The 57,671-nt window shown below is 48.0% G+C and carries 46 protein-coding genes and 8 pseudogenes; 19 read left to right on the forward strand and 35 right to left on the reverse strand.

The features are described from left to right. Window positions 1-411: 411 nt before the first annotated feature. Window positions 412-1,543 (forward strand): annotated as a pseudogene (locus PQG83_RS09540) (IS3 family transposase). 238 nt (window positions 1,544-1,781) lie between these two features. Here the strand turns inward: PQG83_RS09540 and PQG83_RS09545 are convergent. From PQG83_RS09545 to PQG83_RS09585, 10 genes and pseudogenes are all read right to left on the reverse strand, one after another. Further along, window positions 1,782-2,963: a glycosyltransferase family 4 protein gene (locus PQG83_RS09545; protein ID WP_312748825.1), complete on the reverse strand. Its 1,182-nt coding sequence runs from the start codon at window positions 2,961-2,963 to the stop codon at window positions 1,782-1,784. A gap of 20 nt (window positions 2,964-2,983) precedes the next feature. Continuing rightward, complete coding sequence (asnB, locus tag PQG83_RS09550; protein ID WP_312748827.1) at window positions 2,984-4,864, reverse strand: asparagine synthase (glutamine-hydrolyzing); 1,881 nt, start codon at window positions 4,862-4,864, stop codon at window positions 2,984-2,986. An 18-nt stretch (window positions 4,865-4,882) separates the two neighbouring features. Then, a complete protein-coding gene (locus PQG83_RS09555) occupies window positions 4,883-6,034 on the reverse strand; it encodes a TIGR03088 family PEP-CTERM/XrtA system glycosyltransferase (protein WP_312748829.1) in 1,152 nt (383 codons plus the stop codon). A gap of 297 nt (window positions 6,035-6,331) precedes the next feature. Continuing rightward, window positions 6,332-7,846: a lipopolysaccharide biosynthesis protein gene (locus tag PQG83_RS09560; RefSeq protein WP_312748831.1), complete on the reverse strand. Its 1,515-nt coding sequence runs from the start codon at window positions 7,844-7,846 to the stop codon at window positions 6,332-6,334. Beyond that, complete coding sequence (locus PQG83_RS09565) at window positions 7,843-9,738, reverse strand: glycosyltransferase family 39 protein (protein ID WP_312748832.1); 1,896 nt, start codon at window positions 9,736-9,738, stop codon at window positions 7,843-7,845. Before PQG83_RS09565 ends, PQG83_RS09560 begins: the two co-directional genes overlap by 4 nt. A gap of 299 nt (window positions 9,739-10,037) precedes the next feature. Continuing rightward, window positions 10,038-11,078 carry a FemAB family XrtA/PEP-CTERM system-associated protein gene (locus PQG83_RS09570; RefSeq protein ID WP_312748833.1) on the reverse strand — a complete coding sequence of 347 codons (1,041 nt, stop codon included), beginning with the start codon at window positions 11,076-11,078 and terminating at the stop codon, window positions 10,038-10,040. Between the two features lie 59 nt (window positions 11,079-11,137). Beyond that, window positions 11,138-12,130: a glycosyltransferase gene (locus PQG83_RS09575; protein WP_312748835.1), complete on the reverse strand. Its 993-nt coding sequence runs from the start codon at window positions 12,128-12,130 to the stop codon at window positions 11,138-11,140. 68 nt (window positions 12,131-12,198) lie between these two features. Beyond that, window positions 12,199-13,176: a glycosyltransferase family 2 protein gene (locus tag PQG83_RS09580; RefSeq protein WP_312748837.1), complete on the reverse strand. Its 978-nt coding sequence runs from the start codon at window positions 13,174-13,176 to the stop codon at window positions 12,199-12,201. Window positions 13,177-13,874: 698 nt separating this feature from the next. After that, window positions 13,875-14,129 (reverse strand): annotated as a pseudogene (locus tag PQG83_RS20935) (integrase core domain-containing protein); the annotation flags it as partial. Window positions 14,130-14,155: 26 nt separating this feature from the next. Further along, entirely contained in the window at window positions 14,156-14,515 is a 360-nt protein-coding gene (locus PQG83_RS09585) for an IS3 family transposase (protein ID WP_312748839.1), read from the reverse strand. Window positions 14,516-14,696: 181 nt separating this feature from the next. On the opposite strand from PQG83_RS09585, the gene PQG83_RS09590 reads away from it, so the two are divergent. Both PQG83_RS09590 and PQG83_RS09595 read left to right on the forward strand, forming a co-directional pair. Further along, on the forward strand, window positions 14,697-14,987 hold the full coding sequence (locus PQG83_RS09590; RefSeq protein ID WP_312748841.1) for a hypothetical protein: 291 nt from the start codon (window positions 14,697-14,699) through the stop codon (window positions 14,985-14,987). Between the two features lie 45 nt (window positions 14,988-15,032). Then, window positions 15,033-15,365: a hypothetical protein gene (locus PQG83_RS09595; protein ID WP_312748843.1), complete on the forward strand. Its 333-nt coding sequence runs from the start codon at window positions 15,033-15,035 to the stop codon at window positions 15,363-15,365. Between the two features lie 227 nt (window positions 15,366-15,592). On the opposite strand, the gene PQG83_RS09600 is transcribed toward PQG83_RS09595, so the two are convergent. Both PQG83_RS09600 and PQG83_RS09605 read right to left on the reverse strand, forming a co-directional pair. Beyond that, the gene (locus PQG83_RS09600) at window positions 15,593-16,771 is read right to left on the reverse strand and encodes an alginate O-acetyltransferase AlgX-related protein (protein WP_312749169.1); all 1,179 of its coding nucleotides are present in this window, start codon (window positions 16,769-16,771) and stop codon (window positions 15,593-15,595) included. Further along, on the reverse strand, window positions 16,687-18,336 hold the full coding sequence (locus PQG83_RS09605; protein ID WP_312748844.1) for an MBOAT family O-acyltransferase: 1,650 nt from the start codon (window positions 18,334-18,336) through the stop codon (window positions 16,687-16,689). The genes PQG83_RS09600 and PQG83_RS09605 overlap by 85 nt, the downstream gene beginning before the upstream one ends. A 267-nt stretch (window positions 18,337-18,603) precedes the next feature. Between PQG83_RS09605 and PQG83_RS20940 the strand changes: the two genes are divergently transcribed. Continuing rightward, on the forward strand, window positions 18,604-18,831 hold the full coding sequence (locus PQG83_RS20940) for an integrase core domain-containing protein (RefSeq protein WP_376753560.1): 228 nt from the start codon (window positions 18,604-18,606) through the stop codon (window positions 18,829-18,831). A gap of 107 nt (window positions 18,832-18,938) precedes the next feature. Continuing rightward, a complete protein-coding gene (locus PQG83_RS09615) occupies window positions 18,939-19,244 on the forward strand; it encodes a transposase (RefSeq protein WP_312748848.1) in 306 nt (101 codons plus the stop codon). Between the two features lie 97 nt (window positions 19,245-19,341). Here the strand turns inward: PQG83_RS09615 and PQG83_RS20945 are convergent. Beyond that, window positions 19,342-20,407, reverse strand: a pseudogene (locus PQG83_RS20945) (ISL3 family transposase). 415 nt (window positions 20,408-20,822) lie between these two features. On the opposite strand from PQG83_RS20945, the pseudogene PQG83_RS21140 reads away from it, so the two are divergent. Beyond that, a pseudogene (locus PQG83_RS21140) lies at window positions 20,823-21,788 on the forward strand (IS30 family transposase). Window positions 21,789-22,199: 411 nt separating this feature from the next. Here PQG83_RS21140 and PQG83_RS09640 read toward each other — a convergent pair. Both PQG83_RS09640 and PQG83_RS09645 read right to left on the reverse strand, forming a co-directional pair. After that, window positions 22,200-23,288 (reverse strand): glycoside hydrolase family protein, encoded by a 1,089-nt coding sequence (locus PQG83_RS09640; RefSeq protein ID WP_312748858.1) that lies wholly within the window; start codon window positions 23,286-23,288, stop codon window positions 22,200-22,202. A gap of 630 nt (window positions 23,289-23,918) precedes the next feature. After that, window positions 23,919-24,185, reverse strand: coding sequence for a hypothetical protein (locus PQG83_RS09645; RefSeq protein WP_312748860.1), 267 nt, complete (start codon window positions 24,183-24,185; stop codon window positions 23,919-23,921). A gap of 1,206 nt (window positions 24,186-25,391) precedes the next feature. On the opposite strand from PQG83_RS09645, the gene PQG83_RS09650 reads away from it, so the two are divergent. Then, the gene (locus PQG83_RS09650; protein ID WP_312748862.1) at window positions 25,392-26,843 is read left to right on the forward strand and encodes a flippase; all 1,452 of its coding nucleotides are present in this window, start codon (window positions 25,392-25,394) and stop codon (window positions 26,841-26,843) included. Between the two features lie 423 nt (window positions 26,844-27,266). Here the strand turns inward: PQG83_RS09650 and PQG83_RS09655 are convergent. The 6 genes and pseudogenes from PQG83_RS09655 to PQG83_RS09680 form a co-directional block, all read right to left on the reverse strand. Then, window positions 27,267-27,655: pseudogene (locus PQG83_RS09655) on the reverse strand (DDE-type integrase/transposase/recombinase); the annotation flags it as partial. A gap of 153 nt (window positions 27,656-27,808) precedes the next feature. Further along, entirely contained in the window at window positions 27,809-27,961 is a 153-nt protein-coding gene (locus tag PQG83_RS09660; RefSeq protein WP_312748864.1) for a hypothetical protein, read from the reverse strand. A 175-nt stretch (window positions 27,962-28,136) separates the two neighbouring features. Continuing rightward, a complete protein-coding gene (locus PQG83_RS09665) occupies window positions 28,137-28,286 on the reverse strand; it encodes a hypothetical protein (protein ID WP_312748866.1) in 150 nt (49 codons plus the stop codon). Between the two features lie 143 nt (window positions 28,287-28,429). After that, a complete protein-coding gene (locus tag PQG83_RS09670; protein ID WP_312748868.1) occupies window positions 28,430-28,639 on the reverse strand; it encodes a hypothetical protein in 210 nt (69 codons plus the stop codon). A 233-nt stretch (window positions 28,640-28,872) separates the two neighbouring features. Continuing rightward, on the reverse strand, window positions 28,873-29,478 hold the full coding sequence (locus tag PQG83_RS09675) for a class I SAM-dependent methyltransferase (RefSeq protein WP_312748870.1): 606 nt from the start codon (window positions 29,476-29,478) through the stop codon (window positions 28,873-28,875). Window positions 29,479-29,558: 80 nt separating this feature from the next. Further along, the gene (locus PQG83_RS09680; RefSeq protein ID WP_312748872.1) at window positions 29,559-30,167 is read right to left on the reverse strand and encodes a 2OG-Fe(II) oxygenase family protein; all 609 of its coding nucleotides are present in this window, start codon (window positions 30,165-30,167) and stop codon (window positions 29,559-29,561) included. Window positions 30,168-30,866: 699 nt separating this feature from the next. Here PQG83_RS09680 and PQG83_RS09685 point away from each other — a divergent pair. The 12 genes and pseudogenes from PQG83_RS09685 to PQG83_RS09735 all read left to right on the forward strand — a co-directional run. After that, window positions 30,867-31,127: a transposase gene (locus PQG83_RS09685; RefSeq protein ID WP_312748874.1), complete on the forward strand. Its 261-nt coding sequence runs from the start codon at window positions 30,867-30,869 to the stop codon at window positions 31,125-31,127. A gap of 35 nt (window positions 31,128-31,162) precedes the next feature. Beyond that, a complete protein-coding gene (locus tag PQG83_RS09690; RefSeq protein WP_312748876.1) occupies window positions 31,163-31,666 on the forward strand; it encodes an IS3 family transposase in 504 nt (167 codons plus the stop codon). After that, window positions 31,627-31,862 (forward strand): annotated as a pseudogene (locus PQG83_RS09695) (DDE-type integrase/transposase/recombinase); the annotation flags it as partial. The gene PQG83_RS09690 and the pseudogene PQG83_RS09695, both read left to right, overlap by 40 nt. Before the next feature lie 659 nt (window positions 31,863-32,521). Then, window positions 32,522-32,769: pseudogene (locus PQG83_RS21145) on the forward strand (IS256 family transposase); the annotation flags it as partial. A gap of 125 nt (window positions 32,770-32,894) precedes the next feature. Then, window positions 32,895-33,485: an IS3 family transposase gene (locus PQG83_RS09705; RefSeq protein ID WP_312748882.1), complete on the forward strand. Its 591-nt coding sequence runs from the start codon at window positions 32,895-32,897 to the stop codon at window positions 33,483-33,485. A 35-nt stretch (window positions 33,486-33,520) separates the two neighbouring features. Continuing rightward, the gene (locus tag PQG83_RS09710) at window positions 33,521-34,012 is read left to right on the forward strand and encodes an integrase core domain-containing protein (RefSeq protein WP_312748884.1); all 492 of its coding nucleotides are present in this window, start codon (window positions 33,521-33,523) and stop codon (window positions 34,010-34,012) included. An 18-nt stretch (window positions 34,013-34,030) separates the two neighbouring features. Next, window positions 34,031-34,162 carry a hypothetical protein gene (locus PQG83_RS09715; RefSeq protein WP_312748886.1) on the forward strand — a complete coding sequence of 44 codons (132 nt, stop codon included), beginning with the start codon at window positions 34,031-34,033 and terminating at the stop codon, window positions 34,160-34,162. A gap of 94 nt (window positions 34,163-34,256) precedes the next feature. Then, a complete protein-coding gene (locus PQG83_RS20960) occupies window positions 34,257-34,436 on the forward strand; it encodes an acyl carrier protein (protein ID WP_376753588.1) in 180 nt (59 codons plus the stop codon). 8 nt (window positions 34,437-34,444) lie between these two features. Then, window positions 34,445-35,980 carry an acyl-CoA ligase (AMP-forming), exosortase A system-associated gene (locus PQG83_RS09720; protein WP_312748887.1) on the forward strand — a complete coding sequence of 512 codons (1,536 nt, stop codon included), beginning with the start codon at window positions 34,445-34,447 and terminating at the stop codon, window positions 35,978-35,980. Continuing rightward, complete coding sequence (locus PQG83_RS09725; RefSeq protein WP_312748889.1) at window positions 35,970-37,196, forward strand: type III PLP-dependent enzyme domain-containing protein; 1,227 nt, start codon at window positions 35,970-35,972, stop codon at window positions 37,194-37,196. Before PQG83_RS09720 ends, PQG83_RS09725 begins: the two co-directional genes overlap by 11 nt. 152 nt (window positions 37,197-37,348) lie before the next feature. Next, a complete protein-coding gene (locus tag PQG83_RS09730; RefSeq protein ID WP_312748891.1) occupies window positions 37,349-38,296 on the forward strand; it encodes a hypothetical protein in 948 nt (315 codons plus the stop codon). A gap of 127 nt (window positions 38,297-38,423) precedes the next feature. Then, a pseudogene (locus PQG83_RS09735) lies at window positions 38,424-39,470 on the forward strand (IS256 family transposase); the annotation flags it as partial. A gap of 727 nt (window positions 39,471-40,197) precedes the next feature. On the opposite strand, the gene PQG83_RS09740 reads toward PQG83_RS09735, so the two are convergent. The 14 genes from PQG83_RS09740 to PQG83_RS09805 all read right to left on the reverse strand — a co-directional run bounded on the left by PQG83_RS09740 (window position 40,198) and on the right by PQG83_RS09805 (window position 57,660). Then, on the reverse strand, window positions 40,198-41,322 hold the full coding sequence (locus tag PQG83_RS09740; protein WP_312748895.1) for a polysaccharide deacetylase family protein: 1,125 nt from the start codon (window positions 41,320-41,322) through the stop codon (window positions 40,198-40,200). Window positions 41,323-41,331: 9 nt separating this feature from the next. After that, on the reverse strand, window positions 41,332-42,441 hold the full coding sequence (locus tag PQG83_RS09745) for a glycosyltransferase family 4 protein (RefSeq protein ID WP_312748897.1): 1,110 nt from the start codon (window positions 42,439-42,441) through the stop codon (window positions 41,332-41,334). Beyond that, window positions 42,438-42,698 carry an acyl carrier protein gene (locus PQG83_RS09750; protein ID WP_312748899.1) on the reverse strand — a complete coding sequence of 87 codons (261 nt, stop codon included), beginning with the start codon at window positions 42,696-42,698 and terminating at the stop codon, window positions 42,438-42,440. The genes PQG83_RS09745 and PQG83_RS09750 overlap by 4 nt, the downstream gene beginning before the upstream one ends. 20 nt (window positions 42,699-42,718) lie before the next feature. Continuing rightward, window positions 42,719-44,254 carry a class I adenylate-forming enzyme family protein gene (locus PQG83_RS09755; RefSeq protein WP_312748900.1) on the reverse strand — a complete coding sequence of 512 codons (1,536 nt, stop codon included), beginning with the start codon at window positions 44,252-44,254 and terminating at the stop codon, window positions 42,719-42,721. An 11-nt stretch (window positions 44,255-44,265) separates the two neighbouring features. Further along, the gene (locus PQG83_RS09760; RefSeq protein ID WP_312748902.1) at window positions 44,266-45,006 is read right to left on the reverse strand and encodes an acyltransferase; all 741 of its coding nucleotides are present in this window, start codon (window positions 45,004-45,006) and stop codon (window positions 44,266-44,268) included. A 234-nt stretch (window positions 45,007-45,240) separates the two neighbouring features. Then, window positions 45,241-46,227: an NAD-dependent epimerase/dehydratase family protein gene (locus tag PQG83_RS09765; RefSeq protein ID WP_312748904.1), complete on the reverse strand. Its 987-nt coding sequence runs from the start codon at window positions 46,225-46,227 to the stop codon at window positions 45,241-45,243. Beyond that, entirely contained in the window at window positions 46,227-47,027 is an 801-nt protein-coding gene (locus tag PQG83_RS09770) for a class I SAM-dependent methyltransferase (RefSeq protein WP_312748906.1), read from the reverse strand. The genes PQG83_RS09765 and PQG83_RS09770 overlap by 1 nt, the downstream gene beginning before the upstream one ends. After that, complete coding sequence (locus tag PQG83_RS09775; RefSeq protein WP_312748908.1) at window positions 47,015-48,703, reverse strand: glycerol-3-phosphate dehydrogenase/oxidase; 1,689 nt, start codon at window positions 48,701-48,703, stop codon at window positions 47,015-47,017. The genes PQG83_RS09770 and PQG83_RS09775 overlap by 13 nt, the downstream gene beginning before the upstream one ends. A gap of 28 nt (window positions 48,704-48,731) precedes the next feature. Further along, window positions 48,732-49,910 (reverse strand): glycosyltransferase family 4 protein, encoded by a 1,179-nt coding sequence (locus PQG83_RS09780; protein WP_312748910.1) that lies wholly within the window; start codon window positions 49,908-49,910, stop codon window positions 48,732-48,734. Between the two features lie 410 nt (window positions 49,911-50,320). Further along, window positions 50,321-51,646 carry a hypothetical protein gene (locus PQG83_RS09785; protein ID WP_312748912.1) on the reverse strand — a complete coding sequence of 442 codons (1,326 nt, stop codon included), beginning with the start codon at window positions 51,644-51,646 and terminating at the stop codon, window positions 50,321-50,323. 567 nt (window positions 51,647-52,213) lie between these two features. Beyond that, complete coding sequence (locus PQG83_RS09790) at window positions 52,214-53,038, reverse strand: XrtA system polysaccharide deacetylase (RefSeq protein ID WP_312748913.1); 825 nt, start codon at window positions 53,036-53,038, stop codon at window positions 52,214-52,216. 41 nt (window positions 53,039-53,079) lie between these two features. After that, a complete protein-coding gene (locus tag PQG83_RS09795) occupies window positions 53,080-54,102 on the reverse strand; it encodes a TIGR03013 family XrtA/PEP-CTERM system glycosyltransferase (protein WP_312748914.1) in 1,023 nt (340 codons plus the stop codon). Between the two features lie 458 nt (window positions 54,103-54,560). Next, window positions 54,561-56,963: a polysaccharide biosynthesis tyrosine autokinase gene (locus PQG83_RS09800; protein ID WP_312748916.1), complete on the reverse strand. Its 2,403-nt coding sequence runs from the start codon at window positions 56,961-56,963 to the stop codon at window positions 54,561-54,563. Between the two features lie 88 nt (window positions 56,964-57,051). Then, window positions 57,052-57,660 (reverse strand): polysaccharide biosynthesis/export family protein, encoded by a 609-nt coding sequence (locus PQG83_RS09805; RefSeq protein WP_312748918.1) that lies wholly within the window; start codon window positions 57,658-57,660, stop codon window positions 57,052-57,054. Between the last annotated feature and the right edge of the window lie 11 nt (window positions 57,661-57,671).

The raw sequence follows: 57,671 nt of genomic DNA on the forward strand, positions 1-57,671 counted from the left end.
CGAATAGAACCTAAAGTATCGACATTTTTGGTGTCGGCTTTTCAATTTCCCAAAAAGGAATTTTCTTCTACTGCATTTAGGCAAAGACCACCTATCTTCAAACAACGGTCTTCAAGCAGCTCTGCGCAACACACTACTGAGGTGAAACAATACGGCACCGCCTGCAAAGGGAAAAACTCTCTCACATCACCAAGCAAGAGAATCTCCGCCCAAGAGTGTGGAATACTCTTAATGACAGTAATCGGTATTTCGGTATTAGTTCTTAATGCAATACATTTCAATGAGGGGAAAATTGCCGGACATCACTAAAATGGTTCTTGGAAGTGGTGAACCCCATTCATTAGACAGGAATTTCCGGATGCTCAGTGAAATCTTCTGCGGTATATTTTTGTTCAACGAAAGGAGCAGAAGATGGCACGACGATCACGAAGGAATCACTCCCCCGCTTTTAAGGCCACAGTCGCCTTGGCGGCCGTTCGAGGCGACCGAACGCTGGCAGGGTTGGTGAAACAATTTGATGTGCATCCCAATCAGATCCAGGGCTGGAAGAAACAGCTGCTGACCAAAGCCGAGCACGTATTTGGGGCAAGTACGGCGGATACCGCCACTCATGACCAGATTCAGCAGAAACTCCATGCCAAGATCGGGCAGCTGACGATGGAGAAGGATTTTTTAGCCAACGCGCTCGGGCACGGCCGATGAGCGAGCGCAAAGCGATGATCAAGGTCAAACAAGAGCTCTCTGTGATTGGTCAGCGTGGGTTGTTCGCCGTCCCTCGCTCAAGTGCGTATGCTCGCTCACAGGTTGTCTCGGAGTCCGAGATCGAATTGATGAGACAGCTCCACGCGCTCTATCTCCAATGGCCGCTCTACGGGAGTCGGCGGCTGTGCGTTGAGCTTCGGCATCGAGGGTATGGAGTGAACCGGAAGCGGGTCCAGCGTCTGATGCGGAAAATAGGGCTCCGGGCTATCTATCCAAAGCCCCGCACTTGTCAGCCTGGCAAGGGGCATAAGGTGTATCCCTACCTGCTGAGAGGCCTGAATATTGAACGCTCGAATCAGGTCTGGGCGAGTGACATCTGTTATATCCCCATGGCCAAAGGGTTTCTGTATCTAACGGTCATTATGGACTGGCACTCACTCGAATGCTGGCTTGGCGGGGCTCAAAGACCCTGGAGACCGAGGCATGCGTGGAAGCGCTGGAAGAAGCACTCGGCTATTATGGAGCACCAGAAATTTTCAATTCCGACCAGGGGCCACCATACACCAGCGAGGGGTTCATGGCGGTGCTCAAAGCTCAGAGAGTGCAGATCAGTATGGATGGGAAAGGTCGGTGGGTCGACAATATCTTTGTGGAACGTCTCTGGCGGGGCGTGAAGTACGAGGATGTGTATCTCCGAGCCTATGACACTCCAACCACGCTGCGGGCTGGCCTGACAAGCTGTTTTCAATTCTATAACCGCGCACGCCGTCATCAGACATTGAACCGACAAATACCCAATGCCGTATATTTTGCTGATCTCCAAACAAAGCAGGTGGCGTAAAGAAAGGCAGAAATTTCACTTATCGATCTGTCCAGAAATCAGGGTCCACTTCTCAAAAACCATCTCTTCAAATAGACATAGGGATTCAAGAAAACCTTTATGATTGCCCAAAATTCATTAGTATTTGGGAGGTGCCCTCGGTAGTCATGAAATCTGCTTAGTATCCGAAAGCCATTCGTGAGAGGAACGTGACTTTATTCTTTCGGAAAATAGTACCGTGCGTTACCAGTGCGTTCGGTTACCCAACTGCACTCTTAAACACCTCATACTCCTGCCCCGCAACCTGTTCCCATGTACGACGATGGACATGCTGACTTATGAGATCAGCATCCCAGACCTTATTGAGTGCTTCAATAATGGCCTTTGCCATAGCTTCAGGAGAACGATCCGTGAGAATGCCCACGTCTGGTGAATTTACAAGATCGGGTATTCCTCCAACACGCGTAGCCACAACCGGAGTCCCGCATGCTAAGGATTCGAGAATGACATTAGGGCATCCCTCCCGGCTAGATGCCAAACAAAATAGATCTGCCGACCGGTACCACTTAGGTAAAAAATAATGTGGAACCGGCCCCATGACGCGTACGTTATGCGTCAGATTCAGGTCTATCACAAGGCTCTCCAGGGATAGGCATTCCTTTCCCTCCCCGATGAGTACGAGAATGGGAAGTGAATCTAGACCTTCACTATCTCTCAAAAATGCCAACGCTTTCACAAGAAGATCCATCCCTTTATTTGGTGTATAATTGCCTACCGAGAGCACCAGCTTTTGATTTCCCTCAAAACTAATCGATTTTCGTGCCTCAGCCTTGGAGGACGGATAGAATGTTTCAGAGTCAACACCATTAGGAATCACCCTAATTTTATTTTGAGAGATTCCGAGTTGACCAATCTTCTCAGCTAAGGGATTCGATACAGAGATCACAGAAGAGGCACGAGACAGAGTTAGCCGCAGGAGAGAACGAATGATTGGAAGATCCGCGCAAACATTCACATCACTTCCTCGGGCCGTAACTACAACAGGACACCCCAAATATTGTCCGATCAACATCCCGGCGAACCCATCCGGATAAACAAAATGTGCATCTACGATATCAGGAGGAAATTCACGACATATGCGTTTCACTAGGGGCAAGGAACATAGGGCCATCAGGAAACCATGTATGGCCATGCCTATTTTGGGAGCCATGATATAGCGGGGATGGTACACTTTTATTCCGTCTACAAATTCTCTTTTCTGAACACGGCGGTATGACATTCGCCATCCAAACCCAATTGGCGGATAGTACGGGACTGGGGAAACAATTTGAACGTGGACACCAGGTAAGGCGGCAATCCGAGTTAGTCGTTCCTTGACAAAAATACCGTGATTTGGACAAACATTGTTAGGATACAGGGAGGTAAAACCAAGAATATTCACCGTCTAATTAGAATCCATGTTCATGAATAGCTATATACCTGTTGCCAAAGTCGAAACATCAAAATGGTCCACAAAACGGTCGAACGATCGTGCAGTCCACTTTGATGCTCCCGCCAGAAACGTTCCACCGTTTTCTTATTGAGCAGCCCATCATCGTGAGAAGAAAAAATCACATCACCAGCCAAACTTTTTAGATCTTGCCGCAACCACAAAGCGAGCGGAATTCCAAATCCCATTTTCTCGCGGTGCAAAATGCTCGCTGGCAGCATATGACCCAATGCTTTCTTGAAAATATATTTTCCAGTAGACCCACGGAGCTTGAGATGAAAGGGAATGGTCGCGACAAGCTCCATGAACTCATGATCCAATAGTGGAGCCCGAACCTCAAGGGAATGCGCCATGCTGGCCCTATCTACCTTAACCAGAATATCATCCGGCAGGTAGGTTTTGATATCCAAGTAGAGTATGCGAGAAAAAGAGTCAAGCCCGACGGGTTTTTCATAATAACTTCGGAAGAGTTCAAAGGTTTCGTACTCTCCTAGTTGGTGCAACACATCCTGACTAAGAAGGACTGATTTAAGTTCCGGACTCACCGCAGATACGGAGCGAAAATACGCCTCAAGATGTGAACAAGCAAGGCTTTCAAACGTGGCCTTTCCCCGAAACATCCGTGGAGCCCAATCCATTTTTGGATACAGCACAGATAAGGGTCCAAATACAGCTTTTCGAAGCCCTGGAGGCAATAAACTCCGCAAGTCTTCTTCCCGCTTATCAAATGCATAACGGCGATATCCCGCAAAATTCTCGTCACCCCCATCCCCGGAAAGAGCAACGGTCACATATTCTCGGGCAACCTGGGAAACATAATACGTAGGAATGGCAGAAGAATCAGCAAAGGGTTCATCATAGAACCAGACCAATTTCTCAAGAATATGAGCAGCATCGGGTTTGACAATCACCTCATGATGATCTGCTTTGAACCGATTGGCAATCTCCCGCGCATACTCCAGCTCATTAAATTCTTCTTCGACAAACCCAATTGAAGAGGTCTGGACCGGCTTCCCAGTCAGCAGACTCATCAGCCCCACAACCGCTGAAGAATCGATCCCTCCTGAAAGAAAAGCCCCCAAGGGAACGTCGCTAATGAGTCGGAGTTGTGTTGCCTCTTTGAGAGCATCCATCAATCGTTCTTCCCATTCATCCTCTCTTCTGTGAGGGTTGGGATCGAAATGTAAATCCCAATACTCTTTTTCTTCAACACCCTTCTCTGTTATTCGAACAAAGTGGCCGGGTTGGACTTTACGAATAGCTTTATTGATCGACTTTGGTGCTGGGACATATAAAAGAGAGAAGTAATCGGACAAGGCTTGCAAATCGATTTCTTTTTTAACACCTGGCACGGTCAAAATAGCCTTCATCTCTGACGCAAAGGCCACTTGATCTTTGTCGACTAAATAATACAGAGGCTTTTTTCCGACCCGATCCCTGGCAAGCACTAACTTTTTCTTGCTCCCATCCCAGAGCGCAATCGCAAACATTCCACGAAAAAATTGAAAACATTCTTCTCCATACTCTTCATAAGCGTGAACAATGACTTCCGTATCCGACCACGTTTTAAATTGATGACCTTTTCGGACCAAATCGTGGTGAAGGGATTGAAAATTATATATTTCCCCATTAAACACAACCCAAACCGACTGGTCCTCATTGGCCATGGGTTGATGCCCACCCTCAAGGTCGATGATCGACAGCCTGCGATGTCCAAGTCCAATGGGGCCAGTCACGTAATACCCCGCGTCATCAGGTCCACGATGGACCAACGTATCCGCCATCCTCTCGATCATGGCGTGATGAACAGGTTCCCCTGACCACACGTTAAATATTCCGCAAATACCACACATAGATCGCAATCCCGAATGTTACAATGAGACCCTTTTCACTTTAGTCTTGGTTGCAAGCAATTTCGTATACAATTGATCGTAATCACTGACCATTCGGTCAAGATTAAATTCTCTTTCCACAACATCACGACCCGCCAGGCCATGCTTCAATAGCAGAGCTGGATCCCCCACATAGGTAGCCAATGCATTTCGAAGGGCATTCACATCCCCAGTTGGAATCAAAAACCCGGTGACACCATCAATCACCAGTTCAGGATTTCCACCCACTCGAGTGGCGATTACCGGAAGGCCTGAAGCCATAGCTTCCAAAATGGTATTCGAGAGTCCTTCGCGAAGCGATGGGAGGACAAACACATCCATGCGGCTTAACCATGTGGGTATATCAGATTGCTGCCCTGCAAAATGAACGTGGGTGTTCAACTGAAGCTTTTCAACCAAGGCTTCGAGGTTGTGTTGACACGGGCCGTATCCAACAAGCAAAAGATGAACGGACTGGCCACCGTGAACGAGATCGGCAAAGGCCCTGATCAACAATTCTTGATCCTTGACAGGATCAAAGCGTCCAACCGTCCCGATGGTTATTACGGCATCTTGTTGATGTCGCTCTGCCCCTCTTTTCCATAAAGAAAACCTCTTCACATCTACTCCATTGGGAATTGCCACGACTTTGCCTTCAGGGATCCCGACTGATTTCACCAACCACGAACCGAGATCCTGAGAAACCGCCACGAATTGATCAACGAACCATCCAATTAGACGTCGGGTCCATCTTCGAATGATTCGACGGCCATCAGGATCGGTCATATCACGCCCATGCTCTCCATGGACTACAATGGGCACACCGGCCATCTTTGCCGGCAAAATCGCATCAATCGTTCCCCAATTACGGGTATGAACGACATCGACTGGATTGGCTTGAAACAACTGAAACAATTTCCCAGGGAGGTGCCAATCCAAACCAGGAGTCTTGTTAAGTTCAAAGACCTTCACATCCCTCCGCTGCACGTGTCCGATAAAATTCCCTGAGCGCTGAATACAACAAAGACTATGCCTGAAACGCTCACAATCCAATCGATTGATGAGATTCACAACCCCATTTTCTAATCCACCTTTATCGAATGAAGTTACCACATGCATAATATGAATCGGAGGAGGCGAAGGTATTTTCACCTGTGAATCCCTATCGTGAGGTAAGAGTTTCGCATCACAATTCAGCATTTGTAGTTTTCAATGTTTCATTCCGGCCCTTAAAACACCACAAATCATTTTGCTGCTATCAAGATGATCGCTAGATTGCGAAGATTGTTCCACGTATTGATTTTGAAAGATGTTGATTCTGTATCATCATCGGAATGATATTCCTCAAGCTTAACCGATAAAAACCCATATGGAAAACAAGATCAGATGGCCAGACAATGGAAGACGGGGTTTTGTCTTATCAGCCATTTCTTAAAGACCAGGAATGTATCAGCCCATAATTCGACCCAGGATAGTGACCCGCAACCAGACATAGGTGCTTCTTACATAATGGGTAATTTCACGGTGCACCTCCACGACCACATCAGTTCGTGGTTTATTCCCCATTGCCAGAAAGTACACAAAATAGGAAAGCCCACCGACCACAATCATGGTGAAAAGAACTGTGAACATATTCGTTCCCACGAAATTCTGAAGGAGTATCCGACCTATCCCTAGGCACACGGACATGACGGCGCATCCTAGAAGAGACGGCATGAGCACGATGGCATAGTCCACAAACTGAACCTTGACTAATTGTCTGACTAGAATGAGTAATAGAATCAAAAAGATGCCGGCCCCAACAAGAACCGCAGTGGCCACGCCGATCAATCCCCAATAGCTCCCAATCATAACCCCCACAAACATGATGACGAAATAAATGGCCTGACGCTTCAATTCAAACCCAACAAAACCCATGGCCGTAATCAATGAAACAGCGATAGAGTCTAGCGACAACAGCAGGCCCGCAAAGCTCATGATCCGCAGGGGAGCCACCGTGCCTATCCATTTTTCCCCATACAGCACGGTCACAAGTTCTGGAGCCACCCAGAAAAGCCCGACAACAACAGGGGCGCAAAACCATGAGGTAACGCACGTCGCTTTAAGAAACCCTTTTTGCAATTGACCGATATTATGTTGTGCTTCTGAAAAGGCTGAAAAGAGAACAAGATTAATCGAATTTGAGATCTTATCCAAAGGTAGAGTCATTAATGTATAGGCTCGCTCGTACAACCCTAATTGACCTGCCCCCAATAACCTGCCCACCAACACATAATCCACATTTTTGGCAATATCATTTAACACATTGACTAAGGTCATCTTTCCTGTATAGGGGATAAGGTCACGTAACGCTCCCAGACTAAAGTGCCAGGAAGGAACCCACTTACTCACATTTACGAGATAAATCGCATTGGTTAAATGCCCGGCAAGTCTTCCACCCACCAAACTCCAGACCCCAAAACCAACATATGCACATGTAACGGACACCCCACCAGATACAAGCTGCTGAAACAGCGTGGCTAACCCGGAAGCTTTAAAATTAATTGCCTTACGTAATATTGCCGTGGGAATTGAAATGAAAGGGAGAATAAACATATACAGGGCAAGAACCTTCAGAACATCCCCAATGAGCTCATTACGAAAAAACTCCGCAATGAAGGGAGAGAGCACTATTAGCCCAAAGTAGACCAAACTTCCCAAAACCAATTGCACAAGCCATACCGTCGCATAATGTTCTTTCCGAATCGAGGGGAATTGAATCAGCGCAGCGACAAACCCTGAACTGACAATAGAACTGCTAATTTCCAAAAAGATAATGAGGGCTGCCAAAACTCCAAAATCTGCTGGCGAAAGCAACCGTGCAAGGGCCACTCCCAGGCCAAACGTCAGGACTTGTCCACACAATGTGGTTACACCTGACCATGCCACTCCACGCTTGGTTCGACCTTCAAGACTTTCTTTCATGAATGAGGTAAAAAACGATATACGCGAGTTTGTTCGTCACGTCCCACATAGACCTCACAGCGACAGGTCACAACTTGCTGGGACAAGAGGGCTTCTACTGATTTCGGGTCTTCACTCGAGGTAATAAGCCATATGGTTTTGTCTTTGTGCTGTTTAAGAATGGCGTCGACTCCTTGCGGGCTCGTCACGGGTCTGGACCGCGTGTATTTGTCGAACCACTCTCCATTTTGTTGATAACTATACTGTTGCATGCCCTCAGGCAAACGAAGCCAATAGTCAACTTGTCCCACATAAAAAGTCTGCTCAAACACATCCATCGCAATCACCACATCATCTTCCTGAAGATGCTTCCTCACATATCGCCCCGGCCCCTGGTGATCAGGATGATGGGGATACCCATGCAATATAGAGGGAATTTCTTGGTTATAATCGAGGCGTCCCATCTTCATGGCTGCCCACACGTGATGCTGTTCATTGATGACGGGAACGACCAGGAGGAACAATGTAAAGCTCAAAACTGCCGTCACAGTAGTAGTTTTTGTTGAATACCCTCCACTCAAAAACCGGTCATGGATCAGTTCTCCGAGAAACTGTGCGATACGAGCGACTCCCCATGCCATGATCATTAAATAAAACGGGTAGAGCGGCAGCGTGTAGCGAAGCCCAATCCACTCTCGAGTCAATCCCAACACCAATAACGGCAACCAAAACCATACGAAAATCGGAGCTTCGCGACGAAGACAACCTAAACCTTGATGTCGAGTCAGGATCCAGAACACCGAAGTCAATATCATGACTCCGCTCATAACGGGAAAGGCTTCAATGTACATTAGGATGTGCAGAGCTGGATAATAGAAAGAGTCTTTAAGAACTTTTCGTATTAAATCAATCTGGGAGACAACATTCAAACCAGTTCCTTGCCAGATTGCTATTCCATAAAACACCCAAAACCCAAGAACCATAGAGAGCAAAACCAGTAAAGATTGCACAAAACGAAGCCTTGCGACTTCTCGCAACTTTTCACCCAAGGTCAATCCCAGCAGAAGCACACAAACAGCCACCAAACCGAACAGGTTAAAAAGCGCAAAACCTGATAGGAGAAAGCTAATAATGTATAACCAGGAAGGAATCGCTTCCCGCCTGGCTAAGAAGCGGTAACTGGTCAAGACCCACAAGATCACACACAGCACCAAACCACAGAACAGCAAAAAATGCTGTTCCCTCATGTCGGACAGCATCCAAAACTGTGGCAGAAAATGGAAGTGTAAGGCATTCTGAATCTTAACCAAAAGGCTTACCTGTGCCACACCTTGATCTTGGATGACTCCAGGAACAACAAACGCTTCGAACTTCTGGTACCCATACCAGAAAATAGAAAGCCCTAAACTCACAGTGAGTACAAGAAACTGTTCCTTAAAAGCCAGCCGATACATACCAAAGAAAATTGGAAGGCACCAAAAACCCATTAAAAGAATTCCCAGTTCATGGGAAGTGATAGTCAATAACGCTCCGACAACAGCTAGAACCCGATACATTGGATTTTTATCGATGAACCCCTTTTCAAACCAGAGGAGAGAAACCAGAAAAAATGTCAGAAAGGCTGAATACATCCGGCCCTCTCGAGAGATGTCAATATGCCAAGCCGAACAAACCAAAAACCAGGTTGCCATCAGTCCAGGTAACCTACCAATGTGGCGCCTTGCCAGGGAATAAAAGATAGGGAGCGCGATGAGGCCCAGAACCGCGCTCGGAACCCGTATAGCCAATTCACTCAGGCCAAATATCAGCGCTGAGGCTGCAGCCATATAGGAATAGGGCGCCGCCCGCCAATAAGCCATTCCCGACGGCATATGGGGAAACCCATCAGCCAAAATGGCTTGAACGGCAAGCATGGTGTGTTCCTCATCACCATAAAGACTGAGATCACCCAGCCCAGGAAACCGAAAAAAAGCTCCCACAGCCATAATCACCAGGAGGTGAACCCCATGATATCTCGAAAGACATCTACGATAAGAAGAGGAATCTTTTGGAAAAGGCATCAACATTTCTTCAGGGGGAGCGTCTCCCGAACCCGTATCGACCATGGTAAGACGGAAAGATTTCGAAAAGGAAAGAAGAATTCTTTCTCCCTCACGATTATTCCCATCATATTCAGTCAGGCAAAGTTGGCAGGATGAAACCTGCCGGGAAATTACGGAACATAGCGAATGAGGTGAGGTCCTACAATGTTGGCAATTGGAAGAGGAAGCTTCTTCCACAACGCAATGAAGGGTTTAAATTTTGAGTTTGTCGGACTCACATTGGGGATCTCTTTTTGCTTATGCAACGAATACTGATACGGTAAAGGAAGGGGCTCAAATCCCCAATGGCGCTTAAAGTCAAAGGATCCGGTTCCCCGCTTACTTCTCCCAAAATCAAAAATCGTAAAACCGTGCTCACAGCCATACTTCATAAGTTCCCAGTACATAAAGTCATTCACGGCAAAGTGAAAATATGATTTCAATGCTCCACTATAGTGGGGCATCACCCGGTTTTTATAGAAAAATGTAAGAACCGCAGCGACTGGGGTTTCCTGATGCCAAACCGTATGAATTCGCACCTTTTCTTCGAAAATTTCCATGAGACATTGAAAATATTTGTAGGGGAACACCGGAGTCCCTAGGTTATGAACACTATGTGCATAGATTTCATAGAACAGAGGGATACTTTCCTTGCCATTAACGGATGAAACTAAATCATGCTTCATTCCCTGGCGAATCATCCGTCGTTGTTTCCTGGGGATAGCGGCCATATTCTTATCCGCATCTGATTCAAGTTCCCGTTCAAATGTCACGTACAGATCTTTCTCAGGAAGATCCACACCACACGGGCTTGCCTGCCGGAGTTCAATATAATCGGCACCAAGCTCCTCCGCTAATTCCTGGGCTCGATGCAAGAGGGAATTGACCGCCACGGAGTTATCTGCACAAATTCCACCGGTAACCCCAAAAGGCACCGAAATCAGAGCATTTCCACAAATGATGTTTTTCACTTGAAATAACGGCAAACACCCGCATATCCCGCAATCATCATATGCAGCCAGGTAACAAGAGCGATAGCCAAATGTTTTTTCAATGACTTTTTTCCAGCCAATAAGATGAAAAAAGGTACCCTGAGGGGATCTGTCAACAAAATCATCCCACAATTTTTCTTCATGGTCTTGAAAAAATGACACCCGTACGTTTTCTTTCATAGAAAATTTTCTTTCAGGAATTCGCCATGTCACCAGAAGTGGGATTGACTCAAATCAGCTTATTTTAAAATCTTCTGGACAGCATAATCTTTGAGTTTCCGTGCATGAGTAAAAATAATCATTTCGCCCAGTAAACCAATTGAGGCGGTTTGGACGCCAAGCACCATCAACAAGACTCCTAAGATGAGCAGTGGCCGGTCGGTAAGACCTGTAAGGCCAAAGAGTTTTTGGATCGCCAGAATCATGGATATGATGAAACCGCCTGAAAATAGCCCCGCACCAATCAAGCCAAAGAATCGTAAAGGCTTTTTGGTAAATTTGAAAAGGAAGACCACCGTCAGAATATCAAGGATTCTGCGGAGATAAACACCTGGCCGATAAATTCGTGAATGACAATCCGCAGGATGCTGGAGAACATTTTTCTCTACAACACGAAACCCTCGGTGATAGGCGAGCAACGGGAGGAACCGATGCAGATCACCATACAGTTGAACTTCATGAATCACATGCTTTCGGATACCCCGAAGGCTACAGCTCATATCATGAAAATTCACGTCGGTTAAATACCAGACAACAAAGTGAAAGACATAATTCTGCAACCGATTGATCCAAATATCACGACGAGGGTGTCGACGTGTGACAACAAGGTCGTAACCTTCCTTCAAAGAGTTCACCACCAATTGCAGACTCTCAGGCAAGGTTTGAAAATACGCGGGCAACGTGATGAACATGTCTGATTTTGCATGCTGAAATCCCACCATAAGAGCGGTGGCTTCTCCAAAGTGACGTGGTAGAGAAATAACGTGAATGGGTTTACCCTTAGCAATGAGGCCTTCAAGGGAGTGCCGCGCACTTTCAAAGCCCCCATCCAGGACAAAAATAAATTCAAATGACTTCACTAAGCCGGTCAAAATTTCAGCATGCGCAAGATAAATATCACAGAGTGAATCATTTCGCTCTGTCACAGGAATAACAACAGACACCGCGAATTGACGTTGCTCTGGACACTCTCCACTCAGGTGGGCCACGGAAGAAGGAGAAATTGAAGGCATAGTGGCAAGAGGATCGAAAAATGAAGAATAGAATAACTGATCTGGGATTGTTCTCTCGTTAATGACGCCTAAGACAGGAAATCCCTTTCTTGATCTTTATAATCAAATCGGACAGTGAGTCGATGATCTTGAGAAAAAATACCTCTCAGCATCTGCTCAGGACGGTAATCCCCTGCATAGAGAAACATTTCTGCCAAAATTCCCATGGCAACCAGGTGTCCACCGAGTGCATAAAACAAAAAGGCGATCGCTGGCCACACTACTCCCGATCCCTCGGGAAGGAACATCACAAACAAGCCTACGCTACCCAAAAAAATCGCAGGGAGAGCGAGAGCACCAAACCATATTGCTGGTTGTGCTGAAAACCCAGTCACCATTTTCACTAAGAACAGATCCAAAAACACCCGCCAAGCTCTTGAAATCCCATATTTACTTGTTCCAAATCTTCTAGAATGATGAGTCACAACCAATTCAGCAATACGAGCACCTGCCAAGGTTGCCATAGCAGGAATAAACCGATGAAGTTCAGAGTACAAAGCTACGCGTTTAATAATTGGAGCCCGGTAAGCCTTCAAGGAACAACCATTATCGTGGATAGGCACTCCGGTTATTTTCCCAATAAGCCAGTTCGCGATGATGGAAGGTAGCCGACGGGACAAAAACTTATCTTTCCTTTCCTTCCTCCATCCACATACCACTTCATAGCCCTCTCCAATTTTAGTCAAAAGCCTAGGAATATCAGAGGGATCATTCTGCAAATCTCCATCCATGCTGACAATAACCTGTCCCCGAGCGAGACGAAAACCTGCGTTCATGGCCGCCGTTTGTCCATAGTTTTTCCGAAAACGAATGACTTTGACCCGTTGATCGTTTTGGTGCAACGCTGCTAATAACTCAAAGGTTCGGTCCTGGCTTCCATCATCCACAAACACAATTTCATAGGATTGCCCACTCTGATCGCATGCCGTTCGAATAGCATCATAGAGAAGAAGAATGCTTTCCTCCTCATTGTAAATGGGAACAACGATGGAAAGTAGAGGTCGCATATTCAGAGACCTAATTCCAAGTACCGCCCAATAAAAGACCCTGAGGGCAGGTTTTTCACCAAATGACTCTTGACTCTGAGTCGTCTCATTATGTGCTTCTCTGGAATTCCCCACATAAATGAATGCCTTTTTTTTAGTTCTCTAAACAACAACTACCTTCGTAACAGAATCAAGCTGACGATAAAAACATGCGCCCCCTCTACGGTCAAAGGCATTTCCCAAGAACAGGAAATCCTGACCTACACCGGCCAGGATACAAGCAAAACATAAATCATCCATTTGCGTGAGAACCCGAAAAAAGACTGTGCATATAAGTTTCGGATACGGAAAGACTAAACTCAAGGGCGGGCACAATCAGATTGGAGGACGGACTCAGCAAAAACCCGGCAACCTGCCGATTCAGGTGGACACACGACTGGGGAAAAAGTATTCCAGTAAGGAACAAAATTGCTGAGTTTCGCTCGGCAAGCGAATGAACCTATCTCCAGATAAAGCAGGTCATGACGTAAGAAAATTCTTACTATACTCAATCCATAAAATAAGTAAAGATCCCTGCACTAAAGGCGGGGCTATACAAAAAACCTTAAAACACTGACGTTGGTCCCATTCCGAGACAGTTCTTAACTAGAACAGAGGGCGGCTTCGGTCGTTTGATTGAAACTGACGTTGTCTTAGAAACTCATTCGGTGTCAGGTGCCGAGTGCGCTATGTGGGCGACGGTGATTTTTATCCTGCCGCCACGTTTCGAGGATCAGTCGGGCCTCGTTGAGAGACAGGAACTAATTGACGGTCAAGCATTCGTCCCGCAAACGGCCGTTAAAGGATTCAATAAAAACGTTTTCCACAGATTTGCGCGGATGAATGAAGTCGAGCTGCACCCCGCGGTGGTACGCCCAATCTTCCAGTGCCCGTGATTGGAATTCGGTGCCGTGATCGACGGTAATCGACCGTGGGCCGGAGTTCCCTTTCAGGGCACGATCTAAGGCCTGCCCACCAGTTCTCCCGACATTCGAACCCCCGCCTCTAGCACCGGGCTCTGCCGACTCCCGTTATCGACGACGGTGAGAATGCGAAACGGGCGGCCATCCGCCAGGGTATCATGAACAAAATCCATGCTCCAGCGCTCAGCTGGTCCCATGGGAGGGTGAGCGGGCCCCCGATGCAGCGTTATATGCTTTCGCCTTCGGACCCGCATACGGAGTTGGAGCCCTCCCAGGCGATAGAGACGACCCACGCGCTTCCGATTCACGAGCCAGCCTTCGCGACAGAAGAGGATCCAGATCCGTAGAAAACCAAACCGCGGACAAGCCTGCGCCAAATTACGAATCCGGATGGGCAAGGCCGATTGATTCTATGCCCGGGTCCGCCGGCCCACAGATCATGCCATCGCGAAACAGTTCTACCGCAGCATTAAACAGGGGAAGATTTATGCGGTGGGCAATTATCCGGATAAACGCTCAGCTCGCGAGGAGATCGGACTAAATATCAAGGATTACAACCATCGCTGACTGCATCAGAGCTTGAGGAGCTTCACGCCGGGCTATGTGCATCAGATTAATAACCAAACCGCCTTGTGGCAGGAACGGCAAGCCCTCAACCAGGCGGCCCAGAAACGACGGCGGGCCTACTGCCTCCAGACGTCACGGCGCTCCCAGAGAAAGAAACGGAGGGAACGCTCGGTTATGGCCCAAGGCGCGATCGTCAGTTATTGGCCCAATATGGAAGCCGTTTTTGGGGGGCAGGTGACCAATAGGCCCCTTCCCAGCCAGTGGGAGGAGAATCCCCTAAAAACGACTCACGAAATCATCTAGCCTCTCTCATTAAGAAAAACCTAGACATTGAACCTAGCGGGATGGATGAAGAAGCAGAACGACCTTGCCCATCTGGTGCGTAACTGGGTTGGCTATCATGCCATGCGCATAGGACTAATATCCGAGTTGGAGCGCTCATCAAGCAAGTATTTCACCCAGGGTGACGGAAAACGAGCTACGGATTTCATAATTGAAATTACCAAAGTTGCTGGTGGTTTAGGAGCTAAAAATATATTCGTATTCGTACCCGAAAAAATTCAAGTCCCGTCCAGGACCAAAAACCCATTGCGTGCCGCGACTAGTCCAAGAGGCCGCAAGGGTGGCGAAAGTGCCCTCGATTGTTCCGACGCTGAAGTTGATAAAAAACTGAAACGTTAGGTGAGCTCTATTTTGTCCAGGACGCGCACTGGACCCCGAAAGGACATGAGTGGATAGCGCAAACCTTATCGGAGCAAATTGACGTTCTAAATCTGATCCACCTAGAAAAAGAAAAATATGGTTTGCCATGCAGAAATCGGTTGTCTGTTCTTTCGCTCCGCTCCGTGTGCCCGGAAATTGCTGCACAACCTGCTTGCGGATACTCCAGCACGTCGAGTCAATCACAATTATTGATGAACCAGATCGCGACGCTCCAGCGCACCGAGCACGGCGTATGCCGCCATTTGGTATCCTAAATAGCCGCAGTGCGAATCGTTCGGCAGGTAGAAATCAATCACGCCATCCTCGACCGCCGCCTTAAACTCATCTTTTAATTTTGTCATGTGCAATCCAGGTTCATTTTCGAACAAACCAATTACAGACATATTGCGGTACATCGGGTCCTCGATGTAATCGGCGTAGACCGTGGTCTTGTCCGGAAACCCCAGAGTAAGGAATGTCGTCCGGCCGGCCGCCTCGATGCGACTCTGCAGGGCCATCAGGCTGCAATTGGCGGTGGCGATTTGGTGCGGTGTTACCCCGAGATTATTAAAATCACGTGTCAGCACAAGCAGACGATCGCTGACAGCGTTGGAAAACAGGTTGTCCCGCGACAGTTTAAATTCGTGGACTTCGGTCGGATTAAAATCGGGAATGCGCCGATACAGGGCCTTCCGCAAGTAGTTAACGGCGTTGGTAATGCCGATACCTTCTACCGGGACCTGCGGGTAATCATCCATGGTTATCCATTCAATCTCGACAGCCATCGGATTCGCCGGAGGCAGGCGCAGGGGTTCCGGATGACGATGAACCGAATTCCCATCCTGATTGGGACATCGATCATGGTTATCGATAAAGTTGCGTTCCACGGATTCGTAAATGAAAAGTCGCGGAGGGGCGCTCCGATACATCCTACTGGACAGCACACGGTCGATATCGATTTCGTTCATGTTTAAGGTGATGATCGACCAACCAGTCGCGGCGGCAAGGTAGTTCTGCCACCCCTTGGATAAATCATCGGAAAACGAATCTCCGAACACGACAACATCAAACGGACGATCATATTCTTCGATACTTCTGGCCCTGGTGAACAGGGGTTGTGGAAAATGTTCCTGTAAGGTAGTCCAGCCGATTTGGCTCTCCAGATACCCACCCATGCGGGTCAGTTCCCCCACCAATGGCTTCATATGGATAAGCAGACCAAAAATGACGCACAGCAGCAGCAAAAACAGGGAAAAGAAAACGCGATTGTACACTTGGAAAGGATCGGTGGACATCGACATCAAAACTGAAAGTAGAGGAATTCGCTGGTTCGATCCATAGCCTGTATTGACCACCAGAACATCGCAAAGACGACGATTGCCCACAGCGCCCTGGGTTGCCACGCGATCCAACTCGAAGGCTGCGAGCGGATGGTGACATGAGTAATATCCAACGCGGAACTATACCCTCCGAGCAACTGGTAGGTGTTAGGCGCAAACCAAACGATTAATAGCAACAGTGCCAAAAGCAGGTATTGCTCGGGTCCACCGAAATGTGGCACGGCTGGCTCGAATGCCCAGCCTACACCCTGCAAGTAGTCACCCAGCGACGCAACATTGTTGAGGTAGCCGCGATACGAGGTGGGCAAGGCGACTCCGTTGAGGCCGAGCATGCCCTTGAGAATGTTGGTGGCGGCCGAAAAACTTTCCGACCGAAAAAATACCCAGGCGATGACGACGGCGAGAAAGGTCATGATGCGACCCAACCAAAAACTGATCCAGCCGTGGCGGATTTCTTGGCGACCCAGCACTTGGCGTAACCCTCGCCATGCGTAGTTGACGCACAGGTAAACGCCGTGCAGAGCGCCCCAGGCTACGAATGTCCAACCGGCGCCATGCCAGAGCCCACCGAGTAGCATCGTCACCATCAAACTCGTGTAACGGCGCGTCCTTCCGTAGTAGCTGCCACCCAAGGGTATATAGAGGTAATCACGCAGAAAACGCGAAAGCGATATATGCCAGCGTCGCCAAAATTCGATGATGCTGCTGGCCTTATACGGCGAGTAGAAATTCAGCGGAAGGCGAATTCCGAACAGGTAGGCCAGCCCTACGGCCATGTCCGAATAGCCGGAGAAGTCGAAGTAAAGCTGGAAGGTATAGGCAAGCGCCCCCCCCCAGGCCTCAAAGAAGGTAATGGGATGAAAATCCCGGGCAGCATTGAACATGGGAGTAGCATGCAGCGCAATCTCGTCCGCGATTACCACTTTCTTGAACAGGCCGATGATAAAAATTGTGGAGCCAACGGCCAGATGGGCATGATTAAAAACAAAGGTTTGTGCCCTGAAGAACTGCGGCAGCATTTCGCTGTGATGGACGATGGGGCCGGCGATCAATTGCGGGAAAAAGGTCACAAACAGGCAATAAGACAGAAAATCGGGTTCCTGAATCTCCCGGCGGTAGGCATCGACGAGAAATGTAATCTGCTGGAAGGTGAAAAAGGAAATCGCCAGAGGGAGAATGATTGTCTTTAAATGATAGCCGGTTCCAAGCATCCAGTTGATGTTATCCACAAAAAAGTTGGCATATTTGAAATAGGCCAGCGCACCGAGATTGGCACTGATGCCGACTATTAGCACCAGCCTTCGTCTGGATTGATTGTCCATGCCGCTGAGCGTCCGGCCAAGCAGGAAGTTGAAGCCGATTGATATGAGAAGGAGCAGCAGGTAGACCGGATTCCACCAGCCATAGAAGAACAGCGAGGCAAGCACCAACCAACTCAAGGCTGCGCGGTACCAGCCGAAATGGCCGAACAAGTAGTAAAGACCGGCGACGGCCGGGATGAATAGCAGGATAAATTCGTAGGAATTAAAGAGCATTGTGGTGGATTTCAGGTGGTTTTTTATTGGTGTCCTGGTCAGAACCGGCCAAATACAGAACTCCTCTGTTCGCACGATTCCGTAAATCTGTAGCTTTGTATTCTCAGTTACCTACCGCCGTTTTGGAGCCACTTGGATTGTTGGGTTTTCCGAGTGATCATGAAAACCCCATGTTGCCGGGCGGCCGCGTCAATGGGTTGTGCTTCCACGTCACGCAAAATCCGCACAATCTGCTCTTCTGAGTATCGCTTCCTCCTGTCGGTTCTCCTCTGATTGAGGAAAACCTAACATACCGGATGGTCTAATTTTTAGAGAGCACTCCTCAGTCTCAAAAAAGAGTGCGTGTGGCAACACCAATTTGAGGAGTTTGAGGACGCCCGGCGGAGGATCAACCCATGGATGCGTGGGTACAACAAGGACCGGCAGCATCTAGCCCTACAATACAAAAGTCCTCGACAATATCGGAAGGAACAATACTCACAGGTGTGTACCAACGCCTCCGAGAAGCCTTGTATCATCTGGCCGAGTTGGAAGGGGTGGGAAACGCAAAGGGTGGAGCGAGTTGGATGAAGCCTACTTTGGGGGCCGCCGGAAGGGCAAACGGGGGCGAGCCGCTGCGGGCAAAAGCGTCGTGGTCGGACTCCTGGAACGGGAACACTGTGTGCACAACATAAGTTGTGGAGTCGGTCAGTGCCGAGGAACTCATGCGGCATATCCAGGCCAAAACGCGCAAGGGGTCGGGCTATTACACCGATGCCTTTCGGGGATATCAGTCCTTGAAACGGTATGGGAAACATCATACGATCAACCATTCAAAACGCTTTGTGAGCCGGAGCCGAGTGAAAAACCATATCACCGGGATTGAAGGCTTTTGGAGTTATGCCAAACATATTTTGTATCACTATCGGGGTGTCTGGAAGTATCATTTTCCCATGTATCTGAAAGAAATCGAATATCGCTTTAACCACCGAACAGAGAACTGATTCAAGCGGTTCTTGAAGATCTATTTTAGTTACGTTTCGACCTAATTACCTTTAAATAATGGATCTTCGCGTAGTTGTGTGGGTGATTTCGATCATTTTAAAGGATTGGCAACAAGCAAGTCAGGATTTTCAATCGCAGATACTCTTTATCGCGCAGCCCATACGAGCGCCGCTGAATGACGCGTATCTTGTTGTTTAAACCTTCGACGAATCCCAATACGACTTTAATTTCCGGTTTACAATAAGCCGTGATTCTACCCAATGACGATCCATCATCTCGCCGAATTTTTCATACGGCTTCAATCGCTGCCACTTGAGGCTGGCGCGCCAGCTCTCGAAGAAGCGTCGCGCCCATCCCTCACTCTGGTAGCTCCAGAGTTGACCGAAAGACTCCATGAGCAGGTAAGCGGTATTGAGCCATTTGTTCGCCGCCAGCAGGGTCTTCAGTGCTCGCCTGTCATCCATGTTCAGGTTCTCGCGGTGCGACAGCAAGGTGTATTTCTGACCCTTAATGAAACGTCGGTTGTCGCCAGTCAATCGTGCGTACTCGGTGCGACGGACTCCAGTGCATTAGTCAAATGGCGTATGACGTGAAACTTCTCAAACAGGATCGCCGCTTGCGGTGCTTTGTCGGTTGTTGCGTTGCGAAACGGCTTCCACATATCCATCACCGCAAGGCGGATACCCGCACTCTTCTTCGGTCCCAGCCAATCATAAAACTGCGCCATGCTCGCTTCGGATCGATCCTGCCCGCCAAACCAGATCGGGCGACGGCGGATCAAATCGCTCACCACGATGCGGTAGGTATGCCCTTTGCGAATCGAGATTTCGTCGATGCCAATCGCCTTGGAGCCAGGGGTGCCAGCACGCGCCAACTGAGCCGTCATGTACTGCTTGTCCAACACTTTGACCGCGTGCCAGTCCAGGTGCAGCTCCTTGGCCACCTCCTTCACGGTGGCACTGCGACAGCGCCGACCAACGTAAAATGCAAACCGCCTGGTGTACAGCGGGTTGTCGGCAAGGAAGTCGAGGTGTTCCCGCTTCACTTTGCCGCAACTTCGGCAATGCACCCGTCGAATCCCGACCTCCAGATAAACGCGCGTATCCGCGCAGGAGAGGTCGCAAATTCTCCGCGTGCTACGGTCGTACCACACAGAGTGCACCAAGCCGCAGGCACCACAGACAGTTTCTTTGAGCGTCGAAACAAGGCAATGACCCGTGCCTTCGGATCGCCGAACACACCTTGAGCTTTGCTCAACGGTCGAAAACCGAGAAATGCATATGCGTCCAGAAGACGATTGGATTTAGATGAAGTAGCCCTCGCAACATCATGCCAAAATTCCAGCCGTCTTAAAATGCCTATTTGCAAATATGGACAACGGGTTCAGGCGTTCAACGTGCCGTCTTTTACCCACACTATTACGCCATGAGCCTAATTAATAAAGGGAGAATCTTTTCAACCGATTTACCAAAATAAAAAGGTGAATTCAACTTGTAAGTGCAACTCACCAGTTCGGTTTAGGAGGTCAGTTGCGGTAGCATCCTGGCTTCTTTTACCGGCTAGTAAGAAGAGCACTGATGAGACACCACACACAACTGACCCTGGAGCAACGCTATCAGATTCAGGTCTTATTGAACATGGGCCATCCCTATCAGGAGATCGCCACTGTGGTTGGAGTCCACAAATTCACCATTAGCCGTGAAGTGCAACGGAATCAGGGGAGACGGGGATATCGCACACAACAAGCCCATCGTTTCACCCTGACTCGGTGCTGCAGGAAAATCCACAGCCACATTCCAGCCGCCACGTGGCACCGCATCAACCGCCTGTTCAAGGAAGAGTGGAGCCCGGAACAGATCAGCGGATGGTTGCGGACTAGCCATGGGCCCACAGTCAGTCATGAATGGATCCAAAAACATGCCTATCGCGATAAACGCTGCCAGGGAACCCTGTTCAGGCATTTACGGTGTCAGCGGCAGCACCGCAAACGCTATGGTACCTACAGTCGTCGGGGCCCCCTCCCCAACCGCATCTCTATCGAACACCGTCCCGCGATTGTTGAGCGTCGCACGCGGCTGGGGGATTGGGAGTTGATACGCTGGTGGGCAAGGCCATAAACAAGCCTTGGTCTCGTTAACGGAGCGCAAATCACAATTGAGCCTCATCGCCAAAATCACCCGCCGGTGTGCCGACGCGGTCGCCACCTCAGTGATGGCCTTATTGAAACCGCTGACGCTCCCCTTGCACACCCTGACTGCAGATAACGGCAGAGAATTCGCCCATCACACCACGATCACCAATCCCTCAAGGTGCGCTTCTTCTTTGCCCATCCCTACGCGGCTTGGGAACGCGGGCTCAATGAAAACACGAATGGGCTCATTCGCCAATATTTCCTCAAACACCGGCCCTTTGCCACCCTCACTCAGCAAGAGATTCAGCAGGTCATGAATAAACTGAATAATCGCCCGAGGAAAAGCCTTGGGCCTAAAACTCCGAATCAAGTATGTTTTGGCATCAACCCAGTCGTTGCACTAGCGAGTTGAATCCAAGAAATATAAAGACCCAAGGCGAGTGAAGATAAAGAGTTTAAGGAAGAATTATTCTTTTTTTTGATAGACGGGAATAATCAACAGAAGCATTGGTCAGCCTTCAAAGCCATACGCGGCGAACGCAGATACGACCTGTAAATGCTACCTAAACTAGAAAATGAGATTTAAGAAAAGAAATGGCGTCCCGGGATAAAATATTTTTAACTAGACATCCACCTTCAACCCGAACGCAGAGACGCGGCTAAGATTGAGGGAAATATCCCCTGAAAAAAGTGATCGAGGGAATCAATTTCCTGATGGCATCAAAAAAACTCACCCGAAATCCTGGTCACTAATGATCATCAATGCAGACATCAGGTTTCAAAATTGCTCATAGATTTTATGGAGACACCGTGGCACATCATCTCATTGCTCAGTTGCTTTCAAATTCTGTGGAGGATTCGGAGGTACAGTATCCACATTATTGATGAGCGGATGTGTGCGAAGTTTGATAACATTGATATTCCAGCTTGGGTCATCGCTGTAATACCATTTCCACTCGTTGCCATCTCGAAATATTTTATTTTGTAGTTCCCCCGATGTAGTGATGACCCGCTCATTTTGAATATTCTTCATGTCGTTCAGAGAGGTGGTAGCAAAATAAAGATTGTCATTGTTGACGCCAGGATGATTACCACCATAAGGATTGTATATTAATGTGACGGTGTTGTTATCGTCGTGCAAATAGGCGTCGAGTCCGGACCAGCCCCAGGCAAGTGCACTAACCCCCCCTAATTCACTGAGGCTCAATGGGTTGGATCCTCTAGATGCAAATTTTCCCATTGCGCCCTCAGCAACAGTGACGTACAGACCGAACTGGCTGCCATTGTATACCCAGTCTGCAGCATAAACTTCGTGCGTATTTGTGGCGTACGTACCCCCTACCGCACCCTCCACCGTCCAGTTTTTTCCATCAACCGATGTACCTAAAAACACTTGCGCATCAACGCCTGTATCACACCCACAGGAATATGAAGGTCCATTCGCACCAAAGTCACATGTCTGAGAACCCCCCGGAGACTCAACTCCAAAGTATCCGTAAAACTTCCCCTTAGAGGGAAGATACTTAATATACGCCGTTCGAATACCTTCTTCATGTGCGTGTACGGGTACAAAGTTATGAGGTTTCAAAACGGGATTGCCTGAGAATTTCGTAAAGTTAACTCCATCCGTGCTGGTGGCGAGGCCGAGAGCTTGATGGTTGACGTCACCATCATTATTCCAACACCCGTCAAACCCAGCAAGATAATGCAAATAATAGATCCCGCCGACTTTTGCTATACCACTGACAGCGATACCCGGCTTATTCTCCCAAGCAATGTTGCTACTATTCTGAAGAACAATACCTTTTTCGGTCCATCCAGAAAGTTTTTCTGGAATCGTATCCACAGCAAAAGCCTGCCCTGTTATTGACAAAATTATAATTCCAACGAGTAAAAACCGAATTGCCAACATATTGGTGTCCCCTCCTATAAATTCTTGAATCGAATCTATGCCGAATCTACTGCTATTCTACTCTCCTACTCTTTATTTCCATTGGCTTTCCATTTATTTTATGAAACTGGTGTTTAGACTTTTTGGCTCTTTGCGTTTTTTTATAAAGTTTCACACCCATAGAGCGGGGCTTCTTAAAAACCTAAACAGCCTATTGCCTCCCCTTCGCTCCAAGCTTCCATTCATACCCATGCAAAGCAAGGGACTTTCTAGCAAGTTTAGTAATATCTTTGTGGATGAGAGCAAAATCTAAGCCATTAATCTAGCCCAGCTAAGGTTCAAGGGTATTTCCTACGCCCATATTTCCTTTTCACCTTAAATTCGGGGGAAAAAATAAAATCTTAAGCTCAAAATCATACCGTCCATGGGTTAATTTATAATCATTAATAATAATATAGCGTCATGAAATCTAAAACCAAACAAGACTTGCGTATCCTAAAACAATTTCAAAGCGCATGGCGTAGCATTCAGCAATATTACGTAATTGCAGAAAAAGTTTCTGGCAAGAAACAGGACAATGTTCGCATGAGATCAAAATGAATCTGGTGTTTATGCGCCCAGTGCCCCATGGCTCGGCCCATCAATTCGCTCTCATTGTCCACGGCAATCGATTAAGGTGCCGAATATTCCTGAAGGACCCTTTCCCAACCCCTTGGCGACTTTCTCTCCCGCAACAGACTGATCCACTAATAACAAGAAAAACTCGGGCGTGTATTGCTCGATGAAATTCAGGACTGGGAACCACCGGCCATTGATCAAACGATCACTGACAATATCCATTCTTAACCGCTCGTTCGAGGCTTTGGCGTGATCCATTGGAGTGCGGGCGCGCATGGCCGGCAGCTCTCGGAGATGCATTCCTAAACCCTCACTACCGCAACTCTCGAATTACGCTTAACCCGAGATCCGCATACCTACGCTTCCAGGTGTCATAGGTTTATTCAATGATGCCGAGTTTGTCAGATATCACGCCGACTTTTTCCCCACCCCCTGCTTGTGTAAAGCCCTAACAAATTACTGATCCATGAAGCGTTTCTTACCTATGTTCGTGTCCTCCTTGCGTGCCTAGAAAAACCAGGCTGCGGGGCCGATTCTCAACTTGCCATTGGCCGCCTTTTCGGATTTTGGGTCACTGAGCCCTCCAGGCCCCTCAAAGGCAAAGTGTCATCTGCTACCTCCTGAAGTTAAGTGGGTATTCACGGCAGAGATTACGTGATTGATTCACCCATATCACTGAACGACCGGGGGGGCCGCACTAGCGCAAAATGCAGCCCTGCCTGAATAAACGGATGTTAGTTGCCAATCCAAAAGGAGAGGCGGAACTTTGAGTCAATTCATTCCCATGGGGATCGTGATTTAAGGCCGCACGGAAGGGAAACAGTTCCAAACTTCCCGCTGCATCGGCCAGGGTGCCTTTGCCCCCGTTTCGCAGTGCATGTCCGCTTTGGCCTTGAGACGATCACTTAGCTGGTAGAGGAGGAACAACAATATGCTAAAGTGGATACCTGAACAGCTTACCATCAGCCGCAGGGGCGGCGGGGATGAAGTCTTACTGGCCCATAAATAACGGCTGTGCAAAAGCCCAAGGGCGAGATGGATTTTCTTTTCCTTATGGGCAGCTCTATAAAGGGAATCCAAAATGGAGAAAGATGGCACGACACCGGTTGTCCAAATAGACTGTGGAGCTCTGGAAAATTTCAACCTACTTTGGACTTGACTCGGGATAAGCACTATAGAAAAAAAGAATTTCCATGAAAGTTCATTTCAATTCGAGATATTCTAAAAGCAAATTCTTGAATCGTTCAACTCAGGTATTGGCCCTTTCTGGCCGAAGTAAAAAGACATAAGCAAGCTTATTCCCTGGCCTAAAGCCCAATACTTCAGACCTCCACAGCTCAAATTTTATTCTAACCAAACTTGAGCTGGCTAATTGGCCTCCCCACCACTGATAGTGTCGGGGATTCGGTTGAGCATTCTTCCCCAGGCTTAAACGCCTGTGGTTGCCTGTTTGGTTTTATAAAATAGTGAAACAATCGTATAAGCAATTTTGCCCCTATTTAAGATATGTTTAAAAACTTTAGTTTTCTAACCTTTGGCCGGGCTTCTGGAGATTTTTTCAATTTTCTTCTTTTTGTTCTCATTGCTAGGACCTTTGGACAGGAAAGTATTGGGCATTATTCCTTTGCAATGGCTCTGGGCGGATTTTGCATTGCATTTGCCGACTTTGGTCTTTATTACCTCACCATAAAAGAATTAAGCCATAAGGTCTTACCTTTTGGACAATCCTTTGCTTCCATATGGTCTCTGAGGATAATATTGGCTGTGAGTGTGACGGTAGCTTTGATTTTTCTCACCCCTTTCATGCCGGTTTCTGAACACGCCCAATCCCTGATCTTAATCATTGGCATTTCGTTTATATTCGGCACGCTAGTGGATGGGTTTTCTGCCGTGTTTATTGCTCATGAGAATATGCAGCTAGCGGGCTTACTTGACTTTTCCCATCGTGTGACTGGCGCTTTGACCGCCATAGTGGTTTTGCTTTTGGGAGGCAATCTTTTTTTAGCGGTAGGCATGCTCCCGATTATGGCCGTCGTACATAGTTGGGGTGGATATTATCTTGCGAAGAAAAGATATGGCCGCCTTAAGCTGGCCACGTCCTGGTCATCCGTATCCAAGAGATTTCGTTCGACCATTCCGTATGGTCTCTCAGAATTACTCGGCCAAATGGCCATGCGAACTAACATAGTGTTGTTGGGATTTCTGCTTGGGACAACAGCCGCAGGGACCTATAATGTTGCCTACCGAATAGTTTTTAGTCTTATTTTCTTCTCGATTTTTGTACGCATCATCCTTCTTCCCATGGCCTCAAGTTTACATACCCAGGATAAAGACCAACTCGTTGCGTTGTATCGCAACTCGCTTAGCCTCATGGTGTTTTTTGGACTGCCAACCTCATGCGGGATTTGGTTGATCGCTCCAGACCTTATTGATTTGCTCTATGGAAAAATTTATTCTGAATCGATTCCTGTGTTGCGTATCTTATCTGCGTTAATTTTCCTATTCAGCGTGAGGAACATTTTAGGAACATTCCTGACTGCGGTAAACTTGCAATCTGAAAAAACAAAAAGAGAGGCTTACGGAGCACTTTCGATTATCACAGGCAACCTCCTTTTAATTCCAATTTGGGGAGTGCTGGGATCCGCTTTCGCAACCATAGGATCTGAAATCCTCCTATTAGTCCTGTTCATAATGCCTTTGAGTTCAATCCTGGGTTGGCCAGGAATCGGACGAACAATTGTGAGAAGTGGCATTGCCTGTTTTTCATTTATCGTTCCTTTTTTATTTTTTTCCACTGCGCCGTTGTTTGCAAAAGTTCTGGTGTCCATTTTTCTTTACTTTGCGACACTGTTTTTATTCACGGAAGTAAGACAAAACGAACTCCCCAAGTTCTGGAAATTATTTCGGAACAGCCCACGAAGGACCATTCCAGCCACGGAAGGGAATTGTCAGCCATAGTGGGGAGGTGAGTCAGGGCATGGAAGGAATAAAAGTGTATTTTCCCTCAGACCTAAAACAACAATTTAACCAGGGGCAAAAATCAATTTTTAGCTTCCTTGAATCTTTGGACGGCTTTCCTTTGACTCGCCAATTCTGTGATTCAGATACGAACCTTACATGACTTTGAGTAATTTGGAGGAGAATTGAAAAAAACTTGAGAAAGTTGAGGGAGAAGCCTCAATTTCCCCATCTTAGCTATGTAATCGAACTTAGTGTGAATATGTTTTGGCCAATCAAAACTAAGCGTCCTTAAAATGTCCGAGTGATTGAAGTGGTCTTCCCTCGTTTTCACGGACAGGTTAAAGAAGACTCCTGATGATACCGTTCGCAAAAAATCCTGGGTGCCACTCCCTGGGTAAAGGAGTGCGCCCGCTGTCGGATATAAAATCCCTCGATGTAGTCAAAGACATCGGTGCGGGCCTCTGCTCGGGTGCGATACTGACGCCGATGGACCCGTTCCCGCTTGAGTAACCCAAAGAAACTTTCTGCGACCGTATTGTCATAGCAGTTCCCTACCCCACTCATACTACTGACAATTCCATGCGCCTGGAGGAATGCTTGAAAATCCTGTGACGTATACTGGGTCCCCCGGTCTGAATGCAGGATGACCGCATTCGGAACCCGTCGCTGCCATACCGCCATTAGGACGGCTTGGATCACCAACTCGCGCCACAATTGCGATTGCATGGACTAGCCAATGACTTGGCGTGAAACAAATCCAGGACCACCGCCAGGTAGAGCCAGCCTTCGCTCGTGGGAAGTAGAGTAAGAAACAGGGCGTAGAAATATACTATTTCCCTGCTTCTCCTCCCCGAACCGTACGTGCACCTTTCAGCGCATACGGCTCTCCACCTAGTCGTGGCTCATGACCATAAATTTGCGTTGCATTTCACTGATGCTCAAAGGTCTTCACCTCACTAAAGTCAGATAGTCTGCTTCACAATTCGACTAAGCTGCTCCCCTTCGCCCTGTAACAGGCTTTCCCTGTCTCCGACTACTACGGAAGCTCCGCCAGCAATAAGGGCATCAGATTCGCACGCCCTTGGCATCCCTCCATCGCCTTCCAGAGTTCCCATGTTGGACTCAAGCATGCGGAGGAGGTGGCCGGTCGCAATCTTTCTCCTTGCTTGCCGCAAGTCGTCACGGACGCCGCGTACTAGCTACGCACTCCACGCCGCTGGATGGCCACCCGGCTACATCTCGCACCGCCCCCCCCAATTGTTATACTTTCATACATAACAGACACGACAACTATCCTGACACAGATGGGGGTGTCCCTGTCCCAGGAAAAGCTTTCGGCCCTCGTAGTCCGGCTTCCCGACACCACCGCCCCAACATGGCGGCATTGATCCCTAAATCCCGTGCCACCTGCGTAATGGCCCCACCAGCTTGCTTGGCCACCTGAACAGCCTCTGTTTAAACTCCTGACTGTACGTTCTCCGTTGCTCCATGACACACCTCCTTGCCAAGTATGGCGCGTTTCTGATGTGTCCGTAAAATCAGGGGAGGACCATATGTCGACCAATCCGATCGAGAGCATGTCCTCACTCGTCCGGCACAGCGAGCGAAAGATCAAACGCACCCGAGGCAGCGCGATGCTCCAGCGTTAACTGGGGACGGTGTTGCTCTACTGCAAGAAACAGTTTAAGCGCGTGAAAGGCTTTGCAGGATTTGCTTAGGTCATGGCGACCATCAGGGCTGAACAAGCGGACCAGCAGATCCCTTCGACGACGAAGGCAGCGTAAAATAACCATGGGGGTTGCACAGGCAATTTCAACAAACTTATTGACAACCTTAAAAATGATCTCACTCTAAATCTAATACAGTCTTGAAGTTAGAGTTGCTGCATATTATTCTGCGTGAATTTTCTTCATCGCCGGTATGGTTAGGGTTGAGCCGTGCCAGCGCAGAGAGTTAGGGATGGTCGCTAGGATTGAATTGAATTCGAGTTAACAAACGCATAAATTATCCATTTTCTAATATGCGATTAGCCGACAAGCTTTATAATAGCGCACTCTCCTTGTGAGAATGGTATATCGCTTGTTTCTCTCTTCTGAATTAGCCAATGCGGATCGTTTTCGAATAAATCCAAATGCTGACAATTATAATAGACTAAAAGAACTTCCTTCTTAATTCTAAACGTTTCAGACATGCGATCTTTGAATTCTTTCATAACGTCGCGATGGAATGGATTGTAAAGATAGAAAATGGTCCCATTCACAGGGATAACATCAAGGATATTTCCATGTATGATAGTTACGTTCTTGTATTTATTTAACTGTTTTTTAGCGTAGGTTGCCACTTCCTCGTCGAGTTCGACTCCGATAATCTGATTCGAATATCCTTCACTTATCCACCAACGGATTACTCTTCCTCGCCCGCAACCAACATCGACAAGGACGTCGGTTGGTTTGATAAGTTTTTCGAAAATATTGGGCAACACGTCGTATTCTGTGCTAGCGGTATCTATAGCGCCAATATTTGCGTACCGAGTTTTGATGGTTCTCCCAAATAAACCGCCAAATCTTAAGTCTCTAATTATATTACGGATTATTTTCAGTGCTCGACTCGGACTTTTTAAAAAAATAGCCATTTAAGTGCCTCTTCTTTGGTTTTTGACAGGTATGACTTGGCAGATTCTCCCGCGCCAGGACGCAAAGCAGACCTGACAAACTACAAGGTCTGCACCATGCGCTTATAGAGTTGGATCTTCTCGGGGTAGAAGCCTGCACTGAGTGCCTTGCGGCCCTTGGGTGTCTTGAGTTCGCCCCGAAGTCCCTCGAACACTTTGTCCCATTCGACGGTTTGTTTGACGAGCTTGTTGAAAATCCCGATCTCCGGCCAAAACATCGACGGTACCTGTGTGGTCGACAGAAGTCCGTTGGGGCCCTTGTAGACAAACTTGATGGCAAGACAGTGCTTGGCTTCCGAGGTATTCGTTCTATGAAAGCGCCGCGGGTTGATGACGAGAATGTCGCCGACGTCAATCGTTGGGGTATGAAGCCTCGCCTGTTCGATGGCAGCCAAGGAACGTGTGGTTTTGTTCTTTTTGCTGAAATTGGTGAACGTGCAGTCATCACCATCGACCTTCAGACTATGATAGTAGCGGTCAGGCGTATCATTGAGTTGGTCGATGAAACACAAGGGGTCGGTTACGTGATCCGACGACAAGAGGATCCAAGCGTTGAGGGCGTGTTCGAATGTAAACAACTCGGTGTCCATATGCCAGCCCGTGGCAAACGTGTCGTCGGTGTAAATGTAGAAATCATTCAGGTAGTACAACGTTTCTCCGGTTTGTTCTTCGATCGTGCGTTTGATCTTTGTAAAGGCGGGAATATCGAGAGAATCGATCAGTGTGTAGCTCGGTATGGCCCCTTTCCTGGGATAGGTGTCTCTTGCAAGCCTGCTTGAGGGACGAGATGTCGTCCTCGGTCAAAACACTCTGAACGTGCTAGAAGTCCGTTGCTAGCTCACCCATATCAAACCCACTCTGCTAAATCCCACCTAAATTATAAAATATCTCGAATGCACTTTCGGACGTTTGCGAGGGGATCTTTAACCGCCAAAACCTGGAGACACCATTGATAGGAGTTTCCAGCTAGGCACGAAGGACAGAGTGAGACTATCTGAGGAGACCGTACATATCTACAAGTCGGATATCGTGTAAGTCTAGTCGATCTCTCTGGCTGTTTGAATTCTCGCCAGCGTCGCAAAGCCTTCTCCGCACCTGCCCCAACTTGAACATCCTGTGGAGCATATCGTCACGGGTCAGACAGCCCTTGGTCTGTGCGCTCCAAAGGCAAATCATCCCAAACGTGGATTCAATCGGAATGGTAGTGCGTAGACTCTGCAATGGGCTTACGGAAACGCGTAGAACGTGAGTAGCCCCTCGCGATCTGTACGCAAACAAGCCGTTACCTGAAGTCGTCTAGTTGAAATGGACACCTCGAAAAGAGCGATAATCGCCAATGGAGGTGTGCCATGGGAAGCCAGGGAAGAAAACAGTATGCGGCCGACTTTAAACGGGACGCCGTCGCCCTCGTCATCCAACAGGGATATTCTGTGGTCGAGGCGACCAAGAATCTCGGGGTGAACGCGGGCTTGCTCCGTCGCTGGAAAACAGAGATGGAGGGGACGGGGACGGGTGCCTTTCCTGGGAAAGGCCATCAAACGCCGGATCAGGCTGAACTGTATCGTCTGCGGGAGGAGAACCGGCGGCTCCGGATGGAACGGGATATTTAAAAAAAAGCCACGGCCCTCTTCGCGAGCGAACCGCGATGAGGTTCGCGTTTATTCACCGGGAAAGGCTGAGGTATCCGTTGACCGTGCTCTGCCAGGTGTTGCAGGTCAGTCGCATTTGGTATTATGCCTTTCTGAAAGGGCGCCCGCCCGCCCCAGATCACGCGATGTGTGCCCAGGTGCGCCGTCTACATTACGCGTCTCGTCGCACCTACGGGCAACGACCCTTGTGTCAGGCGTTGCGAGCTGAAGGGGTGCTGGTGGGTCGGTGGCGCACCCGAACCCTCATGCGGCACGCAGGGGTAAACGTGAAGCCGAAGCGGCCCTGGGTCCCACGCACCACAGACAGCCGCCATGGGGAGCCGGTGGCACCCAATCGCTTAGAGCGGCAGTTTACGATTGAGACACCGAACCAGATGTGGGGCAGTGACATCACGGATCTGCCTACACAAGAAGGGTGGCTCTATCTGGCGGGGGGGTGGATCTCTTTTCCCGAAAGATTGTGGGCTGGTCCATGGCATCTACCATGGAGACCTCGCTAGTGGCGACCGCCTTGACCATGGCTATTGGCCGGCGGCACCCCCCGCCTGGACTCCTGCATCACTCGGATCGCGCGAGTCAGTATGCGAGTCAGACCTATCTAGCACTGCTCCAGCGGCATCAGATCATCGGCAGCATGAGTCGGCGGGGCAATTGTTGGGATAATGCGGTCGTGGAGCGTGTTCCGCAGTGTGAAACACGAAGGGCTCGACGACACTGCCTCGAAGCAGTCCCCTGCAACCGGCCAACCCATCGTCATCGACTATATGGAAATGTTTTATAATAGTCACCGGTTACACTCGTCGTTGGGCTACCTGTGCCCGAATGATTTTGAAACGCAGGCCCAGGGTTTGACACCGCAGCCGGATGGGACACAAGGGGGGATCTGAGGTATGGCCGATGAGGAGATCGTTTAATAGAGGGCCATTATGGAAGCCAGTATTCAGAAGGATTCAGGGAAAACTCTGAGGCCGAGAAATTATTCACGCTCTTTTCGAAGTGTCCATTGTTACTGAACCACTTCAACCTTCTGATATTTCGGCTCATAAGTTTTCAGAAACAGGTCGAACGTTCGCTATGCAGTGGCCTTGGTCTCGGGCTGCCAAATGTCCTGTAAGGCCTGCTTGGCTTTTGGTTGTATACTGGTCGGGAACGCGTTCAAGACATCGCCCGTCTTTTGACATCAGCTCCGTTGCTGTCGAGTCTGTAGGAAAATTTCTTACGAGGCCCCCCAGAAGCCAATGGCACCATGCTCAACGGCCAACACCGGAGTATGGAGTCCGGCGCTTTCAGATGTAAGAGGTCCCCCCGCGCTCCAAGCGGATTCTGTTCGTGCCCGGCAGCGGAGTGGACTCCTCAAGGGCTTGGAGCAGTGGAGCTATGCCGATACCAAACGCATGTTACGAGAACTGGAGACGTGGTTACGGACCAAGAACGAGTCGGCCGCAGATTCACTCCTGGAAGCCTTCCAGGAGCTGTTGACGCTTCATCGGCTGAAGGTGCCGGCGTTGCTGTACAAAACGTGTATTTCAACCAACCCGATCGGGAGCATGCTCTCACCGTCTGGCACACCGAGCGGAATATCAAGCGCACACGGGAAGAGGTCGATATGCCTCAGCGAACAAAATAAAAGTCAAGGTGACACGACCCCGGCTCCACGACGTGATATCCTGCTCCCCTCGAAAGTGAGTCCACCCATAAGACATAATGCTTTTATTCAGGAGGTGGATCATGGCAGAGGAACCAGACGAACCCATTCAACGTTGGACCGCAAAACGGCGAGTAACCCTAGTGTTGAGTATTGAGAAGGGAGAAACTTCGGTAGTCGAAGCGGCTCGAGCCCATGGACTAACCGTCGCCGAGGTGGAGGCCTGGCGCGAACGATTTCTGGTGGGAGCGGAAAATGCGTTACGAAGTCGGCCCAAGGACGAAGAGGCCCTCAAAGATGAGCAGATCAGGAAACTCAAACAGAAAATTGGGGACCTGGTGGTCGACAATGATGTCTTACGGGAAGCCTTGAAACCGTACCCTAGGGATGTCCGACGCCTCGGAACGCCGGGTCTGTTCAGTGTTACAGGTCGCTCGGGCTCGCATGCGCAGACGCTCAGGGGGCAGCGAGCAACGACGCGCGTGTCCGAAGCCTTAGCCACTCCGCTGCAGCAGTTGTTTAAGCAGCATCCTACGTATGGCTATCGACGACTCTGGGCACTGTTACGATACGGGGGAGGGCTGCACGTGAATCGGAAAGCGGTCTATCGCGTGCTACGCATTAGGCAATGGCTCGTCCATCAACGGACCAGGACCCCACGGCCCCGCGTGTAAAGTCGGCGGAGTCGGACGACGGAGAGTAATTGTCGATGGGCGATGGATGTCACGCCTATTCCGTGTGGCCAGGGTGGCTGGGGGACGTGATTGATGGTCATGATCGAGAGCTGATCGGCTATGAGTTTGCCTTGCGGGGGAGAGCCAAAGAGGCTGAACAAGCTCTGGAAGCCGGTTGTATAGCTCGCTTCGGGACCCTCCGGCCTGTTGGGCCCACCCCAGTCCTCCGAAGTGACAACGGCTTAATTTTTCAAAGCCGCCGCTTTCGCCAAGCCTGTGGAGGCTATCGCTTGACCCAGGAGTTTATCACTCCCTACACGCCCCAACAAAATAATGGACTCATTGAAGGGATCTTTCGGAGTGTGAAAGAAGAATGTGCCTGGCAACACCGCTTTGAGAATTTTGAAGAGGCAAGGCAGATTATTAATCAATGGCTGCGGTGGTATAACGAGGAGCGCCTGCATCAAGCCTTGCAGTACCGAAGTCCGCGGCAATTTCGCCAAGAACAATGTTCACAGGTGGCTTGATTTCAGGGGAGCACTACAGTGATACGCAGGGAAATGCGGCTCAAGTCCTATTGGCACTTTTCCGAGAAAATTGGTGGAGAAACTCCTGCGCGGGACCTCGCCGCAGAAACCGGCGGAGACCGTCCGCAGGATTCGGTCAGGCATTTGTAATGAGCTTATAGACAACCTCAAAAGCAGAGGACGACTAGTGAAAGCAGAGATAATACATGCACTGACTGATTACTTCCATAGCACTTACAATACGGTGCTAAAACCGGATGAAAACATATTTCACTCGGGGATAATTGACTCTCTAGGATTCGTGGCGCTGGTTACCTTTCTTGAGGAAAAATTTGATACTTCTCTAGAACCCGAGGACCTAATCGAGGATAACTTCGACTCCCTAGATACGATAGCTAACCTCATATCAGGCAAAAAAGAATGAGACCATACTTGTTTCAACATTCTCTAGAATTTTCGGCAGAAAAATATCCTAAAAAACAAGCAATAAAGCACAATGATGATTTTATAACATATGAAGAACTCTGCCCTAAGGCTGCGGCTTTGGGATATGAACTAAAGCAAATCGGAATACCTAAAGGGGAAAGAATTGGCATACTACTTGACAAGTCAATCAATCAGGTCATATCCCTTTTGGGAATTCTTTATGCAGACATGATCTTTGTCATCATAAACCCCATGCTTCGTGCAAGCCAAATTCAGCATATTTTATCTGATTGCTCTATTGAATGCGTAATCACCTCAAAGAAATATCTAAATAAAATTGGATCAGTCATGGAAGAAAGTAAAGTTAAAAATTTATTATTAGAAGATAGCTTTAATGAAATCATCAGCAACAATTATGGTAAAAGGCCAGATTGCCTTAATATAAGTGATGATATCAGCAACATTATTTACACTTCTGGCTCGACTGGACTACCAAAGGGCATAGTGATAAGCCATCGCAATTTGATTGATGGCGCAAGTATTGTCAGCAAATATCTCCATATAACAGAGGATGAAAGAATACTCGGTTTATTGCCATTTAACTTTGATTATGGCTTAAATCAACTCACTACAACCCTTACAAAGGGATGTACCATAGTCCTATTTCAGTTCTTCATGCCTAATACATTCTTGAAAATTTTGCTCGAGGAAAACATAACCGGTCTCGCTGCCATTCCTCCTATTTGGGCGTCAGTATTTAATCCCAAGCTATGTAAGATCGATGATAGCCAGCATTTTTCAGAATTAAGATATATAACCAATTCGGGGGGCAAACTTCCTGTTGCTACGGTGCGAAAAATAAGAAACGCATTTCAAGACACCAAACTCTTTTTGATGTACGGCCTTACAGAAGCGTTTCGATCAACCTATCTTGACCCAGAAGAAGTAGATAAAAAACCGGACTCCATAGGAAAAGCAATACCTAATGTTCAAGTAGAAATCATAAACGAAACCGGCAAACCATGTAGACCAGAAGAAGTCGGAGAGTTGATACATCGCGGTGCTTGCATTGCAAAAGGATATTGGAATAATCCTGAACTCACGGCTAATGTTTACAGACCAAATCCGCTCTTTCCCAATGGCAATCAATTCCTTGAAACGGTGGTATATTCAGGAGACCTTGCAAAAAAGGATTCTGAGGGCTTCATCTATTTCCTGGGGAGAAAGGACGCAATGATCAAAACAGAAGGATATCGCGTTTCCCCAACGGAAGTTGAGGAATTACTCATGAATTTTGGTGGGATAAACGAAGCTGTGGTTTTCGGCGTGGAGATAGAACACATTGGGACGAAAATAATTGCTATTATTACAGCAAACGGTGAAATCGAGATAGACGATGTTATTGCTTACTGTCGGAGAGAGGCTCCATCGTATCTTGTTCCTCATGAAATCATTCTAAGGGATAATCTTCCGAAGACCGACACGGGAAAGATCGACAGAAAATTCGCCATCAATGAGGCAATCGAAAAGCATGTCAATTGATTTTCTCAGCATAGCCAAGAATCACAGTACACCTCTTTATGTATATGATTTTGATGCCATTCAATCACGCTTACGTCAATTAAGGTCATTATTCGGAGAAAACATACAACTCTATTATGCCGTTAAGGCCAATTCAAATCTGAAATTATTAACTTATATGCGACGATTTATAGACGGATTAGATATCTCCTCTGCAGGCGAGATGAAACAGGCCCTTTTGGCTAGCTATCAAACAGATCAGCTAAGCTTTGCAGGCCCTGGGAAAACGACCCAGGAGCTTGAGTTTGCCGTAAAGAATGATTGTGGCAGCATTAATGTAGAGTCAATTGACGAGATCAAAGCACTCATAACTATTACGGAACAACTAAACTGCAAAGTGAACATCTTCCTTCGCATCAACCCTGCTCAACTCACCCCACAATTCGCAATTAAAATGGGAGGCAAAGCAACCCAGTTCGGCATTGAAGAGGAAAACATCGAACAAGCAATATCTCTCATTTCACAACATAATCACCTATTTAATTTTATCGGGTATCACATCTATGCGGGCACCCAGTGCCTTGACCCACAAGGTCTGCTCGATAACATAGCCTACACACTCAATCTGGTTCAGAGATTAGTTTCACAACATAGCTTAAAACCCCATAAGCTCAACCTTGGCGGTGGGTTTGGTTTGCCGTACTTCGAAAATGACCACGAACTTGACATCAAAGAAGTTGCCCAAAACATTAACTCTATGCTCAGGACTTTTGAGAAAATAAATTCGTTGAATTTAACCTACGTTTTAGAACTTGGTCGATATATAGTTGGAGAATTTGGCTACTATTTAACCAAAATATTGGCTACAAAAGAGTCCCGTGGCAAAACTTATTGCATTGTAGATGGAGGCATGCATCAAAATATGTCTGCGGGTGGAAATTTCGGACAGATAATAAGAAAAAACTATAAGATTCGTAACCTTTCTCATTGTTCTGAACCAATGAAAAAAGTAGACCTTGCGGGCTGCCTATGTACAACCCTGGATACTCTTGCTACGAACATTTACATAAACTCTCCGAAAGTGGGAGATGTCCTGTTATTTGAAAACTCAGGGGCATATGGGTTTACAGCCTCACCATTACTTTTTTTGGGGCATGAAACACCTAAAGAGATTCTTATTAGGGAGGGTCAAATGGAAATAATCCGATCATCAAAGCAGCTAACAGATTTCAATTAGGCTCAAACTTTCTCAAATGGTCGCCATGGAAAGAATCTGCAGCGCTGACCTTCCGAAAGTACTGCCCCTACTATCCGAGTTCAATCCGCAGTCCGTGGAAATAGATTAAGGTAAATTATTCAACTACAATTGGAAGAAAGCTAAAGACAATTATGGTCTCTACAGAGCGAATCTACAGCGCTGACCTTCCGAAAGTACTGCCCCTACTATCCGAGTTTAATCCGCAATCCGCGAAAATAGATTGGGCTAAATTATTTAACTACAATTGGGAAAAAGATGAAGACTATTGTGGCCTTGGCCTTCTTCACGGGGGAAATGTAGTAGGATTCCTTGGTACCATCTTTAGCCGCAGAAGAATTAAAAACAAGGAAATAAAGTTTTGCAATCTCACTTCCTGGTATGTCAAAGAAGAGTTTCGGAATAAAGCGCTATCTCTTATGTGGCCCATTCAAAGACTAAAGGATTATACAGTTACTGATTTAACTCCTACACGTGATGTGAGCTTAATACTTGACAAGCTTGGATTCGATGAATTGGATTCCCGAATCAGAATTTTACTTCCTTTTCAGTGTGGAAGGAGAAAACACGATGCTCCATCTGCCGTATTTATCAATGATGGTAATACAATAATAGATTTGCTGAGTGACACTGACTCAAAGGTATTTCATGATCATTTACCTTCTCAATGTAAGCACAGCGTTATCAAAGACAAGCTAGATTACTGCTACATTATTTACACCGTGATTTCCGTGCGGAAAATAAATTGCGCATATATTCATTATTTAAGTAATTTAGATCTTTTCCTAAAATACAATGATCAATTCAGGAATGATTTGCTAACCTCCTGCAACGCTAATTTTATTATTCTGGATTCTAGGCTTGTAAGGAATGAAAATTTACCGTCCAGCTTTACCTTTCCAGTTCGGGCTCCAAAATTCTTCAAATCATCTATATTAACTGCTCAACAAATCGATAACTTATATTCAGAACTCACTTTACTAAATGTAAGCACAATTCCCAGACTCCGAAGCCTTGTTTGGGATGCGCGCCATGTACTTTCCAATTGGAAGGACCACCTTACGAAATTTAAAAGATCCTAGGCTATATGTAGGCTTGATATGGAATTACAGTCCTATCCATGCTCGCTTGTTAAATTGGGCAAGCCGAAAGAGCTGGTAGCAGTGGTCCCCCTCTATTGGACAGCTATTTCCAGATGCTAAGTGAAATCAGAAGTGGGCCCACGATGCGGGCTCCATCTACTTTGGCGATCAAAAGATCCACGCGATGCGTTCCCGGCTTCGCGACGTGGTCCGGGGGGAAATGCCGCTCCCGTCCTATCAGCGTTTGAAGACCCCCGGGCAGTTCTACGAGGAGGTGTTGGAGAAACTCTTACGCGGGGTCTCGGCGCAGCAATACGAGGAGACCGTCCTCGACGCGGCACAGGCCTTCGGCGTCTCGCCATCGACCATTTCCCAGAAGATGGTAACGCTGACGGCCCAGAAGCTGAAGGCCTTCCAAGAGCGGTCGCTGGTGGCGTTCAGGCCATTTGCAATCTTCCTCGACACGATCCACCGGGGCGCCGAGGCGTTTCTCGTCGCGCTAGGCGTGGACGTGAGCGGCCAGAAGATGGCCCTGGGCTTTTGGCAGGGCTCCTCCGAGAATCACGAGATTGGCGGCGCGCTGTTCGCCGATCTGGAACGCCGCGGCCTGGTGCTCTCCAAGCGGATCCTGTTCGTGACCGACGGGGGGAGTGGCTTGCTCAAGGCGCTGCGGGAACGGTTCGGCAAGAAGCTGGTGCATCAACGCTGTGCGCTCCACAAGAGTCGGAACCTGCAACGGCATCCGGCCAAGCGCTACCGCAAAGAGGCCCATCGCCGGCTCACCACGGCGTTGGAACACACGAGCTACGCCGATGCCAAACAGATGCTGCGAGAGCTGGAGACATGGCTGCGGACCAAGAACGAGTCGGCGGGGGATTCGCTTCTGGAAGCCTTCGAAGAGTTGTTGACGTTGCATCGGTTGAAGGTCCCGCCACGGCTGCGCAAGACGCTGATGTCGACCAACCCGATTGAGAGCATGTTCTCACTGGTTCGCCACAGCGAGCGGAATATCAAACGCACCCGAGGCAGCGCGATGCTCCAACGTTGGCTGGGGACGGTGTTGCTGTACTGCGAGCAGCAGTTTAAGCGCGTGAAAGGCTTTGCAGGGACTGCGCAAGTCCTTGCGACCATCGAGGCCGAGCACATGGAGCAGCCATTCGCTCCGAGAAGAAGGTGGCGTAAAATAGGGAGCCGCTCAGAAAATTTCAACGGACTTCTTGACAATTTCCTATTTTTGGCCGTGGTACTGAACACGGTTCCTTGACAAGTCAAATGTCTGGGAGATGAAACCTCAGTGTGGACACGATCTGGTAATACAAGGGGTCCTGAAGACGATGTGTTAACGCACCACTACGAGACCTGCGTTCGAGATTTGGATTGCTAGACGCTGTTTTTATCCTAAGCGAGACCGCTAGAAGTCTATTTACATTAATGTCCTCCAAGGCGACGCATACTACACCAAATCCATCTACCACTAAAAGAAAGACTTGATAGGCTCGGATCGCAATGATGAGTCGCTTCATTTCCTCGAGAATAGTAAAAGAGCGGTCATCACCAACAGGACAGAAAAACCGTTACCGATAGCCAGAGGCGAATTGCCATGAGGACCCCTAATAGTCCGCTACCTAATCCTAGTAGCGGAAGGGGACTGCCTGATACCTCCTGTCCATAGGTAATCGCAAGAATGAGAAAAATGAAATGTGAACCCGTCAGCGAGAAGCTTGGCAATGGTTAAATATCCAAAATTCGGGAATCATCTATAATCTTGCCCTAGCCTGGCTCTCGGTTCCTTCATTCATAACACAGCCGTTCTCTTAGGAGGCAAATGGTTCTCAAATACAGATAGGGCAGAGTTACATGCCTGCCCATTCTCGTTACCCCATCAACATGACGAACACCAACTACCCTACTCCACCGAATAGCCTCAACAATGGTATGCGTCCAACACCTGGAAGCCTGTAGACATATCTAGGTGGCAGCCGTGGAATGGGGACGGGCAGGACTTCAACAGGATTTACGAATCTTGGCAGGAGACTCCCCCAAGCGTTTGAAACGTATCCAGCCTCATGCGAAAGCTCCACTGCCAGTGCAGATCCCCTATACCAGGGAAAGCAGAAATGCTGCGCACGGCTGCCTGGGAGTCTTGCTTCGATTGCTGCCTTCGAATGACGTAAGTCCTTGAGGATGGCGTTTCGCTGTTCCTCGGCAGTTTCAAATCGTTCCGGAGCAATTTCTTCCCGTGCTTTCTTCAGAATTTGGGTGAGTTGACGCCGCCAATCACGAGCCTGAAAAAAGGCCTCACCGCCATGCTCTGCTACGTACCTGACACACAACTCTTCAATCTGAGTGTTTTCGAAATAGGCCGGATGTACAGACATGCGAGCATTCCATTCATATATGGGTGAGCCCCAGAGGTTATGAAGTTCCGGACTCAGACCATCCCTATTTTGTTGACGAGCTGGCGCGAGATCAGATTGCAGGAAGGAGGTGGAAAGGCCGGGCCTTGTGAAATCCACAACTTTCGAAGAGATTGGAATACTGTGATGGTACAGAGAATGCGACTGGAAATCGATGACACCGCTTCTATGCATTTCTAATATCTGTGGCCAACTGCAAAGAGCACGGCCTGTGTCATTTGCATGCAGATTTGCTACTCCATCTGACACTCGCCCAGGAACTATATAAGCCACGGCCCTTTGCTTGAACTTAATGAGCAGGGGAAAGGCAACGGTGTATAGGCTGGCTTGACCATCATCGAACGTCAGCATCACTTCACGTTTACGTCGTAAAGATGTATCGACTATCCGTTCGTAATATTCATCTCCCGTTAGGGTTACATAATTATTATGGGCGATAAATTCCAAGACCGGTTCGAGGCTGGCAGTTGAGACGTCGTGAAACTGAAAGACAGGTATCTGTTCCGGGTCCACATCCGAACGAACAAATGCCGGGTAACGTCCGAGTCCCAATCCGAGCAGCTCGTTACGATTCTTCTCAAAGCTTCTCTTTAAATCTCGTATAAACAAGTTACCATCTTACGTAGGAGTAACCACACATTCAAACGCGTCCAGCGTGGCTCTTGCCGTCTTTTCCCAGGAGAAACGCGCCGCATTTTCATACCCCTTGGCAATAAGGGTTTGTCGGAGGTTCTCATCGGTCAACACTCGGACAATGGCATTCGCAATATCCGCTACGTCCAGTGGATCGACATACATGGCGGCATTGCCTGCTGCTTCGGGCATTCCTCCTGTACGACTGGTGACTAAAGGGCAACCGCAAGCATTCGCTTCGATATTTGGGAGTCCAAAACTTTCATAGTGTGAAGGAAACACTGTTGCGGCAGCGAGATTGTAAAACGCCACCAACTCATTCTGTGGAACATAGCCGGCAAAATGCACACTTTCCTTTAGTCCCAGAGTCTCAATCGCATTCAGGTCATTCTGGTACTTCCAGCGCATCCCTCCTGCTACGACGAGGTGAATGTTCATATCTTTTCTCACCGTAGAAAACGCTTCCAATAACCGGCCAAAATTCTTACCAGGGTAAATATGCCCGGCGAACAGAATAAATCGCCGTGGAAGATTATATTTTGCTCTAACAACCTCCAACTGTTCTGGATCACTGATGGATCGGAATATGGGGTCAGTGGCGAGATAGGCCACTTTTACTTTAACTGGATCAATACCCAGGTACGAAATGATATCCTCTTTTGCTCGCTTGGATACCGCAATGATCAGTGAGGCCCGCTTTAAGTACTGCGGGTAAACTGTTTTAAAGAACCAGAGATCCGCAGACTGATGAAATTCGGGATAAACAAACCGCTCCGTCCCATGAAGCACCATGGCCGTTTTACATCTTGCCAGGAACGGGATGGCGAATTTCGTGTGAAAGATCAAGTCCAATCCTTCCCGGTGGGCATACCTCGGCACCGCCCATTGATCCCACATCCACTTGCCTTTGGCAGGTAGGTACACTTCACGAACGCGATCCGTGCCCTTAAGCGAGCCGAGATGCGCCTTGTGAGAATACAGAATGTGATACTCGTTTCGTGCATCTAGATCCAACATCGAAGGAATGACGCTTCGGGTATACACCCCGATACCCCCGTTTTCCCCCCAGGTTCTGGCACATATACCTATCCTCACGCGGAGGCCTCGTCCGGTAACGTCACTCCGTGCTTGATGAGCAGCGCCTCAATTTGTCTGGATGACGACAGGTCTGCGGCTTGTTCATCTTCAAGGGTCACACCTAATATTTCTTCAAGCTCCATGATCAGGCGCAGATGATTAATGGAATCCCATTCGGAGAATTCCCGACGTTGCAGATCGTCAATATCCGTGGGGATATCCACCTGTAGGACGACTGACAGAAACTCGATCACCCTCGCATGTGTGTTTGACATTATGTCAGTCCTTTTTTTCATTATTTTTTGTGAAACGCTGCGTGGGATTCCACCTTGAGCTCGCGATGAAGCATCTTGCCGAGGCTGTTTTTTGGCAACGCGTCGACGGCCTCGACATAAAATGGGACCTTGTGGCTCGGAAGATATCGGGTACAATGCCGGGTCACGGCCTTAAGATCCGCAGACGCCCGATCCCGAAAGACCACAAAGGCCTTGGCGACCTGGCCGAGGACACGATGCGGCACACCAAGTACGGCTACCTCGGCGACTTCTGTAAGTTCCCGTATGCAGTATTCAACCTCCACCGGTGCATATTTCCTCCCGCCACAGTTAATGACGTCGGCTTTGCGACCGTGAAAGTAAAAAAGGCCGTGGGAATCTTTGTGGCCCATGTCTCCGGTTCTCATCCAGCCTCCTGGAGCAAATAACGCTTCTGATTCATTGGGGAGGTTATGGTAGCCATGACACACGTGCGGACCGCGCACAAAAAACTCGCCCTCAATCCCGTCATCGACAACGCATCCGGCATCGTCGACAACGAACATTTCAACACCGGGTATCGGAACGCCAATGGAATCTGGATGCTCCCGAGCCATGGCGTCGGTTAGGATCGTGCAGGTGGAGGCCTCCGTCAGGCCATAGGAATTGACCAAATCCACCTCCGGGAAACGCGCTTTGATATCCCAATGGGTTTTGGGGTCGATCACAGCGCTGGAATTCATCAACAACCGCAAAGATGGCAGGTGATCGGCATTAAACTCCGGATAGACCATCAGCATTTTAAACGTAGCAGGAACCGCACGAAAGCAGGTCACAGCCTGCCCACGAATTCTCGCCAAGAGGTCCGCAGCATCAAATCGCTCCACCAACACAATTCTGCCGCCCACCTCAACCATAGGTAGCATTTGGCTGACGAGGGCGCTTGAATGACTGAGTGGCATAACAATCGCAATAACATCGTCGTGCCGATAACCGAATGCTCGTCGTGCATTTCTGGACGCGGCTCTGGCATTGGCATGCGAGCGCATGGCACCTTTCGGATTGCCTACCGTTCCTGAGGTATACATGAGTTCCGCGATATCATCAGAAGCGGGAGACAATTCTACTGTCCCCGTAATGTCAGAAACGGCTGGACCTTGCACCCAGGCATGAAAACTTTCGACATTGGCCCCTACATCCCCAATAGCTATGACACGTTCTAATGCAGGGAGAACATTCCACACGTTCGCAAATTTTTCCCAAAGCGCCTGGTGGACGATAGCAAACCGTGCACCGGAATCCTCAAGGAGAAATCGGATTTCCTCAGGTTTAAGACGTTCATCGATAGGATGAACGATTCCGCCAATTGTGGTCACCGCAAAATAGGTGAGCACGAACTCAACGCCATTTGGCGCCAATAGTCCCACGACTTCTCCGGGTCGGACTTTCCATTGCCGAATCAACTGGCAGGATAGGCGACGTATACGCCTGGCGAGTTCAGCATACGTCAGTTGCTCCCTCTCCGTGATGAGCCCGATCTTTTCAGGCCACAGACGTTCCGCCTCAGACCAAACCATGGGAAGTGTGTTCATCCTTCTTTAACCTGCTTGCGTTTTTCGACCACACGAGCGGGGTTACCCAATACCACGGTCCAAGGCAGCACATCTTTAGATACGACGGCGCCCGCACCGACAATGCTGTTTTGGCCAATGGTCACTCCATCAAGGATCTTCGCACCGATTCCAATCCAGGCCCCGTCCTCCACCACAATCCCCTTCGACACCCGAGTCTGATGAATCACAGGCGTATCGGGATCGTCATAGGCGTGGCCGCCACCGAGCATGTACGTGCCTGCTCCGATCGCGACATTGGAACCAATTGTCAGATGACTGCGGGAGACCAAAAAACAGAAGGGCCCAATGGAGACGAAATTGCCGATCGATATCGCAGAGTCATTACAACTGAGGATACTGTTCCGCCCCAATAGGATCTGATCACCCAGAACGATGGACGAGCTTGGTCCTTTTGCATCGAGTACGACAGAGTCATCAATCATCACTCCCCGCCCCAACCGGATTCGCCCAGGACAACGCAGCACGCCTCCCGATCCGAAAACCGTTCCTCGACCGACGGCGCCCAGAAGGCCGGGATAGCACTTACCCCGCATAAAATAACCGATGGCACCCGGCAATCGACCAAGCAAACCCGTGTAAAGCTCGTATTTGGCCAGGGCAACAACGGATGCCTTGCCAACAAAGATATTAAGATATCGCCGATACGGGGAAAGCGTGGCGTCCCCAAGCGATTCAACTAAAGGTCGCTCATTCATGCCGGTGCTCCTTGCCAACATACAACATAGGTATTCAATCCCTAGATTTCAGCACTTCCCTGGGTGCATCAAGAATCCCGTCATCATTGGCATAACCTCGCCCGCCATCCCGTTGTTTGAAGAAATGGTTATCATGGCGCTACCTGATACTTCAAAAAAGAGATGATGCTGGGCGTTCTCCCATTTTTCCTATTCGACCCTTCCTCGTACAAACTCCAAAAACGTTTTCCATGACTAGAGATACCCATGTTCTTCATACCAGCGAATAGTTCTTTTCAGCCCCTCATCCAAGGAAACCCGTGGAGCGTAACCAAGAATACGTTTCACCTTTTCAATTGAGAAGGCCCGATTATTCTTGAAAAAACTCACGCGTCGTTTGTGCAGAGGAGGTTCAATGCCCAAGGGCGTACACAGGGACTCACACAAGCCGGCAAGCCATTCCACCGGTCTCAACGGAAGATGTAAACGTGGGGGTGGAACCTGAAGCTGCGCAGAAATCCGATCTACGAGGTCATGTAACGGAAGGTATCCATCTCCTCCGATGATGAAGGCTTCTCCCACAGCCTTTTCATGTGTCGCGCAGAGAAGGAACCCTTCAATGACATCGTCAATATAGGCCGGATGAAATAAGACATTGCCTTTGCCTATATAGATAAACTGTCGCTTTTTGATGGTACGAAACAATTTCAGCATGCGCAGATCTTCAGGTCCGTACAGCGAAATTGGCCGGACAACACTAATGGGCAACCCTGTTTCCTGATGAAATTGCCAGACATATTGTTCCGCCTTGAGCTTAGTTTCCTGATATAAATCGGTGGGGTTGAATGGCGTTCCCTCATGAGCGGGAATCGCCTGGACATCGCCATGAACACCAATCGTACTGCAATGAACCACGCGGGCAACCCCAAACTTCCTTGCGGCATTGAGGACATTTTTTGTCCCTTCTACATTCACGGCATACGCGTCGGCCTTATCCGATCCCCCTTTACGAAAGTTGGAGACCAAATGAAAGACTTTCTCCACTCCTTGAACGGCCTGCTCCACATCCGGGAGATTGCGGATGTCTCCCCATATGACTTCACTCCCATTGTCACGGGCGGCTTCACCCTGCTTGCTTCCCCGATGGCCAAATACGCGAACTTCTTCACCCTCAGCAAGCAAGCGCCTCACCAGGTGGCTACCCAGAAATCCCTTTCCGCCGGTGACCAAGACTCGTCCCATTATGCGTGTGTATCCTTCTTGTTTTGAGCCACCACTAACAGCATGTATCCACTCGTAAAAAACAACAAATGATCCAGCTTCGAGATTATCCAGATAAATGGATAGAGCAAGGAATACATGGCGAACATTTTTTGATAGCGTTGTAGATCATTCCCGGTTACCACAAGACCTTTGGCAGAATTCCGCTTTCCACTTTTTAATAGATCAAACGCGAAGGTAATCAGCGTATCAATACATTCTGAAAAGAATTTGGAATAGGTTTTTTCCGATAGCACGGTAAATTGGGTTCCCAACATTCGGGTAATATCACCGCGTGTATAACCGGGGCGGAGGTGCCCATGCTTCGCATCCGTCTGGCCGATTGCCAATCGAATTTTCCTGAGCAAGCTCGTTTTGATATGTGGCACATTCAAAATTACTTGTCCTCCAGGTTTAACTATTCGATGCAACTCCCGGATAAACGCCTCATCATTGGGAATATGCTCTAGGAAATCGATCACAGCCACACGGTCGAATTCATCGTCGGCAAACGGTGTACCTCGATCATCAATCTGAAACACCCGTTCATGAATCAAGCTCTGAATCGCGTCCACAGTCGTTTGGTCAAGATCCGCACTTTTCCAATGTCCGCCCCGTTGGCGGAGCAAGTAGCTGAGCACTCCATTATCTGCCCCGATATCCAGACACTGTAACTGTGTCGTTTCGCCCAAGGCCTCAGTGATTTCTTTATATTTCCGTTGTTTTAAGACGGATTTATTGAAAAGTCGAATGGGCCACAGGGGCTTCTCTAATTCCGCCATGTTGCCCTTGGGTACATCCCTCGAACCATTGCCATTTCTTGTTGGGTTTGGGTCTTATTCCATCCTAACCCTTTCGAGAGGATATCCGCGCAGACCTCCAGGGGCTTATCGCCGGGATATCCAGCCGTCCCTACCTCTGTTCGGCGAAAAACCACGTCACTTAATCGCTGAGGCATTTCTTCCCGCAAGGCATACTGCACTTCCGCTTGTAAAATCCTGATAGATTCTGACTCAGAATGGGGCTCCCTACCACCGGTATCAGGACAATATTTTAGGACATCTCCATAGGAAGAACCATAATTGTAAACCAACCGTTGCACAGCCTTCGCACTCAATCCCTGGCGAGGGCTTTTCATTTCCTGACTCAAAAATTCCTGAAATTTAGAGATGGCCCCCCCGCGAATAGGGGTATGAGACGTTTGAGATTGTGGTGGAGTCTTGCCCAAAACCTGAAACACTTGATCAACCACTCGTTCTCCCACCCGTCGAGCCGTTGTAAACTTGACGCCTACAAGCGATATAACATTTCTGGCTCCAACGTCTCCCCTGGTCCGGATGGAAGCTTCGCTTTCAAGCTGAATATCTCCACCACGCGACTCGACACTCGCCCCCGGGAGCAGGCCGCCATTGACAAATTTCACATCGTTCATTTGAAGAGCAGCTTGGGGATAGACCTGATTGATTTCCTGTAAAAATTCATGCATATCTTCTTCGGAAATGCTAAATTCGTCCGGCTTTCCTTCATAAGAGCGATATGCGGTCCCAATGAGGGAACACCCACGCCAGGGCACCATAAACAACAGTCGTTTTCCTTTATTCAGCAAAGCCCGGTCATCGGAATATTTCCCCCTGGCCGCCAACCCCACGGCATAGGATGAGAACAACGGACGCGTGAGAATATTAAAGGCTTTGACCCACGGGATCCGATGGTTGCTGGGACGATCAGACAACATATCTTCCGTCTGATCCAACCACGGGCCGCAGGCATTGACCACCACTTTCGCTTCAACCTGCAAGCGCTCACCCGATAGCATATCCTCAGCTTCAATCCCCCGAACATTGTCCTTCCCTTTGAGATAACCAACCACTTTGACATAGTTGGCCAGCTCCGCCCCCATCGCCACAGCCGAGTGAAGAAATGACAGCAGTAACCGTTCAGAGTTGTAGACCATGCCATCATAAAACACCCCGCCACCCGTCAGATTTTGTGCCTGAATATTCGGTAGCAATTCCAAAACCTGACTTCGTGGAAGAATTCGTCCTCTTGGAATATGCTTTTGGGGATCCTCCAATCGATTTCGATCAAACCCGACAAGATCATTAATCCCTAAGGCACACGCGAAGACCTCCTTTCCTCGCAGACCATGTCCATACGTGGGGATAAGGACTGGAAGGGGATGGACCAAATGCGGGGCAATCCGCATCAGCGCCTTTTGTTCATGTAACGATTCCCGCATTCGCGACAAATCCCCATGTTGTAGGTAGCGAAATCCTCCATGAATAATTTTCAAGCTGTTCGCCGAAGTCCCTGAACCGATATCACCTTTTTCAAGCAGAACAACCGACAATCCACGGAGGCTCGCATCCCACGCCACACAGGCACCGTAAATTCCTCCTCCCACCACCGCCACATCATAACGGGAATTGGCTAAACGGGTTAAGTTTCTGGTCATCATAACGCCTTAGAATAAGAGATTAGCCCGTTTAAGAGGACCCTGAAGGCTGTTGTATGGTCTCACGGAGATGATCATACGCCGCATTCAATTTCATTCTAAATGCCGGAAAGCTGTATTTTTCCTCGACCAGTTTTTGGGCTGCCAGGCCCAAAGTACTTCGCAGGTCTCGGTCATTAATAAGCTGAAGCATCCCTTCGGCAAAAGGTTCTGGTTTTGGGTCGGCCAACATGGCTACTTGACTATTAATTACCTGCGTATGGGTTAACAAATTCGTGGCCAAGATCGCCTTCCCACTGGCGAGATAGGAATACAATTTCATCGGAGTATTGTTCCCTTTGATCCTTGGTGATACCAAAATATCCGCCTGGGATAGGTAAGAAGCCAATTGGTCAAGGGGCCGCGGTCCCAGGAAATGAACGTTTTGTTCAATACCTAATTTGGCTACCTTGTTTTGATAGAAACTTCTATCGTCATTTTCCCCGCCAACCACGAAAAGGCTGATCTGTGAAACCTCTCGCAAAGCTAAGGCAAAGCTATCCAGTAACAAATCGATTCCTTGATAGGCTTCGAAATTTCCAACATATAAAATTCGTATGCCCGGAGCCTTGAGATCCTCCTTCGCCATTAAGAAGGAATCTGTCGGTTCCCCCAGAAGGGGAACGTCTTCAAGCAGCATAATTTTGGCCGGGTAATACGGTTTAATGCGCGTCACTAAGGCTTCACACACAGGCATCACAACAGCAGCAGCCTGCACCACCCTGCGTTCACAAATCATGAACGCCTTGGATAGACAAGTCAGGGGAGGATATTTCTCAATCATTTGTTGCGCCAACGAGGAGTCCATGTCATAGAGATAGGGAATGCGTGCTATCCACTTCACGACAAGCGCCAGAAAGGCCGATTCTTCAACGGCATGGATCAGGTGGTACCGTTTCTTACAAAGCAGAACGATCATCTTGGCACACAAAAGGCCATCGCACACTAACTTCTTCCATGAAAACCCCGGCCTAATATTACGGAGAAAAGGCCACGCGGGTATTCGGTAAATACGGACATGCGGATAGTCAACATCCTTTCCTTCGTGGAACGTGAGGACATCAATGGTATCCCCACGTTCTGATAACACCTTGAGGACAAGATTGACTGCAATGGGAGTCCCTCTATCTTGATAAAAGGGATGGGGAGCCAGCAGCAAAATATTCATCATCGGGATCTCAATAAAGATTTCCGCAGCAAAATGACGGAGTATTTAGAGGAAAGCTGATTTCTCAAATCCCCCTATCCCTCATTTACAAAAAGGGAGCCGAAACGGTCATTACATACCAAGTTACGGGGTATAGGAAGTTTAAAAATATACATAGGCTTCTTAGAAAAAGCTTTCACGAGAATTCCAGTTCATCGCAGTGAAGATTTGTGATCCGCGGGACGACCAAAACCGACGATTTGTGAAGAATTAAGTCATTGTAAATCAGTTTTTCTTGTCGAACAGTATGGAGAATCTTGATGATATGTAAGATTGTTGTCGATATTAGGCGTCTGTAGAGTCCCCGCATTAATGAAAATGCATTCATCCCTATCCTTGAGTATTTACCGACCGACCCACCTACCGACCCATCCCTATCGCATCAGAACCCAAGGATCCGCAATAGCGGTTAATCCTAGAAAGACTTGGTTAACTTGCAAGTCATTTGCGGCAGAGCCTTTGGAACGTTGATCAAGATGCGAATAATTCAGAGTTCCAATAAGCCAATACTTGAAGGAATAATTCAGTCCAACTTGAATCCGATAAGTATCGGTATCAAAAGCATCGCCATCAACGGAATTATTTTGAGCATACGCGACAGCCGCAAAAGGATAGATTTGCTGACTAAAGCGGTGTTGAATCCTTCCTGTAATGACCCGGGTGCGAGTCGCCTGAGCAGCCAAGCCCCCACCACTACCAACGATTTGCCTGGCATCTAATGAAGCGGTGCCCCCTTTTCCTTCATGATATGTTTTCATGATACTAAACCCACCCATATAAACCGTCTGCCACTTACCGGAAAGATCCATGCCATCCTCTTCCGCATTTTTTTGTTTCACAAATGCCACACCTCCGTTCGCCGTAACGGTTAAAGACGGACTCAAGGAATGGGAAATTGCTAGGCTAGGATTATGAGAAATGATTTTATCCGCAGACGTGCTTGCGGTAGATTGGCCAAGAAACTTGGTTTGCCAATAGGTATAGGAAGGACTCACCGTAGTTTGCGCCGTCACTCGATAGGGCAAAGAAAGGGATCCTGACTGTGTCATCGAATCCTGAAAATCACCTGAAAAAAAATGACGATATAGGTTCTGGTATTGAAGCGTCGGACTGAAACGTGGCAACAACACATACCCGAAGGTAATTCCGCCTATATTATTAAATGCCGAAGCTCGACTAGTAAACACCCCTTGAGTGCCACCAACTCCTTGCGAAAAACCCGATTCCTGGGATTCATCTCTTCCTCCGCCCACGGCACCTTGAGGAGTGGTGATGCTGGATATATCCTGGGCCCCCGACAACGCGAAGGCATCCAATACCGGCGTAAAAGTCATCGATTCATTTATTTTTACTGTCAACCCCTTATACTGTTTGGTTAAAAAAGGTAGGTCTAAAAGAACATTGGCACTTTGAAAGTAAGTATTTTCATTCGAATTCTTGGCAAAGAGTAGCAACCTCCCGAAATAGGTGCCGCCGAGGACAATATCAGGATTGTCATATCTAAGAGTAAAATTGGGTCCTAAAAATGTTCCTAAATCACTTTTGGTGTTATTAGGTTCAAAAAAAAGGTTGTCCGTATAGGTTTGCGTCACATTAAAGGAGGATTCCAGTGTGAGAGCTGCTCTGGCGGCATTCGTTTGCAACATTCCCCCACAGAGCATCCAAACAACAACCAAGCGAAATATAACCCATTTATGCATTCATTCTCTCCATACCATCCATTTGGTAAGTGAAGCGTCTTCAGAAATTGCAAGAAAACTCTCCTCACACAGAAAACCTTCGAGAAAAAGACAACAAATTCTCAAAAAGTGTGAATGCACAATCTCACTACCCAAGAGACAACGGGAAAAACATTGCATAACGTAATCTATCGGTTAAAAAAAAGAAAAATTAAGCTAAAAGCGTAAAAATCTTGAAGGCCACCCATAAGCGCAAGATGCCCAGGATGACCTACTGCTGACTAGCCTGATAGGGGCTAAGGACAACTACTATGTAATACCTGCGTCATGTTTTACGTAGAGATTGAACTCTCCATTCAGACAGACAAACTATCGGCCGGAATCCATCTACACATCTCAAATAATGGACTCTTGCGCTTTTGCAAGCAGGTTCTCCTTCCTAATGTGGAAGAGCTGCTGCCATAATCAGGTTTTATTGTGGAACGGGAAGGTAACCAACATAATTTCACCAACCCCCGTTCATTATGGCGTAATAACTCTTGCACATAGAATGCTGGGGTGCTTGGTGACAGACACAATTTTCAAAATTCACTTGGTGATGAGATTGAGATAAGGTCCGAAGGAAAAATCTTGAAGCAGTTGAATGAGCCGACTTTGAACCTCTCCTAGATTTAGGTAATGACGAAACTCGGAAAGCATTGAACCCCTCATACGGGGTTGGGTGGGATCCAGCTCCCACGGATGGAGGTACATAATGAGAGGGTGCCCCTGCGACTCGATTCGCTGCAAGAGTGGCTTCAGGAGCCAATACGGAAACAGACGAAAATATCCGCCTCCGGCAACAGGAAACGTCATCCCGGCCCATTTACAAGTTGAAGGTGGCACCTCCCAAATGGTCCCTGAATCGGTTGAGATGGTGTGGATGGTTGGGATCGCTCCTGGAATTCCATAGTAATCGTGGACCACAGCCATAATACTGGAATCATAGTGATATCCTTCCTCTACCAGGATCGAGAGGGCCCATTCAGATTCCCTGGTAATTGAGAAAGTTGGAGCGCGGTAACCCAAAATAGGCGCACCTCCGATATCTTCCAAAGTACGTTTGGCCCGACGGATATCCTCCCGAAACACCTGAGGGGTTTGCCCGGTAATAAGTTCATGGGCATACCCATGTGAGGCTAATTCATGCCCCGACTGCGCGATGCGCCTGATCAACCCTTTATGTCGTTCGGCCACCCATCCCAACACAAACATCGTGGCATGAATCTTCCGCTCCTCCAGGATATCCAGGATAAGGTGGGTGTTCCGCTCAACACGACTTTCATGGCTTTCCCAATGCCGGCGCCTTGCCACACAATCAAAGGCTGCCACCTGAAAATGCTCTTCAATGTCGAAACTCAACCCGTGGACCATGGTAAATGCTCATCTTTCTTCTTTTGTTCAGACCCTTCGCCTTATCGTGCACCCTCTCCCTTAAAGACCACACTAATGGTTCGGACAAGGATTCGTAGGTCCAACCATAATGAGAGATTTTTGACATAGTAAAGATCATATTGCAATTTGACATGGGAGTCTTCCAGCGATCCTGCATAGTGAAAACAGGTCTGCGCCCAACCTGTGATTCCTGGACGAACGGTGTGGCGAAGATCATAATAGGGAATTGATTTACGCAGTTCCTGAACAAAATGTGGTCGTTCGGGTCGAGGTCCTACTAAGCTCATTTGCCCTTTTAAGACGTTAATCAATTGAGGTATTTCATCCAATCGAAGTTTCCGAAGCCAGCTCCCCGTTTTTGTGACACGCACATCTCCTTGCGCCGCCCATTGTATCCCTTCGGCTTCAGCATCATTCCGCATCGAACGAAATTTTAACAATACATAGGGATACCCATGTTGCCCCACTCGAGTTTGCCGATAAAAGATCGGTCCAGGGGAGTCCAATTTTACCAACAAGGCTATCAGGAGGATCAGAGGGGCTAACACCACAAGACCAAGGAGCGAACCTACTATATCCCCAAGGCCCTTAAGAAACATTATGATCGGTTTTCGCCTGAATCCTGACGAAAAAATAAGAAAGCTCGGCTTGAGTTCATCAATTGACAGGCGCCCGCACTCGGTCTCATAGAGGCGATGTCCATCAATCACCTCCAGACCCATGGATTTCACATCCAAGAGGGAATCCAAGGGCAAAGTGCCCCGGCGATCCTCCACACAAATGGCGACCGTCTCGATCTGGTGTTTTTCAGAAAGTTCAAAAAGCTGATTGATCGTCCCAAGGACCTTGGGATTGACTAATGATGTTCCTACAATGGCAGGATTGTTCGACAAAAATCCTTTGACGTCATACCGATAAGACCGGTCATACACCAACACTCTTGCGAGGGCTTGGGCCAGAGGCCCGTCTCCTACTATGAGGACACGCTTCTTAATCCACTGCTTTGGGGCAAATTTAGAAAACAACCTCCATGGACTTGGCATAAAGAGACCCCAGCAGTACAAAGCAAACCAGACTTATCATCGACACATTCGAAATACCCTGTCAGTACTTGACTGGACATTGGCTCAGCCTCCCTGCTTGATCCCACACCTCAAAGTATGTATTGCGAGCCTCATGCTCTGGCAGATGTTTGTTTCGGCGCCTCCAACAACATAAGAAGGCGATTAAAGAGAAAATTCAAAGTGCAAAAGAAACAGCATTGCTACCCTCGCAAGTATTCCTTTTTCCCATTTATTTGTACCATTATTCAAAGATTAGAGTCCCTGCAAGTACTTCAGAATTCCATCATACGGCTTACCGTTTTTTCCTACTTCTTGTTCACAAAAATGAAGCTATACTTAACTAGGTGATGATTGAAACTACGCGTCACCGCACCTACATAATGTCTGGTATTCCTGCTACAAACCATCGTGGAAATTTCATTCTCCAAAAATCTTTATTAACCCTTGATACCCAACGAGTAGGGAATGGGATAGCTTTGGCGAACATAGTAGGGCACACCTTGTGTCCAGGCATCTGTCAGCACCAGTCTCGTGGGCCCTGCATGATGGATCATTTCTACAGCTTTTTGCACCGCATCCTTTGGAGTAACTCCGGACCGAACGACCATCAGCACGATATGAGCCAATCCGCTTAAAACATTGACATCCGCTAATGGCAAGACGGGCGGGCCATCCAGAATGATAAACCGATACCGGGATATCATCATCTCCAAAATAGTAGAGAGATTTTGCAACTTGGCAAGAGGGACTGGATAAGTACCGACATTCCCCACCGACATACACCACAACGGCATATCAGGAATTTGTTGCAGACAGGCTTCTAAGGGTTCAACCCCAGAAATATATTCTGCAACTCCTGGCTCCGGATTAAGGTTTAAAATTCCATGAAGATTGGGACATTTAAAATCACAATCAATGAGGAGGGTCTTTTCATCCAGATCCCGAGCCAGGGTATAGGCGATATTTGCAGATGTGGAGGTTTTGCCCTCTCCCTTCATTGCACTCGTAACCAACACTACCTGGTGGGAGACGCTGGTATCCAGAAGATCCAATCGGGTCGCTGCGACCCGGTACTGCTCAGCCACAATAGATTGAGGGCGCCATTTTGTCACTAAATTTAATTGGGGGAGAAAAGCTCCTTGAGACATTCCTAAGCGGTACCCAGAGGTCCCACCATTCCCTTTCACCTCGCCATTATTCGGGGTATTATTTCTGAGGAGGGAATCGACGGACTGAGAAAATGCGAGGTGTTTCCCATTCGCACCTTTCTGGGTTTCCAACTCGCTTGCGACCATTTTCATTGATTTCCCATAGGCCATATAAAAGCTTGGAATAGTGGCCAGCATTTCAAGCCCTAAGGACACCTCTGCGTCTTCGGAGCGACGGAAGGTTGGCGAAAACAAATCGAGGAGGAAAGCAAGACCAAAGCCCAATCCAGCCCCTAAACCAACCCCACCAGCTGCAAGGAATTCCCTTGGCACCCCCTCTGGTTTGGTCGGCAAATTGGCAGGATCCAGAATGCGAAAACGTTCTCCCTTTTGTCGTTTGTCGAGATTTCCAGAAATTCTGGCATTGATACGATTTTCATGTAAACGTTGATAATGGTTCTGTATATTGTCGTAGTCTCGTTCAAGCGCGAGCAATTCCTGTTCATGATGCGGAGTGCTTTCAATCCGCTTCTCATAAACTTTCATTTCTGCAGAAATTTTTGTCAACCGATCACGTAAAGTGACCAATTGAGATTTCAATTCTTCACGGGTACCAATTAATTCGTTCAAATACGGATCAAAAATAGGCTTATTTTTTTCAACACCTGGTGATTTATCTTTCTTAAGAGGGGATTTTTTAAAGCTAGCTAGTTCCGACTTTTGTTTTAATTGATTTTCAATATTTTTAATTTGGGTTTTAAGAGAAATCACATCTGGATATTCAGCGGTATATTCTCCCAACATATTAGTCAATTCTTTTTTTAACTCTGCAATACGTTTTTCCAATGGGTCCGGGGAGAACACTTCCTCACCTATTACCGGGGAATTTTCAAATTCATTTAATGCCCCTGCCATGGCCTCATAATCATGAGTGGATTTTTGCAAAAGATCCAATCGGGAATTGATGGAATTCAGGGATTCTTGAATTTGGGTTTTTTCGAGTTGCAATCGGTCAAGTGTCCTAAGATTAACATCTAATTGGCCGGGTAACTCCCCTAAATACTTCAGCTTGTATTCCGACAATGATTTTTCTTTTTGATCTAAGGCCTCCTTCGCCGACACAAGTTCTTGGTCCAAGAACTCCATAGCCCCTTCAATAAACTGTTCACGAATCTTGATATTTTCATCGATATAGTGAGAAGCCAACCTCGCCGTGACCTTCATAGCGATCATCGGATCATGGTGCGCAAAAGATATCGTAAAAGCTTCGATTTCTCCCCCGTTCCCCTTGGTTTGAATCCTAATGTTTTTCCGCAAGCCTTCAGTCACCACTTCATACCCATCGGACTTTATGGCCTCAGAAAATAAATGAAATTCATCCACGACTTTTTGAAGGTTAGTCCGGCTTAAGACCTGCTGGGTCATAGTAGCCACTCGTTCGGCTGTACTGCCTGCCACTACCGACGACACATATTTTTCAGGAATTCTCTGTTGCTCGATGAGGATAACCGTCTCTGAGCGGTACATGTCCACTTTCAGCCAGGCCACAATTCCGCCAACAATTATACCCAAAAACAAAAAACTGAGAATCAGCCACTTTCGGCGAACCGCCAAATCCCAAAAATCCTTGAGGTATTTTTGGATAAGAAGTGCGGGATCTGTATTAGTGTTCGCTGTGGGAGTACCAGCCATGGGGCTTATGATATTCCTCTAGGTGTTAAGGTAAGTGTAAAATTTCATGATCGACTTAACCCATCGCTTTTGGGACGATCTCCCGATTTTACGGAACAATGACAGTATCACCCGACTTAAGGGTGAGGTTATAGACCCCACCATCTTCGGAAATTAGGTCGGAATACCGAAGAGGGATACGTATTTCATTTAGCTTGCCATACTCATCTTCAACGTTTCGGATTACCAGGATGTTATTTCGGGAGGCAAATTGGGTAAACCCCCCGGCTAATGCCATTGCCTGAAGAACCGTTGTATAGGATTTCAACGGCAGTTTACCCGGCTTTAACACTTCGCCAACAATAAATACATAGTAACTATTTACCTCTATCACATTAACGGACACCGAAGGGTTTTCTTTAAACGCCTTGTATTTTTCAACAATTTTTTCCGCTAATTGATCTGCAGTCAACCCACTCGCTACCACATCCCCTATTAAAGCCAATGAAATCTTTCCGTCCGGCCGGATTACGACTTGCCTCGATAATTCAGGAGTTTTCCATACGACCACTTCAATGACATCTTCCGGTCCCAGCACAAAACCTTCGGCTGGATGACCAGCCGGTATAATGACATCCGGCTTGAAACACCCAAGCTCTACGAAAATACTAACTAGAAGCAAAGTTCGTACTATGACCTGTGCGTATGAATATTTCATGAATCTCCAAG

The organism is Candidatus Nitrospira neomarina (assembly GCF_032051675.1).
GTDB classification, from domain to species: Bacteria; Nitrospirota; Nitrospiria; order Nitrospirales; family UBA8639; genus Nitrospira_E; species Nitrospira_E neomarina.

Bases quoted from the DNA above. Each gene is read 5' to 3' on its own strand.
- PQG83_RS09765 (WP_312748904.1), bottom strand. From the start codon at position 46,227: ATGGGACGAGTCTTGGTCACCGGCGGAAAGGGATTTCTGGGTAGCCAC.
- PQG83_RS09575 (WP_312748835.1), bottom strand. From the start codon at position 12,130: ATGCCTTCAATTTCTCCTTCTTCCGTGGCCCACCTGAGTGGAGAGTGT.
- PQG83_RS09800 (WP_312748916.1), bottom strand. From the start codon at position 56,963: ATGGCTGGTACTCCCACAGCGAACACTAATACAGATCCCGCACTTCTT.
- asnB (WP_312748827.1), bottom strand. From the start codon at position 4,864: ATGTGTGGTATTTGCGGAATATTTAACGTGTGGTCAGGGGAACCTGTT.
- PQG83_RS09710 (WP_312748884.1), top strand. From the start codon at position 33,521: ATGGGCGATGGATGTCACGCCTATTCCGTGTGGCCAGGGTGGCTGGGG.
- PQG83_RS09565 (WP_312748832.1), bottom strand. From the start codon at position 9,738: ATGCTTGCCGTTCAAGCCATTTTGGCTGATGGGTTTCCCCATATGCCG.
- PQG83_RS09570 (WP_312748833.1), bottom strand. From the start codon at position 11,078: ATGAAAGAAAACGTACGGGTGTCATTTTTTCAAGACCATGAAGAAAAA.
- PQG83_RS09595 (WP_312748843.1), top strand. From the start codon at position 15,033: ATGAAGAAGCAGAACGACCTTGCCCATCTGGTGCGTAACTGGGTTGGC.
- PQG83_RS09780 (WP_312748910.1), bottom strand. From the start codon at position 49,910: ATGATGAATATTTTGCTGCTGGCTCCCCATCCCTTTTATCAAGATAGA.
- PQG83_RS09725 (WP_312748889.1), top strand. From the start codon at position 35,970: ATGTCAATTGATTTTCTCAGCATAGCCAAGAATCACAGTACACCTCTT.
- PQG83_RS09690 (WP_312748876.1), top strand. From the start codon at position 31,163: ATGAGGTTCGCGTTTATTCACCGGGAAAGGCTGAGGTATCCGTTGACC.
- PQG83_RS09790 (WP_312748913.1), bottom strand. From the start codon at position 53,038: ATGGTCCACGGGTTGAGTTTCGACATTGAAGAGCATTTTCAGGTGGCA.
- PQG83_RS09705 (WP_312748882.1), top strand. From the start codon at position 32,895: ATGGCAGAGGAACCAGACGAACCCATTCAACGTTGGACCGCAAAACGG.
- PQG83_RS09660 (WP_312748864.1), bottom strand. From the start codon at position 27,961: ATGGGAACTCTGGAAGGCGATGGAGGGATGCCAAGGGCGTGCGAATCT.
- PQG83_RS09580 (WP_312748837.1), bottom strand. From the start codon at position 13,176: ATGCGACCTCTACTTTCCATCGTTGTTCCCATTTACAATGAGGAGGAA.
- PQG83_RS09760 (WP_312748902.1), bottom strand. From the start codon at position 45,006: ATGAATGAGCGACCTTTAGTTGAATCGCTTGGGGACGCCACGCTTTCC.
- PQG83_RS09775 (WP_312748908.1), bottom strand. From the start codon at position 48,703: ATGATGACCAGAAACTTAACCCGTTTAGCCAATTCCCGTTATGATGTG.
- PQG83_RS09650 (WP_312748862.1), top strand. From the start codon at position 25,392: ATGTTTAAAAACTTTAGTTTTCTAACCTTTGGCCGGGCTTCTGGAGAT.
- PQG83_RS09805 (WP_312748918.1), bottom strand. From the start codon at position 57,660: ATGAAATATTCATACGCACAGGTCATAGTACGAACTTTGCTTCTAGTT.
- PQG83_RS09750 (WP_312748899.1), bottom strand. From the start codon at position 42,698: ATGTCAAACACACATGCGAGGGTGATCGAGTTTCTGTCAGTCGTCCTA.
- PQG83_RS09645 (WP_312748860.1), bottom strand. From the start codon at position 24,185: ATGCATCTCCGAGAGCTGCCGGCCATGCGCGCCCGCACTCCAATGGAT.
- PQG83_RS09755 (WP_312748900.1), bottom strand. From the start codon at position 44,254: ATGGTTTGGTCTGAGGCGGAACGTCTGTGGCCTGAAAAGATCGGGCTC.
- PQG83_RS09770 (WP_312748906.1), bottom strand. From the start codon at position 47,027: ATGGCGGAATTAGAGAAGCCCCTGTGGCCCATTCGACTTTTCAATAAA.
- PQG83_RS09795 (WP_312748914.1), bottom strand. From the start codon at position 54,102: ATGCCAAGTCCATGGAGGTTGTTTTCTAAATTTGCCCCAAAGCAGTGG.
- PQG83_RS09730 (WP_312748891.1), top strand. From the start codon at position 37,349: ATGGTCTCTACAGAGCGAATCTACAGCGCTGACCTTCCGAAAGTACTG.
- PQG83_RS09675 (WP_312748870.1), bottom strand. From the start codon at position 29,478: ATGGCTATTTTTTTAAAAAGTCCGAGTCGAGCACTGAAAATAATCCGT.
- PQG83_RS09670 (WP_312748868.1), bottom strand. From the start codon at position 28,639: ATGGTTATTTTACGCTGCCTTCGTCGTCGAAGGGATCTGCTGGTCCGC.
- PQG83_RS09785 (WP_312748912.1), bottom strand. From the start codon at position 51,646: ATGCATAAATGGGTTATATTTCGCTTGGTTGTTGTTTGGATGCTCTGT.
- PQG83_RS09640 (WP_312748858.1), bottom strand. From the start codon at position 23,288: ATGTTGGCAATTCGGTTTTTACTCGTTGGAATTATAATTTTGTCAATA.
- PQG83_RS09560 (WP_312748831.1), bottom strand. From the start codon at position 7,846: ATGAAAGAAAGTCTTGAAGGTCGAACCAAGCGTGGAGTGGCATGGTCA.
- PQG83_RS09685 (WP_312748874.1), top strand. From the start codon at position 30,867: ATGGGAAGCCAGGGAAGAAAACAGTATGCGGCCGACTTTAAACGGGAC.